The 53,067-nt window shown below is 71.2% G+C and carries 59 protein-coding genes (1 of these 59 only partly in view); 34 read left to right on the forward strand and 25 right to left on the reverse strand.

The features are described from left to right. Nucleotides 1-284: 284 nt before the first annotated feature. Nucleotides 285-761 (forward strand): macro domain-containing protein, encoded by a 477-nt coding sequence (locus tag ACZ6Y1_RS16665; protein ID WP_469629148.1) that lies wholly within the window; start codon nucleotides 285-287, stop codon nucleotides 759-761. A gap of 52 nt (nucleotides 762-813) precedes the next feature. On the opposite strand, the gene ACZ6Y1_RS16670 is transcribed toward ACZ6Y1_RS16665, so the two are convergent. Continuing rightward, complete coding sequence (locus ACZ6Y1_RS16670) at nucleotides 814-1,443, reverse strand: MBL fold metallo-hydrolase (RefSeq protein ID WP_469629153.1); 630 nt, start codon at nucleotides 1,441-1,443, stop codon at nucleotides 814-816. A gap of 90 nt (nucleotides 1,444-1,533) precedes the next feature. On the opposite strand from ACZ6Y1_RS16670, the gene ACZ6Y1_RS16675 reads away from it, so the two are divergent. Further along, the gene (locus tag ACZ6Y1_RS16675) at nucleotides 1,534-2,520 is read left to right on the forward strand and encodes a GlxA family transcriptional regulator (RefSeq protein ID WP_469629156.1); all 987 of its coding nucleotides are present in this window, start codon (nucleotides 1,534-1,536) and stop codon (nucleotides 2,518-2,520) included. On the opposite strand, the gene ACZ6Y1_RS16680 is transcribed toward ACZ6Y1_RS16675, so the two are convergent. Together ACZ6Y1_RS16680 and ACZ6Y1_RS16685 are read right to left on the reverse strand one after the other, a co-directional pair. Next, nucleotides 2,474-2,881 (reverse strand): DUF6083 domain-containing protein, encoded by a 408-nt coding sequence (locus ACZ6Y1_RS16680; RefSeq protein ID WP_469629164.1) that lies wholly within the window; start codon nucleotides 2,879-2,881, stop codon nucleotides 2,474-2,476. The two genes, ACZ6Y1_RS16675 and ACZ6Y1_RS16680, sit on opposite strands and share 47 nt — an antisense overlap. A gap of 108 nt (nucleotides 2,882-2,989) precedes the next feature. After that, nucleotides 2,990-3,433, reverse strand: a complete 444-nt coding sequence (locus tag ACZ6Y1_RS16685; protein WP_469629167.1) for a nitroreductase/quinone reductase family protein — start codon at nucleotides 3,431-3,433, stop codon at nucleotides 2,990-2,992. 175 nt (nucleotides 3,434-3,608) lie between these two features. Between ACZ6Y1_RS16685 and ACZ6Y1_RS16690 the strand changes: the two genes are divergently transcribed. Then, on the forward strand, nucleotides 3,609-3,794 hold the full coding sequence (locus tag ACZ6Y1_RS16690) for a hypothetical protein (protein ID WP_384587624.1): 186 nt from the start codon (nucleotides 3,609-3,611) through the stop codon (nucleotides 3,792-3,794). 102 nt (nucleotides 3,795-3,896) lie between these two features. On the opposite strand, the gene ACZ6Y1_RS16695 is transcribed toward ACZ6Y1_RS16690, so the two are convergent. Genes ACZ6Y1_RS16695 through ACZ6Y1_RS16705 form a run of 3 tightly spaced genes read right to left on the reverse strand, consistent with a single transcriptional unit; the run spans nucleotide 3,897 to nucleotide 7,829 of the window. Next, a complete protein-coding gene (locus ACZ6Y1_RS16695) occupies nucleotides 3,897-4,904 on the reverse strand; it encodes a YdcF family protein (protein ID WP_469629173.1) in 1,008 nt (335 codons plus the stop codon). A gap of 52 nt (nucleotides 4,905-4,956) precedes the next feature. Beyond that, nucleotides 4,957-6,540 carry an N-acyl-D-amino-acid deacylase family protein gene (locus tag ACZ6Y1_RS16700; RefSeq protein WP_469629176.1) on the reverse strand — a complete coding sequence of 528 codons (1,584 nt, stop codon included), beginning with the start codon at nucleotides 6,538-6,540 and terminating at the stop codon, nucleotides 4,957-4,959. An 8-nt stretch (nucleotides 6,541-6,548) separates the two neighbouring features. Continuing rightward, nucleotides 6,549-7,829, reverse strand: coding sequence for an amino acid deaminase (locus ACZ6Y1_RS16705; protein WP_469629179.1), 1,281 nt, complete (start codon nucleotides 7,827-7,829; stop codon nucleotides 6,549-6,551). Between the two features lie 485 nt (nucleotides 7,830-8,314). On the opposite strand from ACZ6Y1_RS16705, the gene ACZ6Y1_RS16710 reads away from it, so the two are divergent. Both ACZ6Y1_RS16710 and ACZ6Y1_RS16715 read left to right on the forward strand, forming a co-directional pair. Next, nucleotides 8,315-9,061 (forward strand): IclR family transcriptional regulator, encoded by a 747-nt coding sequence (locus ACZ6Y1_RS16710; RefSeq protein ID WP_469629182.1) that lies wholly within the window; start codon nucleotides 8,315-8,317, stop codon nucleotides 9,059-9,061. A gap of 23 nt (nucleotides 9,062-9,084) precedes the next feature. Then, nucleotides 9,085-9,513 carry a RidA family protein gene (locus tag ACZ6Y1_RS16715; RefSeq protein ID WP_469629969.1) on the forward strand — a complete coding sequence of 143 codons (429 nt, stop codon included), beginning with the start codon at nucleotides 9,085-9,087 and terminating at the stop codon, nucleotides 9,511-9,513. 80 nt (nucleotides 9,514-9,593) lie between these two features. Here ACZ6Y1_RS16715 and ACZ6Y1_RS16720 read toward each other — a convergent pair whose 3' ends face one another. Both ACZ6Y1_RS16720 and ACZ6Y1_RS16725 read right to left on the reverse strand, forming a co-directional pair. Further along, a complete protein-coding gene (locus ACZ6Y1_RS16720; RefSeq protein WP_469629187.1) occupies nucleotides 9,594-10,928 on the reverse strand; it encodes a M14 family metallopeptidase in 1,335 nt (444 codons plus the stop codon). Between the two features lie 142 nt (nucleotides 10,929-11,070). Then, a complete protein-coding gene (locus tag ACZ6Y1_RS16725; RefSeq protein ID WP_469629190.1) occupies nucleotides 11,071-12,735 on the reverse strand; it encodes a chitinase in 1,665 nt (554 codons plus the stop codon). A gap of 345 nt (nucleotides 12,736-13,080) precedes the next feature. Here ACZ6Y1_RS16725 and ACZ6Y1_RS16730 point away from each other — a divergent pair, with 345 nt between their 5' ends. From ACZ6Y1_RS16730 to ACZ6Y1_RS16800, 15 genes are all read left to right on the forward strand, one after another. Next, entirely contained in the window at nucleotides 13,081-14,010 is a 930-nt protein-coding gene (locus ACZ6Y1_RS16730; RefSeq protein WP_469629192.1) for a hypothetical protein, read from the forward strand. Nucleotides 14,011-14,056: 46 nt separating this feature from the next. Then, on the forward strand, nucleotides 14,057-14,758 hold the full coding sequence (gene cpaB, locus ACZ6Y1_RS16735; protein ID WP_469629196.1) for a Flp pilus assembly protein CpaB: 702 nt from the start codon (nucleotides 14,057-14,059) through the stop codon (nucleotides 14,756-14,758). A gap of 7 nt (nucleotides 14,759-14,765) precedes the next feature. Then, nucleotides 14,766-16,040 carry an AAA family ATPase gene (locus tag ACZ6Y1_RS16740; RefSeq protein WP_469629199.1) on the forward strand — a complete coding sequence of 425 codons (1,275 nt, stop codon included), beginning with the start codon at nucleotides 14,766-14,768 and terminating at the stop codon, nucleotides 16,038-16,040. Nucleotides 16,041-16,043: 3 nt separating this feature from the next. Then, nucleotides 16,044-16,412: a TadE/TadG family type IV pilus assembly protein gene (locus tag ACZ6Y1_RS16745; protein ID WP_469629201.1), complete on the forward strand. Its 369-nt coding sequence runs from the start codon at nucleotides 16,044-16,046 to the stop codon at nucleotides 16,410-16,412. A 34-nt stretch (nucleotides 16,413-16,446) separates the two neighbouring features. Continuing rightward, nucleotides 16,447-16,779 (forward strand): TadE/TadG family type IV pilus assembly protein, encoded by a 333-nt coding sequence (locus ACZ6Y1_RS16750; protein ID WP_469629206.1) that lies wholly within the window; start codon nucleotides 16,447-16,449, stop codon nucleotides 16,777-16,779. Between the two features lie 7 nt (nucleotides 16,780-16,786). Beyond that, on the forward strand, nucleotides 16,787-18,136 hold the full coding sequence (locus tag ACZ6Y1_RS16755) for a CpaF family protein (protein ID WP_469629209.1): 1,350 nt from the start codon (nucleotides 16,787-16,789) through the stop codon (nucleotides 18,134-18,136). Further along, complete coding sequence (locus ACZ6Y1_RS16760; protein ID WP_469629212.1) at nucleotides 18,133-19,071, forward strand: type II secretion system F family protein; 939 nt, start codon at nucleotides 18,133-18,135, stop codon at nucleotides 19,069-19,071. The genes ACZ6Y1_RS16755 and ACZ6Y1_RS16760 overlap by 4 nt, the downstream gene beginning before the upstream one ends. Nucleotides 19,072-19,084: 13 nt before the next feature. Further along, a complete protein-coding gene (locus tag ACZ6Y1_RS16765) occupies nucleotides 19,085-19,975 on the forward strand; it encodes a DUF5936 domain-containing protein (RefSeq protein ID WP_469629971.1) in 891 nt (296 codons plus the stop codon). Nucleotides 19,976-19,978: 3 nt separating this feature from the next. Next, nucleotides 19,979-20,665 (forward strand): response regulator, encoded by a 687-nt coding sequence (locus ACZ6Y1_RS16770; protein ID WP_469629218.1) that lies wholly within the window; start codon nucleotides 19,979-19,981, stop codon nucleotides 20,663-20,665. Between the two features lie 110 nt (nucleotides 20,666-20,775). Beyond that, the gene (locus ACZ6Y1_RS16775) at nucleotides 20,776-20,988 is read left to right on the forward strand and encodes a hypothetical protein (RefSeq protein WP_469629220.1); all 213 of its coding nucleotides are present in this window, start codon (nucleotides 20,776-20,778) and stop codon (nucleotides 20,986-20,988) included. Continuing rightward, on the forward strand, nucleotides 20,985-21,629 hold the full coding sequence (locus ACZ6Y1_RS16780) for a pilus assembly protein TadG-related protein (RefSeq protein ID WP_469629224.1): 645 nt from the start codon (nucleotides 20,985-20,987) through the stop codon (nucleotides 21,627-21,629). The genes ACZ6Y1_RS16775 and ACZ6Y1_RS16780 overlap by 4 nt, the downstream gene beginning before the upstream one ends. Nucleotides 21,630-21,659: 30 nt before the next feature. Continuing rightward, nucleotides 21,660-22,247, forward strand: a complete 588-nt coding sequence (locus tag ACZ6Y1_RS16785) for a hypothetical protein (RefSeq protein ID WP_469629227.1) — start codon at nucleotides 21,660-21,662, stop codon at nucleotides 22,245-22,247. Nucleotides 22,248-22,251: 4 nt separating this feature from the next. Next, nucleotides 22,252-22,890, forward strand: coding sequence for an OmpA family protein (locus ACZ6Y1_RS16790; RefSeq protein ID WP_469629230.1), 639 nt, complete (start codon nucleotides 22,252-22,254; stop codon nucleotides 22,888-22,890). A 9-nt stretch (nucleotides 22,891-22,899) separates the two neighbouring features. Then, nucleotides 22,900-23,436: a nucleoside/nucleotide kinase family protein gene (locus ACZ6Y1_RS16795; RefSeq protein WP_469629233.1), complete on the forward strand. Its 537-nt coding sequence runs from the start codon at nucleotides 22,900-22,902 to the stop codon at nucleotides 23,434-23,436. Between the two features lie 197 nt (nucleotides 23,437-23,633). Next, nucleotides 23,634-24,218: a S1 RNA-binding domain-containing protein gene (locus ACZ6Y1_RS16800; protein WP_469629236.1), complete on the forward strand. Its 585-nt coding sequence runs from the start codon at nucleotides 23,634-23,636 to the stop codon at nucleotides 24,216-24,218. Here the strand turns inward: ACZ6Y1_RS16800 and ACZ6Y1_RS16805 are convergent. Then, the gene (locus ACZ6Y1_RS16805) at nucleotides 24,215-24,412 is read right to left on the reverse strand and encodes a hypothetical protein (RefSeq protein WP_469629239.1); all 198 of its coding nucleotides are present in this window, start codon (nucleotides 24,410-24,412) and stop codon (nucleotides 24,215-24,217) included. The genes ACZ6Y1_RS16800 and ACZ6Y1_RS16805 overlap by 4 nt on opposite strands. A 6-nt stretch (nucleotides 24,413-24,418) precedes the next feature. Further along, complete coding sequence (locus tag ACZ6Y1_RS16810; protein WP_469629242.1) at nucleotides 24,419-25,270, reverse strand: helix-turn-helix domain-containing protein; 852 nt, start codon at nucleotides 25,268-25,270, stop codon at nucleotides 24,419-24,421. An 841-nt stretch (nucleotides 25,271-26,111) separates the two neighbouring features. Between ACZ6Y1_RS16810 and ACZ6Y1_RS16815 the strand changes: the two genes are divergently transcribed. After that, complete coding sequence (locus ACZ6Y1_RS16815) at nucleotides 26,112-26,423, forward strand: hypothetical protein (RefSeq protein WP_469629246.1); 312 nt, start codon at nucleotides 26,112-26,114, stop codon at nucleotides 26,421-26,423. 65 nt (nucleotides 26,424-26,488) lie between these two features. Continuing rightward, complete coding sequence (locus ACZ6Y1_RS16820) at nucleotides 26,489-27,169, forward strand: NIPSNAP family protein (protein ID WP_469629249.1); 681 nt, start codon at nucleotides 26,489-26,491, stop codon at nucleotides 27,167-27,169. Here the strand turns inward: ACZ6Y1_RS16820 and ACZ6Y1_RS16825 are convergent. From ACZ6Y1_RS16825 to ACZ6Y1_RS16840, 4 genes are all read right to left on the reverse strand, one after another. Next, the gene (locus ACZ6Y1_RS16825) at nucleotides 27,166-28,053 is read right to left on the reverse strand and encodes a S41 family peptidase (protein ID WP_469629252.1); all 888 of its coding nucleotides are present in this window, start codon (nucleotides 28,051-28,053) and stop codon (nucleotides 27,166-27,168) included. The two genes, ACZ6Y1_RS16820 and ACZ6Y1_RS16825, sit on opposite strands and share 4 nt — an antisense overlap. A gap of 69 nt (nucleotides 28,054-28,122) precedes the next feature. Then, on the reverse strand, nucleotides 28,123-28,761 hold the full coding sequence (locus ACZ6Y1_RS16830) for an HdeD family acid-resistance protein (protein ID WP_469629255.1): 639 nt from the start codon (nucleotides 28,759-28,761) through the stop codon (nucleotides 28,123-28,125). 145 nt (nucleotides 28,762-28,906) lie between these two features. Next, nucleotides 28,907-29,188 carry a hypothetical protein gene (locus tag ACZ6Y1_RS16835; RefSeq protein WP_469629258.1) on the reverse strand — a complete coding sequence of 94 codons (282 nt, stop codon included), beginning with the start codon at nucleotides 29,186-29,188 and terminating at the stop codon, nucleotides 28,907-28,909. Nucleotides 29,189-29,379: 191 nt separating this feature from the next. After that, nucleotides 29,380-29,919, reverse strand: a complete 540-nt coding sequence (locus ACZ6Y1_RS16840; RefSeq protein ID WP_469629263.1) for a TetR/AcrR family transcriptional regulator — start codon at nucleotides 29,917-29,919, stop codon at nucleotides 29,380-29,382. Between the two features lie 127 nt (nucleotides 29,920-30,046). Here ACZ6Y1_RS16840 and ACZ6Y1_RS16845 point away from each other — a divergent pair, with 127 nt between their 5' ends. Continuing rightward, entirely contained in the window at nucleotides 30,047-30,511 is a 465-nt protein-coding gene (locus ACZ6Y1_RS16845) for a nuclear transport factor 2 family protein (protein ID WP_469629266.1), read from the forward strand. 3 nt (nucleotides 30,512-30,514) lie between these two features. Here the strand turns inward: ACZ6Y1_RS16845 and ACZ6Y1_RS16850 are convergent, their stop codons facing one another. Beyond that, complete coding sequence (locus tag ACZ6Y1_RS16850; protein WP_469629269.1) at nucleotides 30,515-31,330, reverse strand: class I SAM-dependent methyltransferase; 816 nt, start codon at nucleotides 31,328-31,330, stop codon at nucleotides 30,515-30,517. Between the two features lie 58 nt (nucleotides 31,331-31,388). After that, on the reverse strand, nucleotides 31,389-32,021 hold the full coding sequence (locus ACZ6Y1_RS16855) for a TetR/AcrR family transcriptional regulator (protein WP_469629274.1): 633 nt from the start codon (nucleotides 32,019-32,021) through the stop codon (nucleotides 31,389-31,391). Between the two features lie 134 nt (nucleotides 32,022-32,155). Between ACZ6Y1_RS16855 and ACZ6Y1_RS16860 the strand changes: the two genes are divergently transcribed. The 3 genes from ACZ6Y1_RS16860 to ACZ6Y1_RS16870 all read left to right on the forward strand — a co-directional run bounded on the left by ACZ6Y1_RS16860 (nucleotide 32,156) and on the right by ACZ6Y1_RS16870 (nucleotide 35,218). After that, entirely contained in the window at nucleotides 32,156-33,745 is a 1,590-nt protein-coding gene (locus ACZ6Y1_RS16860) for an MDR family MFS transporter (RefSeq protein ID WP_469629277.1), read from the forward strand. Nucleotides 33,746-33,940: 195 nt separating this feature from the next. Next, entirely contained in the window at nucleotides 33,941-34,744 is an 804-nt protein-coding gene (locus ACZ6Y1_RS16865) for a polysaccharide deacetylase family protein (RefSeq protein ID WP_469629280.1), read from the forward strand. A gap of 144 nt (nucleotides 34,745-34,888) precedes the next feature. After that, nucleotides 34,889-35,218 carry a nuclear transport factor 2 family protein gene (locus ACZ6Y1_RS16870; protein ID WP_469629283.1) on the forward strand — a complete coding sequence of 110 codons (330 nt, stop codon included), beginning with the start codon at nucleotides 34,889-34,891 and terminating at the stop codon, nucleotides 35,216-35,218. 49 nt (nucleotides 35,219-35,267) lie between these two features. Here the strand turns inward: ACZ6Y1_RS16870 and ACZ6Y1_RS16875 are convergent, their stop codons facing one another. Next, nucleotides 35,268-36,395, reverse strand: a complete 1,128-nt coding sequence (locus ACZ6Y1_RS16875) for a serine hydrolase domain-containing protein (RefSeq protein ID WP_469629286.1) — start codon at nucleotides 36,393-36,395, stop codon at nucleotides 35,268-35,270. 145 nt (nucleotides 36,396-36,540) lie between these two features. Between ACZ6Y1_RS16875 and ACZ6Y1_RS16880 the strand changes: the two genes are divergently transcribed. Beyond that, nucleotides 36,541-37,170: a hypothetical protein gene (locus ACZ6Y1_RS16880; RefSeq protein ID WP_469629289.1), complete on the forward strand. Its 630-nt coding sequence runs from the start codon at nucleotides 36,541-36,543 to the stop codon at nucleotides 37,168-37,170. A 159-nt stretch (nucleotides 37,171-37,329) separates the two neighbouring features. Here ACZ6Y1_RS16880 and ACZ6Y1_RS16885 read toward each other — a convergent pair whose 3' ends face one another. The 3 genes from ACZ6Y1_RS16885 to ACZ6Y1_RS16895 form a co-directional block, all read right to left on the reverse strand. Beyond that, on the reverse strand, nucleotides 37,330-38,640 hold the full coding sequence (locus ACZ6Y1_RS16885; RefSeq protein ID WP_469629292.1) for an ABC transporter substrate-binding protein: 1,311 nt from the start codon (nucleotides 38,638-38,640) through the stop codon (nucleotides 37,330-37,332). A 313-nt stretch (nucleotides 38,641-38,953) separates the two neighbouring features. Continuing rightward, nucleotides 38,954-39,571 carry an SMI1/KNR4 family protein gene (locus ACZ6Y1_RS16890; protein ID WP_469629295.1) on the reverse strand — a complete coding sequence of 206 codons (618 nt, stop codon included), beginning with the start codon at nucleotides 39,569-39,571 and terminating at the stop codon, nucleotides 38,954-38,956. A 59-nt stretch (nucleotides 39,572-39,630) separates the two neighbouring features. Next, nucleotides 39,631-39,999 carry a DUF192 domain-containing protein gene (locus tag ACZ6Y1_RS16895; RefSeq protein WP_469629298.1) on the reverse strand — a complete coding sequence of 123 codons (369 nt, stop codon included), beginning with the start codon at nucleotides 39,997-39,999 and terminating at the stop codon, nucleotides 39,631-39,633. A 277-nt stretch (nucleotides 40,000-40,276) separates the two neighbouring features. Here ACZ6Y1_RS16895 and ACZ6Y1_RS16900 point away from each other — a divergent pair, with 277 nt between their 5' ends. Further along, nucleotides 40,277-41,110 carry a prepilin peptidase gene (locus tag ACZ6Y1_RS16900; protein WP_469629303.1) on the forward strand — a complete coding sequence of 278 codons (834 nt, stop codon included), beginning with the start codon at nucleotides 40,277-40,279 and terminating at the stop codon, nucleotides 41,108-41,110. Between the two features lie 131 nt (nucleotides 41,111-41,241). On the opposite strand, the gene mgrA is transcribed toward ACZ6Y1_RS16900, so the two are convergent. Continuing rightward, nucleotides 41,242-42,279 (reverse strand): L-glyceraldehyde 3-phosphate reductase, encoded by a 1,038-nt coding sequence (gene mgrA, locus ACZ6Y1_RS16905; protein WP_469629305.1) that lies wholly within the window; start codon nucleotides 42,277-42,279, stop codon nucleotides 41,242-41,244. A 133-nt stretch (nucleotides 42,280-42,412) separates the two neighbouring features. Here mgrA and ACZ6Y1_RS16910 point away from each other — a divergent pair, with 133 nt between their 5' ends. The 5 genes from ACZ6Y1_RS16910 (at nucleotide 42,413) to ACZ6Y1_RS16930 (ending at nucleotide 48,065) form a co-directional block, all read left to right on the forward strand. Next, the gene (locus ACZ6Y1_RS16910) at nucleotides 42,413-43,174 is read left to right on the forward strand and encodes an isoprenyl transferase (protein WP_376661642.1); all 762 of its coding nucleotides are present in this window, start codon (nucleotides 42,413-42,415) and stop codon (nucleotides 43,172-43,174) included. Between the two features lie 347 nt (nucleotides 43,175-43,521). After that, nucleotides 43,522-44,838, forward strand: a complete 1,317-nt coding sequence (locus ACZ6Y1_RS16915) for a PhoH family protein (protein ID WP_469629312.1) — start codon at nucleotides 43,522-43,524, stop codon at nucleotides 44,836-44,838. A 414-nt stretch (nucleotides 44,839-45,252) separates the two neighbouring features. After that, the gene (locus tag ACZ6Y1_RS16920; protein ID WP_469629315.1) at nucleotides 45,253-45,954 is read left to right on the forward strand and encodes an aggregation-promoting factor C-terminal-like domain-containing protein; all 702 of its coding nucleotides are present in this window, start codon (nucleotides 45,253-45,255) and stop codon (nucleotides 45,952-45,954) included. 123 nt (nucleotides 45,955-46,077) lie between these two features. Continuing rightward, a complete protein-coding gene (locus tag ACZ6Y1_RS16925; protein WP_469629318.1) occupies nucleotides 46,078-47,400 on the forward strand; it encodes an AI-2E family transporter in 1,323 nt (440 codons plus the stop codon). Further along, nucleotides 47,397-48,065, forward strand: coding sequence for a hypothetical protein (locus ACZ6Y1_RS16930; protein WP_469629323.1), 669 nt, complete (start codon nucleotides 47,397-47,399; stop codon nucleotides 48,063-48,065). Before ACZ6Y1_RS16925 ends, ACZ6Y1_RS16930 begins: the two co-directional genes overlap by 4 nt. Nucleotides 48,066-48,256: 191 nt before the next feature. Here the strand turns inward: ACZ6Y1_RS16930 and ACZ6Y1_RS16935 are convergent, their stop codons facing one another. Together ACZ6Y1_RS16935 and ACZ6Y1_RS16940 are read right to left on the reverse strand one after the other, a co-directional pair. Continuing rightward, the gene (locus ACZ6Y1_RS16935) at nucleotides 48,257-48,796 is read right to left on the reverse strand and encodes an alkyl hydroperoxide reductase (RefSeq protein WP_469629326.1); all 540 of its coding nucleotides are present in this window, start codon (nucleotides 48,794-48,796) and stop codon (nucleotides 48,257-48,259) included. A gap of 2 nt (nucleotides 48,797-48,798) precedes the next feature. Beyond that, nucleotides 48,799-49,353 (reverse strand): peroxiredoxin, encoded by a 555-nt coding sequence (locus ACZ6Y1_RS16940; protein ID WP_469629329.1) that lies wholly within the window; start codon nucleotides 49,351-49,353, stop codon nucleotides 48,799-48,801. Between the two features lie 135 nt (nucleotides 49,354-49,488). Here ACZ6Y1_RS16940 and ACZ6Y1_RS16945 point away from each other — a divergent pair, with 135 nt between their 5' ends. Next, the gene (locus tag ACZ6Y1_RS16945) at nucleotides 49,489-50,445 is read left to right on the forward strand and encodes a hydrogen peroxide-inducible genes activator (RefSeq protein WP_469629331.1); all 957 of its coding nucleotides are present in this window, start codon (nucleotides 49,489-49,491) and stop codon (nucleotides 50,443-50,445) included. Between the two features lie 210 nt (nucleotides 50,446-50,655). On the opposite strand, the gene ACZ6Y1_RS16950 is transcribed toward ACZ6Y1_RS16945, so the two are convergent. Continuing rightward, the gene (locus tag ACZ6Y1_RS16950; protein ID WP_469629334.1) at nucleotides 50,656-52,992 is read right to left on the reverse strand and encodes an ABC transporter permease; all 2,337 of its coding nucleotides are present in this window, start codon (nucleotides 52,990-52,992) and stop codon (nucleotides 50,656-50,658) included. Beyond that, nucleotides 52,989-53,067 carry the final stretch of an ABC transporter ATP-binding protein gene (locus tag ACZ6Y1_RS16955; RefSeq protein ID WP_469629337.1) on the reverse strand. 608 nt of this gene lie beyond the right edge of the window, so only the last 79 of its 687 coding nucleotides appear in the window; its start codon lies off the right edge, out of view — the gene reads right to left on this strand; it ends in the stop codon at nucleotides 52,989-52,991. The genes ACZ6Y1_RS16950 and ACZ6Y1_RS16955 overlap by 4 nt, the downstream gene beginning before the upstream one ends.

The following is a 53,067-nucleotide window of genomic DNA, read 5'->3' on the forward strand; positions in this document are numbered from 1 at the left end:
CAGTCCTTGTCTTTCCGTGGCGGGACGGCCTGTCAAGGGTCGCCGCAGGCGATCGCGCAGCGACGCGACGACGAAGGAGGAGCGCCCTTGACAGGCCGGCCCGACGCGGAAGGACGATGGGACTGACGGGAAATCCCCAACCCTTCCTCGCTCCCGACCGACCGAGGTCCCGCCCACCCACCCCCGATCCACAGGCCCACCCCCACCTCACCTCACCCCACCCCCGATCCCCGACCCCCTTGAACACCCCGCCCGTTGTCAGTGGGCACGTTTACCGTGAGGGGATGAAGCCGCTCAGGATCATCGCCGGGGATGCGACCAGTCCGCAGGCCAAAGGGCCCAAAGTCATTGCGCATGTGTGCAACGACCTCGGAGGTTGGGGCAAGGGGTTCGTGGTGGCCGTTTCGAAGCGGTGGCCCGAGCCCGAGAAGGCGTTCCGGGCGTGGCACCGGGGGCGCAGTGGGAACGACTTCGGGCTGGGAGCCGTGCAGGTGGTGCGGGTCCAGCCGGACGTCTGGGTCGCCAACATGGTCGGGCAGCGGGGCATACGGACCGGCAGCGGCGGGCCGCCGATACGTTACGACGCGGTGGAGCGGTGTCTTGCCGCCCTCGCGGGGCATGCCGTCGAGCTCGGGGCCAGCGTGCACATGCCGCGCATCGGATGTGGGCTGGCCGGCGGCACATGGGCGCGCATCGAGCCGCTGATCAGCGATCAGTTGTGCGCGCGGGACGTCGAGGTCACCGTCTACGACCACGCCTAGCACGACCACGCCCAGCACGACCAGGCCGCACGACCCCGCCGCGCGACCACGCCTAGCGCGGCGCCGTGTCGTCGGCCGGGAAGGCCGGGCCGTGGCCGGGGACGATCACGTCCGAGGCGGCGAGGACGCGGAGGCGGGAGCCGCGCAGGACGTCGTGGTCCGGGGCGACCGGGTCGTCGACCGGGCCGTTGGGGCGCCACCACAGGTCGCCCACGAACGCGATGGTGCCTTCCTCCGTCCCGGCGAGGAGAGTGATGTCCTCGGCGCTGTGGCCCGGGGTGCGGATGAGCCGGAGGGACGGGGTGAGTTCGTAGCCCTCCGCGTCGCGGTCGGTCCACTGGTCGGCCTCGTAGACGGCCTTGTGGTCGTGGACCCGCGCCCGGCCGAAGAGGCCGACGTTCATGGTGTTGTCCGGGTGGTGGTGGCTGAGGACGACGTCCGTGATGTCGTCGGGGCCCAGGCCGAGTTCGGCAAGCGGGCCGAGGATGCGGTCGCGGCTCGCCACCATGCCCGGGTCGACGATCACGTGCCGGTCGCCGTCGGAGACGTAGGAGACGGTGGCGGCGACCCCGGGGCCGGTGGAGAGGGTGTAGCCGGTGGTCAGGACCGTGTAGGTCGCGGTGCGGCCGAGCGGTGCGTCGGTGCGGCTGTCCGTTGATGTGCTGATCTGCGTGTTCGTCATGTCCTCCATCCTGGTCGTGGGGTCATGCGTGCACGAGTGGCACTTCTGCCAGTGATCGCGGGAATCGTGCCAGGCTGGCAGACTCCGCGCATGGCCCCCTTCACCACCATCGCCGCCTACGCCCCGTCCGGGGTCGGCATGCTCGCCGTCGGGATCGTTGCCGAGGTGTTCGGGGTGCGCGGGGCGGGACTGCCGCGGTTCGACTTCGGGTTGTGCACCGAGCGGCCCGGGGCGGTGGTGACCGATGTCGGGGTGCCCGTCGCCGTCGAGTACGGGCTGGAGAGGCTGGCCGGGGCCGATCTGGTGATCGCCCTGCCCTGGGCCGATTTCCGTACGCCGCCGTCTCCCGCCGTGCTCGACGCGCTGGCGGCCGCGCACGCGCGGGGCGCGCTGGTCGCCGCCCACTGCGTCGGGACGTTCGCGCTGGCCGCCGCCGGGCTGCTCGACGGGCGGCGGGCCACCACGCACTGGCGGTTCGCCGGGCTGCTGGCCGACCGCCACCCGGACGTCGCCGTCGAGGCCGGATCCCTCTACGTCGACGAGGGACGCATCGCCACGGGCGCGGGCGCGGCGGCCGGGTTCGACCTCTGCCTGCACCTGCTGCGGCGCGAGCACGGGGCCGCGACGGCCAACGCCATCGCGCGGGACCTCGTACTGCCCTCGCACCGTGACGGCGGGCAGGCCCAGTACCTGGCCGCGCCCGCCCCGGCGGACTGTCAGGACGAGCGGCTGTCCGCGGTGCTGGCCTGGACCCGCGAGCATCTCGACGAGCCGCTGCCCGTGGCGGAGTTGGCCCGGCGCGCCATGATGAGCAAGCGGTCCTTCGCCCGCCGCTTCGCCGCGGCCACCGGCACCACCCCGCACGCCTGGCTGCTGAACCTGCGTCTCAGCGGTGCCGAGGAGCTGCTGGAGACCACCGACCTGCCGGTGGAGGAGATCGCCCGCCGGGTCGGCTTCGGGAGTGCGGCCGTGCTGCGGGAGCAGTTCGTACGCCGCCGGGGCGTGCCGCCGCGGGCCTATCGCCGGTCCTTCACCCGTGTTCCGTCCGACGGGCCGGGCACACGTCGAAGTGGCTGACCCTGCAGGTGTCCGAGGGCAGGGCGGCGCCCAGGTTCACGGCCGTGCCGTCGCCCGCGATGCGCCAGCGCTGCCCCGCCGGTACGAGGTGGCAGGGGCGCTCGCCGGGCTGTACGAGGAGCCACTTGCCCCGGTCCGTCCTGTGCCAGTACGCGGCTGCGCCGCAGAGCCGGCAGACGGCGGGGCGGCCCTCCGGCTGCTGGCGCCCCTCCGGCTGCCGCTGCGCTTCCGGCTGCTGGTCCGCCTCCCGCTGCGGCTGCCGCACCACGGTCACGAGGGCGTCGGCCAGGACTTCGGCGAGAAGGAACGGGCCTTTCTCGGCGCGCCCCTGGTGCTCCTGCCTGCGGGCGTTCGTGTTCAACCATCCCCCCTTACCGCCCTGTTGTTAGCGGATGGGAGGACGCTCGCGCCAGCCACCTGCCGGGGGATGACCCGAACGAGTGGCGGCGCGGCCTCGGACCGGTGCCTATCAGCGCTCCAGGATCACCAGCGGGATCTCCCGGGCCGTACGCGCCTGGTCGTCGTCGTACAGGGGCCACAGGCCGGCCATCATCGGCCAGTACGTGTCGCGCTCCTCGGCCGCGGCCGTGCGCGCCGTGGCCGTGAAGAGCGCGGCGCCGACCTGGACGTGGACCTCCGGGTGGGCGGTGAGGTTCCGGTACCAGGCGGGATGCCGCGGGGCTCCGTATCCGGCGGCCACGACGATCAGCCGGTCCGCGTCCTCGCCGTAGATCAGCGGGGTCCGGGCGGTGCGGCCGGTGGCGCGGTCGAGGGTGGTGAGGAGGAGCGTGGGGACCCCGTGCCAGAGGTGTCCGTCGGCGCCCGCCGTGGCGACGTACGCGCGGACGTGGTCGAGCCGCGGGCCGGGCGGCGGGTCCGCGGGGTGGTCCCAGTCGACGTCGAGTGTGTGCATTCACCTGTCCTTAGCATTCCGGCCCCCGGGCGGCTAACGAGCAGTAACGATTCTGGATGCGGTCGGCCCGCACGGCACGCCCACACGCCCGCGCGCCGGGCCGACTCCGCCCGAAGTGCGTTCATGGGGACCTCGCCGGACTATGGGGCCAAGGGAAAACGTAGGAGGTAGCGCGATGGTCAGTGAACCCGACGAGCAGCCCACCCGGTCGGACCGGCTCTTCACGGGCGGGGAACGGCCGTACGACCCTGAAGACCTCGTGATGGCGACAGGCCACGACCCGACTCCGGAGCGGGTCGAGAAGGCGCGCCAGCTCATGGAGAAGGAGGGTCCGCAGGTCATCGAGCGGTACCTGCCGTAGCCCCGGCACCACCGGACCGGCCCCGGCACCAGCGGACCGCCGCGCAGCCCAGCCCCGTCCCGGAACCCCCGGCACGGGGCCGCGGGGCGTGAGGCGGCCGGATCAGGTCTTCAGCGTCGCCGCCGCGCCCAGTGCCGTCAGCAGCCCGCAGATCCCGAGGTTCACGGCCCTGTGCTCCCAGAACACGGCCAGGAACTCGCGGATGGTCGCGCTCGGCCAGTAGTACCGCGCCGTGGGCGAGCCCAGGACCTGTCCGTTCACCCCGGCCTTGCGGGCCAGCATCGCGGCCCGGAAGGCGTGGAAGTCGTTGGTGACCACGACGCACCGGTAGTCCGGGTCCCGGGCCGTCATGATCTCCCGGCTGAACCGCATGTTCTCCTCGGTCGTCGTGGACCGGTCCTCCAGCGTGATGTGCTCCGCCGGTACGCCCCGCTCGATCAGCCAGTCCGCCATCGCCCGGGCCTCGGCGACCTTCTCGTCCGTGCCCTTGCCGCCCGAGGGCAGCAGCACCGGCGGCCGGCCGCCGCGGGCCACCTGGGCCTCGTAGATCTCCTGGCCCTTGCGCAGCCGCGAGGCGAGCAGCGGCGGCACCTGGTCGCCGCAGATCAGGCCGGCGCCGAGCATGACCACGTGGTCGACGTCGCCGCGTACGGTGATCCGCCCGTAGAGGAAGGCGTACCCGAGGAAGCAGAGGAAGAGGAACGCGACGTAGGCGACGAGCACGGTGAGCGTGCCCGCGATGCCGTCGAGGACGTGCGAGCCGGCCCTGCGGACGAAGAGCAGCAGCGCGATCATCCCGAAGATCCCGAGCCCGGCGAGCAGGGAGAGCAGGTTGGCGGGGCGGGTGCCCTCCCTGCGGATCATGGTCACGCCGTTGGTCACGAGGAAGACGCCGAGTGCCAGCGTGCCGAGCGCGGGCACGGCGAGGACGGTCACGGCGATCGGGTAGGCCACCCAGCCCGGCAGCCTGTCCAGCTGGAGGAGCAGGGCGAGCGAGAGGGATATGGAGGTCAGCCCGAGCAGCACGGCGTTGCGGAAGCGGCGGCGGTCCTCCCGCGCGCTGACGGCGAAGGCCACGAAGAACACGGCGGCGAGGGCGAAGGCGACCATGCCGACCATCGTAAATGTCAGATATGCGTACGGGTCTCGGCCCTGCGGGGGCCTACGTCCGGACGCCCGTCCTGCGCACCGAACGCCCCGCCAGCACGTCCGTGCGACGCCCGTCGCGCATCACGAAGCGGCCGTCGATCAGCACGTGCGGGATGCCGGTCGGCAGCGCCCTCGGGTTGTCGTAGGTGGCGCCGGCCGCGACCGTGTCCGGGTCGAAGAGGACGAGGTCGGCGCGGAAACCCACCCGCACCAGCCCCCGGTCGGGCAGCCGCAGGCGCGCCGCCGGGCGGCCCGCCAGGTGGGCCACGCATTCCTCCAGCGACAGCAGCCCCAGCTCACGGACGTAGTGGCCGAGGTAGTGCGGGAAGGTGCCGTAGGCGCGCGGGTGCGGTTTCGCGCCCTGGAGGATGCCGTCCGAGCCGCCGGTGTGGGCGGGGTGGCGCATGACCGCGCGGACGTTCTCCTCGTGCCCCACGTGCTGCAGGATCGTCGGCGCGAGCCGGTCGCCCAGCAGCAGCCGCCGGGCGCTGTCCCAGCCGTCCAGGCGCCGGCCGACGTACTCCTCCGCCAGCGCGGGATCGGCCACGCCCGAGATCTCGATCGTCGGCCAGTCCACCGGCACCCCGTGGCAGCCGTCCGACCCCTCCACCTCCAGCGCGTGCCGGATCCGCCCGGCCTCGGCGTCGTCGCGCAGCCGGGCCAGGACCGCGTCCGGGCCGCCCTCGTTCGCCCAGCTCGGCAGCAGCGCCACCAGGGTGGTGCAGCCGGGGGTGTACGGATAGCTGTCGAGGGTGATGTCGGCGCCCTGGGCCAGGGCCGCGTCGAGCAGGGCCAGCAGCTCGGGGGCCCGGCCCTCGTTCTCACCGAAGTTCATGGTGGCGTGCGCGAGGTGCAGGGCGCAGCCCGCCTCCCGGGTCAGCTCGACCATCTCGGCGTAGGCGGCGAGCGCGCCGCGGCCGTACGAGCGGTGGTGCGGGCAGTAGTAGCCGCCGTACGACGCCACCACACGGCACAGCTCGGTCAGTTCGGCGCCGGAGGCGTACATGCCGGGGGTGTAGGTCAGGCCGGACGACATGCCGACGGCGCCCTGGGCGAGGCCCTCGGCGACGAGCGACCGCATCCGGCCCAGCGCGGCGGCGTCCGCCGGGCGGTCGTCCCAGCCGAGGACGTGGGCGCGGACGGTGCCCTGCGGCACGAGGTACGCGGCGTTCACGGCGCAGCCCTGGCCGCCGTGGGCCCGGTCCAGCCGGTCGAGGTACTCGCCGACCGTGCGCCAGTCGAAGTCGACGTCGTCACCCGGCCCGTTCCAGCCCGCGATGGCGGCCCGCACCTCGCCGAGGGTGCGGTCGTCGACGGGCGCGTACGACAGGCCGTCCTGGCCGAGGACTTCGAGGGTCACGCCCTGGGCGGCCTTCGCGACGTGGTCCGGGTCGCGCAGCAGCGCGAGGTCGCTGTGCGCGTGCATGTCGGTGAAGCCGGGGGCGAGGGCGAGCCCGTGCGCGTCGAGCGTGCGGCGCCCGCCCCCGGGAATCGACCCGATCTCGGCGATCCGCCCCTCGTGCACCCCGACGTCGGCCGTGTACGAGGGCCCGCCCGTGCCGTCGACGACGCGGGCCCCGCGGATGACCAGGTCCACCGGCGCGCCTAGAAGAAGGTGCGGACGAACTCGGTGACGGTGCCGTCGGCCTCCACCACCGGGATCAGCGGCCACTTCTCGAAGATGGTGCACGGGTGGGACATGCCGAGCGCCACCCAGTCGCCGACCTGCACGTCGTCGGCCGACGCGGTCTCCAGCCAGGCGTGCTGGTCGGACAGCTTCACCACCCGCACGCCGGTGGCGGGGCGCTGCTCGCCGGTGAGTTCGTCCCGGACCAGCTCGGCCTGCGGGAGCCCGAGGTCGTACGCGATGTCGCGCTTGCCGGCGTTGACGAAGGCCTGGGTGGGGGAGGGCCGGGAGACCACCTGCGTCCACAGCCGGAACGCGGGGCGCAGCCCGCCCTCCTCGGGGTGCCGGTTGAAGGGGGTCAGGCCCTCGTACCAGCCGTGGTCGTGGGAGACGTACGCCCCGGAGCGCAGCAGCTTCAGGACGGGCCGGGAGAGATCGGGGATCTCGGCGAACACGTCGGCGACGGCGTCGAACCAGGCGGAGCCGCCGGCGCTGACGACGATCTCCTCCAGGCCGGGTTCGAAGCGGCCCGCCTTGTCGAACTCGACGGCGAGGGCGGTCAGCCGGCGCAGGTAGGCGTGCACGCGCTCCGGGTCGGCGTCGGGCACCTCGGCCTCGTAGCCGCCCATGCCGACGAGGCGCAGGGTGCGGGTGGCGGCGACGGCGTCGGCGACGGCCCGGCAGTCGTTGTCGCTGCGGGCCCCGGTGCGGGCGCCCTCGCCGGCGCCGAGTTCGACGACGACGTCGATGCGGGCCGGTGCGTCGCGCAGGGCGCGGTCCATGAGGTGGACCCCGCGCACGGAGTCGACGTAGCAGACGAACCGGAAGTCGGGGTCGCTGGCGAGCTCGCCGGCGACCCAGCGCAGGGCGGCGGGGTCGACGACCTCGTTGGCGAGGAAGATCCGCTGGATGCCGAAGGCGCGGTAGACGCGGGCCTGGTGGGGAACGGCGGCGGTGATCCCCCACGCGCCGTGGTCGAGCTGACGGCGGAACAACTGCGGGGACATGCAGGTCTTGCCGTGCGGCGCGAAGGCGAGGTCGTGGCGGGCTGCGTACTCGCCGAGGGCGGTGAGGTTGTGCTCCAGCGCGTCGGCGTCGAGGGTGAGCACGGGGGTGGTGAACCCGCCGGTGTGGATCCCGCGCCGCTGCCGCGCGAGCTGCCCGACCGTGAGGCGGGCCGCCTGGGCGTCCGGGGGGAGGCCCTTGAACCGGTGGTCGACCGGTTCGTCGGCGAGCTGCTTGACGGGGTCGCTGTCCATGCGGGGGCCTCCCGGGGGGTGCTGGGGGTTGCACGTGCTGCAACGGTCGTTGCGTATACCGCTGCACGCTGTCTAACATCCCGGGTGACGACGGGTCAACGCACTGGCGCGCCGCCGCCGCTGGGACTCCGCCCCGGGCCCCGCTCCTCAAGCGCCGCAGGGGCTGGGTCATACCTCCGCCTCGACCGCGTGCGCGGCTGGTGTCGCCTCCGGCGGCGCCTCAAACGCCGGCGGGGCTGGACTTGGGGCCGCAGGTTTCGCACCCCGGGGCAAGACCTGTCGCACCGGCGGTCGGCGGGGTCAAAAGCAGCCGCACCTGGCGGACGGCAGCGGGGAAATCCAGCCCCGCCGGCGTTTGAGGCGCGGGTCCGGGCGGAGCCCGGGGTGCCGCGCAGCGGCATCTCGGCCGTGGCGGCGCCCTGCCGGGGCGACGGCCGCTCGGGTCCGGGGCGGAGCCCCCGGGCGCATGGGAGGAGAGGACGAGGATGAGCCAGTCCGTGGAGCGGGCGCTCGCGATGCTGCCGCTGCTCGCGAAGGGCCCGGCCGGCCTCACGCCGGTGGCGGACGCGCTCGGCGTCCACAAGAGCACCGCCCTCCGCCTCCTGCGCACCCTGCACGCGCACGGACTCGTCTACCGCCAGGCCGACGGCCGCTACCGGCTGGGGTCCAAGCTCTTCGAGCTCGCCGCCGAGTCCATCGAGAACCTCGACGTCAGGGACGTCGCGCACCCCCACCTCGTCGAGCTGAATCACGCCACCGGCCACACCGTCCACCTCGCCCTCCACCAGGACGACGAGGTCGTGTACATCGACAAGGTCGAAAGCCGCTACCCGGTCCGCATGTACTCCCGCATAGGCCGGCCCGTGCCCCTCACCGTCGCCGCCGTCGCCAAGCTGCTCCTCGCCGACCTCCCCGAAGCCGAGCGCCGCGCCCTCGCGGAGCGGATCGAGTACCCCCGCTACACCGCCCGCTCCACCCCCGACGCCGCCGCGTTCCTCCGCGAGCTGGACCTCGTACGGGAGCAGGGCTGGGCCACCGACCTCGGCGGGCACGAGGAGTCCCTCAACTGCCTCGGCGCACCCGTGCACGGGCCGGACGGGCGGGTGGTGGCCGCGCTGTCCCTGTCCGCGCCCAGCGTGGTGATCGGCGCCGAGGAACTGCTGGAACTGCTGCCGCTCGTGCTCCGTACCGCGGGAGCCATCAGCCGGGACTACTCAGGAGAGACCACGTGACGGAAAAGACGGAGAAGCCGGAGATGCCGGAGGAGACGGTGAAGACGCAGAAGGTCGGGATCACCCCCGACACGCACACCACCCCGCCCGCGAAGTTCTCGCACGGCGTCCGCAAGGGCAACATCCTCCAGGTCGCCGGGCAGGTCGGCTTCCTCCCGCACGTGGACGGGCAGCCGCCCACCCCCGCGGGGCCCACGCTGCGCGAGCAGACGCTCCAGACGCTGGAGAACGTCCGCTCCGTGCTGGAGGCCGGCGGCGCGGGCTGGGACGACGTGATGATGATCCGCGTCTACCTCACCGACACCGCGCACTTCGCCGAGATGAACGGCATCTACAACGCGTACTTCGAGGAGCAGGGCCTGGCGGAGGCCCCCGCCGCCCGCACCACCGTGTACGTCGGCCTGCCCGCCGGGCTGCTCATCGAGATCGACGCCCTCGCCGTCCTGGGCTGACGGGGGACGGGAGAGGGGCGCCCCCCTGGCGGTGGGGCGCCCCGTCGTGCAGCCGGTCAGCCGCTCAGGCTCCCAGCCGGTCAGCCGGTGCAGTACTGCGCCTCCTTGCCGATCGAGCGGTACATGCAGTCCGCGTTCTCCAGGAGCTGGAGCACCGCGTCCTTGTTGCGCGCGGTCTCGCGGTCGATGACCTCGTCCGGCGGGTAGAAGCCGCCGCCCCCGCTCTCCGGGTACATCTCGAAGGTGTAGGCGAAGATCTTCTGGTTGCCCCACAGCCAGTCGTCGATCGTCCCGTCGGTGATGTACAGGTCGCTCGACTGCTCCGGCGTGTAGCCGTTGCTCGCCGCCATGCTCGTGCCGATCTTCTTGTAGACGGCGAGGTCGTCGGCGGTCAGCCCGGGGGCGGTGTCGTTGTACGTCCAGCCGAAGGGCCACAGCACCAGTTCACTGTACGTGTGGAAGTCGATCGCGGCCTTGATCTGCTGCTTGCCGCCGACCACCCGGCTGCGTACGAAGTCCGCGACCACCTTCACCTCGGGCGCCGATTCCGCCGCCGCGCCGCGGTAGGTCTCCGAGCTCTTGCTGCCGCTGGAGCCGCCGCAGCAGCCCCACTTGTAGTCCCAGTTGCGGTTCTCGTCCGTGCCGACGTACGAGGAGCCCGAGTTGGGCTGGCGGTTCTTGCGCCAGGAGCGGTAGGAGCCGGTGGCGATGTCGTACTCGCCGCCGTCCGGGTTGAGGTCCGGGACGATCCAGATCTCGCGGCCGTTGACCGCGTTCGTGACGCGGGCGTCGGTCCCGTACTTCGAGCCGAACTCGTTCACGAGGTAGAGGGCCATCTCCACGGTGAGGTGCTCACGGGCGTGCTGGTGGGCGGTGAAGAGCACCTCGGGCTCGGCCTCGTCCGTCCCGACGTTGTCGCTGATCTTGATGGCGATGATGTCGCGGCCCTGGTACGACTTCCCGATCACCTGCTTGCTCATGATCGAGGGGAACTGCGCGATGCGCTGGTTGATCTCGGCCGTCGCCTCGGCGTAGTTGTGGTACTTCGAGTCGGCGGACGGGAAGTCCATCGGGCTCGCCGCGATCCCGGGCAGGGCGCGGTCCGGGGGTCCGGGCAGCGGCTCCAGCTCGTAGCCGAGCGCGCGCAGCTTCTTCGCCTGCAGGGTGTCGGCGCTGACGACGACCGAGCGGGCGTCGACCTCGTCGATGGAGACGCCGGTACGCAGCAGGGCCGTGCGTTCGGCCGGGGTGGCCGGGCCCTTGATCTCGTACTGGACGATCGCCTCGTCCTGCGTGGCGGTGGACGGGGTGGGCGGTGGGGACGCCGTGGCGCTCATGCCGTAAGCGGGTGCGCCCAGCGCGAGCGCCAGCAGGGCCGCCGTGACGGCGGCCCTCCGGCGGGTGTGGAGCCGCATGCGTTCTCCTGGGTGGGGAGGTGGGGGTAGCCGTGCGGATGCCGCACAGAGTGCTCTCGTGGCATGTCCGGGTCAAGGACGGCATGCCTCGAATCGGCCAACCGGCCGCGCGGCCGACGCGGCCGACCCCCACACCTACCGCCTAGGGGAGCGCGTGGACCTTCGGACCCACCGCGTTCGACCAAGCACCACCCGCCTTGGCGTCCCAGTTGGTCGACCAGGTCATCGCGCCGCGCAGCCCCGGGTAGGTCTTCGACGGCTTGAAGGAACCGCAGTTCGTGCCCCTGGTCAGGCAGTCCAGGGCGTTGTTCACGACGGTCGGCGAGACGTAGCCGCTGCCCGCGCCGCTGGGGGAGGCGGGGACGCCGATGCCCACCTGGGAGGGGTCGAGACCGCCCTCCAGCTGGATGCAGGCGAGCGCGGTCAGGAAGTCCACCGAGCCCTGCGAGTAGACCTTGCCGTCGCAGCCGTTCATCGAGCCGCTGTTGTAGTACTGCATGTTGACGACGGTGAGGATGTCCTTGATGTTCAGCGCGGTCCTGAAGTACCCGCCCTGCGTGGACTGCATGTCGATGGTCTGCGGGGCCATGGTGATGACCAGCGAGGAACCGGCCTTCGCGGACAGGGCGCGCAGCGCCTGCGTCATGTAGGTCGGGTTGAGGCCGTTCTCCAGGTCGATGTCGATGCCGCTGAAGCCGTACTCCTGCATCAGCGCGTACGCCGAGTTCGCGAGGTTGGTGGCCGAGGCGGAGTCGTTGACCGAAATGGTGCCCTTCTCGCCGCCGATGGAGAGGATGACGGACTTGCCGGCGGCCTTCTTCGCGGCGATGTCGGCCTTGAACTGGGCGACGGTGTAGCCGCCCAGGCCGGCCGAGTCGAGGTTGAAGGCGATCGCGCCGGGCGTGGCCGTGGCGTCGGCGAAGGAGACGGCGATGATGTCGTACTGCGCGGAGACGTCGGAGATCTTCTGGACGGTCGCCCCGTTGTTGAAGTTCTGCCAGTACCCGGTCAGCGCGTGCCGGGGCACGGACGGGTTGGGGTTCGGGTTCCCGCCGCCGGTCGTGGTGCCGGTCACCGGGGCGGACCTGGGGCCCTCGCCCGCCGCGTTGTACGCGCTCACCTGGAAGGAGTACGAGGTCGACGCGGCCAGCCCGGTGATCTGGGCGGAGGTGGCGCTCACCGTCCTGACCCGGACGCCGTCCTGGTACACGTAGTAGCCGGTGGCCCCGCTGACGGCGTCCCACGAAAGGGTGAGCCCGTCGGCGCTCTGGCCGGAAACGGCAGTGCCGCCCGGGGCGCCGGGTACGGACGGTCCGGGGTCGGTGCCGCCGCCCCCGTCCGGGCCGAAGACGCTGAACTCGTCCACGAAGTAGGCCGGCTGGCCGTACCAGCCGTGGGTGTAGACGGTGACCTGGGTGGTGCTGGGGCCGGTGGTGAAGGTGGTGGAGAGCTTCTGCCAGCCCGCGCCCGTGCCGGGCGTCCAGGTGGACACGTCCTGCGTACCGGTGCCGGTCGCGCCGAGGTACACGTAACTGCCCTGGACCTGCGTGCTGAGCGTGTACGTCGAGTTCGGCTTGACCGTGACGGTCTGGCTGCAGCGGGCGTTGTCCTGGCCCGCCGGAGTCGCCTTCAGGGCGCCGGCCCCCGCGTAGACGGGGGAGGTGACGGAGGCGCCGCTTCCGCCGGAACAGGACCAGTTGGCGAGGCCGGACTCGAAGCCTCCGTTACGGGCGACGTTGACGTCCGCCGCTTGTGCCGTACCGGTCGCGAGGGCCGTGAGCCCGCCGGCGGCCAGTATGGCTGTCATGGGCAGGGCGAGGGAGCGTATGCGGTTCACGTGGGCTCCGTGGGGGGAGTGAAGGGATGTCAGGGTGAGTGGGGCACCCCGCTCACAAGTTGGTCCAGACCAATCCTCGTGTCAATAGTCTTTGCGAAGTGGCCTGAAGTGATCGGTGCTCCGATCCCTGTTGTCCGGGTTTCCGGCCACCTGTGACATGTGCTGTCGGCACAGGAATCACCAAGGCCCTGCCCCACCGGGGGTGGCGCGGATATGGTGCTGGTTCCAGGGGGGTGCGCGTCGCATGTTTGCGGTCGCGCAGGGGTGAGTACCGGTCGAGCACCGGGCGAGTACGGGGTGAACGGGGGGATTCGCGTGCCGACCGCCATCGCTGTCACCAGCGCCGACCTGGTACTTCCGGCCCCCGACCGGCACACACCCGGAGCGGCCGTGCTCCACCCGCCCGGGCAGCTCGACCTCGACGGCGCACTCGCCGAGACAAGCGGGCTCCTGGAACGGCACGGCCACCTCGTGGCCGTCGTACCGCCCTGGCTGCCCGCCGCGACCATCCAGCGGCTGCACACCGTACGGGCCGTCCTGGAGAGCGACCGGATCGCCCTCCTGCCCATCGACCTGCCGCCGCTGGGCACGGCCCTGCTGGTCCGTCAGCTGCGCCAGCTCACCGTCTGCGACTTCAGCCCCGGCGTCATAGCCTCCGCCGCCCGGCTCCTGTCGCACTACATCTACGCGGGCGCGCTGCTCGGCTCCGTCGCCAAACTCGACCGGATCCCCGTCGGCCTCAAGGCGCACGCCCGCTCGTGGTCGCCCAGCGCGCAGTTCGCCGTACTCGCCCACCCCACACCGCACCTGGCGAAACTGGGGGCGCACCAGGGCGGCGCCAAGGGCGGAGCCGGCGGGCCCAGGGGCGCGTCGGCCGGCGGGTCCAGGGGCGCGGCGCCCGGAGGGGTGATCCCGCCCGGCCCCGAATTCGCCACGCACCTCACCTTCGCCCGCGGCCAGCTCGCCTCCGAATGGGTCGCGGCCGAGCTCGCCCCGGCCTGGCAGGTGCAGGGCGTACTGGAGAACCCGCTGCCGGCGCAGTCGCCCGGCTACTGGGGCACGGCCAAACTCGTCGAGTTCGCCGCGGGCATCCCCGACCTGGCCGTGCTCTACCAGCTGGTCGCCTCGGTCCGCCGGGAGCAGTGCCGCTGGTGCGGTCTCGAACTCATCGGAGACCGCTGCGGGTTCTGCTCGGCACCACTGGCGACACCTCCGCCGGCCACGGCCGCCCGATCCGGACCCTGACCCCCGCACGCCCGCTCGAACGAAGAACGGCGAGGTAGTAAGGCCCATGAACTCACGCCAGCGCCGCGGCGTCATCCTGCTGATCCTCTCGGTCCTGTGCGCCCTGGCCGCCTTCGCCGGAGTCCTGGTGGTGATCGGCGACGTCAACTCCAAGGTGGGAGCGGAGGTCGTCGCCTACCGCGCCAAGGGCGACATAGCCCCGTACAGCCCGCTGACCGCAGGGCAGTTCGAAGAGGTGAAGATCCCCAGACGCTGGCTGTCCGACACCGCCGTCACCGACCTCGGCGCCCTCAAGGACAAGATCGCGCTCACCGCCCTGAAGAAGGGCTCGCTGCTCCAGAGCGACATGTTCGTCGACAAACCGCAGCTCCAGCCCGGTGAGCAGGAGATCGCCATCATGATCGACGCGTCGACGGGCGTGGCCGGCAAGATCACCCCGGGCGCCAAGGTCAACATCCTCGGCACCTTCAAGGGCAAGAAGCCCACCGACCCCGACGTGTCCGTGGTCATGGTGGCCAACGCGCGCGTCATCAACGTCGGCCGGCTGACCCCCCTGGACAAGGACAGCGACAAGAAGGGCCCCGCCGAGGCCGTCCCGATCACCTTCGCCCTGAACACCAAGGACACCCAGCGCGTCGCCTACGCCGAGTCCTTCGCGGAGCACGTACGCCTGGCCCTGGTGGCCCCCGGCACCGACTCGGCGCCGGGCCCGAACGACCGTCTGTACACCCTCGAAGGGGACAGGTGAGGTGCCGATGACCACCCGGATCCTCCCCGCGGTCGGCGACCCGGACGCCGCGCGCGCCATCGTGACGCTGCTCAGCCAGCTCCCGTCCGCGGAGCCGGCCTCGCCGGTCCCCGACTCGACGACCCTGCTCGACACCCTGGCCCGCCTCGCGGCCGACTCCCTCGGCGAGCTCCCCGAGGTGGTCCTGGTCCACGAGCGGATCGGGCCGGTGCCCGCCCTGGAGCTCATCCGCGAGGTCGCGCTCCGCTTCCCGGCGGTGGGCGTCGTCCTCGTCTCCTCCGATGCGGGCCCCGGCCTCTTCTCGGCCGCGATGGACTCCGGGGCCCGCGGCCTGATCGGCCTGCCGCTCACGTACGAGGAACTCGCGGCCCGCGTACAGGCCGCCGCCCAGTGGTCCGTGGGCGTACGCCGCCACCTCGGCCGGGGGGCGGCCGCGGACGTACCCACCGGCCCGGGCGGCCGCGTGGTCACCGTCACCGGGGCCAAGGGCGGCGTGGGCACCACCTTCACGGCGGTCCAGTTCGCCCTCGCGGCGGCCGCGTCGGGCCGGCGTACGGCACTGGTCGACCTGGACCTCCAGGCGGGCGACGTCGGCTCGTACCTGGACGTGCAGTTCCGCCGCTCGGTCGCCGACCTCGCCGGCATCCAGGACATCTCCCCCAGGGTCCTGCAGGACGCGGTGTACGAGGACCGCACGGGCCTGGCCCTGCTGCTCGCCCCGGCGGAGGGCGAGCGCGGCGAGGAGGTCGACGAGAGGGCGGCCCGCCACGTCGTGGGCGCCCTGCGGGCCCGCTACGAACTGGTCGTCATCGACTGCGGGACCCAGGTGACGGGCGCGAACGCGGCCGCGGTGGAGACGGCGGACGTGGCGGTGCTGGTCACCACACCGGACGTGGTCGCGGTGCGGGCGGCGAAGCGGATGGTCCGGATGTGGGAACGGCTCCAGGTGCGGAAGGCGGAGGACACCGCGATGGTGGTCAACCGCTGGAGCAAGCACACGGAGATCCAGCCGGCCCTGATCGAGAAGATCACCAAGACCCGCGCGACGAGGACCCCGGTCCCCGCGGCCTTCAAGGAACTGCAGGCGGTGGTGGACGCGGGGCGCGTGCAGGACCTGGACAACCGCTCCACGGTGAAGCAGGCCCTGTGGACGCTGGCGGGAGAACTGGGGCTGCTTTCGCCGCCGGACGGTACGGGACAGCTCCCGGCCCCGGCCGGCGCGGCGGTGGCGGTCCGGGCGTCGGGGCCGGTGGCGCGGCTGCGGCGCGGGCGGGAGGGCTGAGCGATGCCGTCGCGGAGATCCCGCCGGGGGGACCGGGGCCAGGTCGCGGTGGAGTTCGTCGGCATGGTGCCGTTCATCCTGCTGATCGTGGCGGCGGTGTGGGAGTGCGTGCTGATCGGGTACGCGTTCTCCCTGGCGGGCAACGCGGCGGACGAGGCGGCGCGGGCGGGGGCGGTGAAGGGGCGCCCGGAGTGTGTTGCGGCCGCGCAGAAGCACATCGGGAGTGTCTGGGACATGGATGGGGCCAATTGCCGTAGGGAAGGGGCCCTCTACAAGGCGACCGTGAGGCTCAGGATCCCCGTCTTCTACCCCGGACTCAACTTCGGTTCGATCGAGGGCACGGGCGGAGCGGTCATGGAGAGGGAGGACTGAGATGAGGCGGCGTGTGTGCTCCGACCGGGGCCAAGTGGCTCTGGAGTACATCGGCTTCCTCCCCATCCTGCTGCTCGTCGCTCTCTGCGGCATTCAGTTGGGCTGGGGCGCGTACGTCGTGCAGCAGGCCGAAACGGCTGCCCGTACGGCTGCCCGTGCAGAGGCCCGCAAACCGGGCGCCGGGACGGGAGCGGCCAGGGCGGCCATCAACTCGAAGCTCGCTTCAAGCGCTGTCATCCACGTCGATCCGTCGCGTGATGCGGTCACGGCGCAGGTGACCCTCACGATCGAGTCGGTCGTGCCCGGAGTGGGTTCCCGGACCGTCACGCGCACAGCCGTGATGCCCAACGACGACCCGAACGGATGATCCGATCATGAGCCTGCGTTCCCGGGTCAACACCCCCGAAGACCGCCACAGCCCCCGCGAGGACGGCCGCCTGGTCTCCTCCTACCGGGCGAAGCTGCTGGAGGAGATCGACCTCGCCGAGATGTCCGCGCTCGCGCCGGCAGAGCGCCGGGCGCGCCTGGAACGCGTACTCGGCCACATCATCAGCCGCGAGGGCCCGGTCCTTTCCACGGCCGAGCGCGCCCAGCTGATCCGTCGGGTCGTCGACGAGGCCCTGGGCCTCGGCGTCCTCGAACCGCTCCTCGAGGACCCGTCGATCTCCGAAATCATGGTCAACGGCCCCGACCAGATCTTCGTCGAGCGCGCCGGCCGGGTCGAGCAGCTGCCCCTTCGCTTCGCTTCCCACGAGCAGCTGATGCAGACCATCGAGCGCATCGTCTCCACGGTCAACCGCCGCGTGGACGAGGCCAATCCGATGGTCGACGCCCGCCTGCCGAGCGGCGAACGCGTCAACGTCATCATCCCGCCGCTCTCCCTCACGGGCGCCACCCTCACCATCCGGCGCTTCCCGCGCGCCTTCACTCTGCACGAGATGATCGCCCTCGGCTCGCTAGACGAGCAGATGCTGCTCCTGCTCTCCGGCCTGGTCGCCTCGAAGATGAACGTAATCGTGTCCGGCGCCACGGGCACCGGCAAGACGACCCTCCTCAACGCCCTCTCCGGCCTGATCCCGGGGGGCGAGCGCATCATCACCATCGAGGACTCGGCCGAGCTCCAGCTCCAGCAGGCGCACGTCATCCGGCTCGAATCCCGCCCGCCGAACGTGGAGGGCAAGGGCCGGATCACCATCCGCGACCTCGTACGGAACTCGCTCCGTATGCGCCCCGACCGCATCATCGTCGGCGAGGTCCGGGGCGGCGAGACCCTGGACATGCTCCAGGCGATGTCCACCGGCCACGACGGCTCACTGGCGACGGTCCACGCGAACAGCAGCTCCGACGCCCTCACGCGCCTCCAGACCCTCGCCTCCATGTCGGAGGTGGAGATCCCCTTCGAGGCGCTCCAGGACCAGATCAACAGTGCCGTCAACGTGATCGTCCAACTGACCCGCTTCGGCGACGGCTCGCGCCGCATCACCGAGATCTCCATCCTCGAATCCCACGGCCGCGAGCCCTTCCGCATCACCACGGTCTGCCGCTTCGCGGCCCAGCCCATGGGGCCGGACGGCCGGGTCCACGGCTACTTCGAGTACTACCCGCTGCCGCGGCGCATCGCGGAACGGCTCTACATGAACAACCAGCCCATCCCGCAGGCCTTCGGGGTCGCGCTGCCGGACGACCCGCTCACCACCCCGCACATCACACGGACCGCCCTGTGAACCCACTCATCCTCATCACCCTCGGCGCCACACTGCTGGCCTGCGTGTTCGTCATCCTGGGTCTGCAGGCGTACGCGGCGGGCCGCGCCCAGCGCGCAGCCCTGATCGAACGCCTCTCCGCGAGCGGGATGCCCGAGCCGCTGGGACGACGGCGCCGGTTCCAGGCGGTGGATCGTCGACTGCGGAAGACGAAGCTGGGCCGCCGGATCGAACTCAAGCTGGCGGTCACGGGCCTTGACCTCACGACCGGGGAGTTCTTCGTCTACATGCTGGGAGCCGTCGCCGGGATTTGGGTTGTCTCGGCCTCGGTCCTTGCACCATTCTTCGGTCCGCTGGCCGGCGCGCTCGGCCTTTGGGCAGCGAACGCCTTTCTCAACTGGCAGCGAGCACGACGCACGGAGCGCTTCATCAACCAGCTCCCTGACGTGGCCCGCATCCTGGCCAACGCGACCCAGGCCGGTCTTGCCCTGCGCACGGCCCTCGGGATAGCCGCCGAAGAACTGGATGCGCCCGCTGGGGAGGAATTGGCACGCGTTACCAACCGACTTGCCATCGGCCATTCCATCGAGGACGCCCTGGGCGAGATAGCCGAGCGCCTGCCCTCGCGAGAACTGGTCGTACTCGTATCCACGCTGGTCCTGTCGGCCCGTGCCGGCGGCGCGATCGTGGACAGCCTGCGCAACCTGACCGTCACTCTCGAGCAGCGCAAAGAGACGCGACGTGAGATCCGTACGCAGCTGTCCCAAGTCACGGCGACCGCGTACTTGGTGCCCATTCTGGGCATCGGCTCGCTACTCCTGGTGGACGCGATGATGCCGGGCGCGCTGGACCGTATGACGGGGTCGTTCATCGGACAAACCGCCGTACTGATCGCGCTGGGTCTCTTCGCCGTCGGCTTCGTCCTCATCCGCCGCCTGTCCAAGATCGACGTATGAGGAGGCAGGCGTGATCGCGTTGATCCTTGCACTGGCCGTCGCCGTATCGGTCTTCGGAGCCTTCCAGGGCATCCGGCTCTACCGGGCCGACGTCAAACTCCCCACCGACCTCGCCCTGGCCCTTGAGGTAGGAGCCACCCGTACGACTGTCGTCGGCTCGATCGTCGACCGCGCGGGCATCCGTTACGCGCCGCTGATACTGCGCCTGATGGGTCCTGCCCGGGTCGCGCGCAAGCGCCGCCAGATCGATACCGCCGGAAACCCGTCCGGTCTCACCATCGACCGCTACGCCGCGCGTCGAGCGGTGTACGCCTTCCTCGGCGCTGTCGGCGCCGTCGCGATGCTCATGAACGGCCAACTACTCCTGGCGCTGCTTATGGTCGCCTTCGGCTTCTTCTGGATCGAGGTAGGCCTCTGGTCGGCGATCCGCATCCGTCGCGATCACATCGAGAGAACCTTGCCGGACTTCCTCGATGTCCTCGCTGTGGTGGTGAGCGCAGGGCTCGCTTTCCGCCCTGCTCTGGAGAGGGTGGCGGACAAGTATGAGGGCCCCTGGTCCGACGAGATCCGGATCACCCTCCAGCAGATGGCTATGGGCGTCAGTCGCCGTCAAGCCTTCGACGAACTGCGTCGACGCAACGACAGCGAGCAAGTCGCGCAGTTCGTCACTGCTCTGCAGCAGGGTGAGGAACTTGGTTCCCCGATCGTCGAGACGCTGATCGCGATTGCTGAGGACATGCGGCGTACGGACGCCCAGAACGCGCGGCGCCGGGCTGCGAGAGCCGTGCCGAGGGCGACGCTCGCCGTCACGACGTTCATGCTGCCAGGAACAATGATCTTGTTGATCGGCGGCTTCGTATACGGGGCTGATGTCGACTTTGGCGCGTTGCTCGGGGGCGGGTGAGCCATGGCACGACTGAGCGTGCTCATCGCCGATGACGACCCAGTGATCAGGGCGGGCCTGCAGGCCATTCTGTGCGGATCAGAGGACATCGAGGTGATAGCCCAGGCCGCGGACGGCCGAGAGGCGCTGAGCCTCACGCGCAGGCATGCTCCGGATCTGGTCCTGCTGGATGTCCGGATGCCGGGTGTGGACGGGATCTCCGCACTGCCGCACCTGGTGCAGTTGGCTCCGGTGCTGATGCTGACTTACAGCCAGGAGGCCGAAATCGTACGGGAGGCCCTGCTGCTGGGGGCCGACGGCTACCTCGTTCACGGCGAGTTCACCGAGGACGAGCTGCTGCGCGCGGTCCGAGACGTGCCCGCCGGTCGCCCGCACTTCACCCCGACGGCGGCGAGCGCGTTGCTCGCGGAGCTTCGAGCCTCTTCGCATCCGCAACGAGATGTGGCACAGTCTTCTGAGCGGCTGAGCAACTCTGTTGTCTTCGGGCTGAGTTCGCGGGAGGAGGAGATCATGGACCTGATCGCATCCGGGATGAGCAACCAGCAGATCGCCTCCACCTGCTTCATCAGCGAGAAGACGGTCAAGAACCACATCAACCGCATCTTCGCGAAGCTCCAGAGCGCGACACGGAGCGAGGCGATAGCCCGGTGGCTGGGAACTGCCCGTCCGGGGGTGTCCGGTCATGGGTAGACAGAGTGCGCAGTGGGTCCGTAATTGGGTCCCGGGACCCTTGGTTACGAGTGGTAACTCGCCGTACCGTCCGCGAATCGACTACGGCGCCGGCCCTGGAGGGGACCACCATGCAGAAGCCCAAGCTGCTCAAGGCGATTGTCGAAGGCCAGATGCGCCTGCAGGGACGGAGGGGCGGGGACGAAGGGCAGACCGTCTTCGAGTACCTCGGGATCATCGTGATCATCGTTTTGATCATTGCGGCCATCGTGGGCACGGGCCTTGCGGCGAACATTGCCAACGCGATCTCGAAGGCACTGACGAGTATCACGTCGAGCAAGTGACTGCGGAGGGCGGGCGGGACAGAGGGCAGGCCCTGCCCATCTACGTTTTGGTGATCACGGGCCTGCTCTTTGCCGCGCTCGCCTTCGTCGTCGTTGGCATGGCTGGGGCCACCCGCAGCGAGGCTCAGGGTGCCGCAGACGCAGCCGCGCTCGCCGCCGCACGGGAAGCCCGGGACAACGCCTTCAGGGGCGTGGATCTGTTGCATCTAGAACCAGAGGACTGGGAGCAGGTCCTCAAGGGGTTGCGCCTGAACGCACAGGGGGCCTGCGGAAAGGCGCGTGATTTCGCCGCCAGTAATGGCGCCACTGCCGTCTGCCAAGCGGAGATCCCCGAGTTCGAAGTCTCGGTGACAACAAAGCGGACTGTGGGCGACTCGGTGATCCCAGGCAGTGAGGCCGTGCATGGCGAGGCCAAAGCCAAAGCGGTGATCGAATCGCGTTGCTCGCTCGTTGGAGCGCCCACCCCAGCGCCTAGCCCAAGCCCATCTCCCACACCGTCACCTGGAGGTGGCGGCTCAACGGAGCCCGCCGCTCTGAAGTTCCGGTGCAAAGGCGGAGGGGAAGTCACACTCGATCCGAAGGATCCGGGCCCCCTGACACAGCTGACGAGGAAGCTCTTCAGCGTACGACTGGTCAACTGACAGCGAGAAAGAAATGAGGAAGCGGAGTTGATGGGCATTCGGCAGAAGGCGAGGGTCAGCGGAGGAACGGCCGTTGTGGTAGCGGCGGTGTTGGGCCTCGCGTTGACCGGGTGCGGTGGCAATGCCGAGAAGCCCAAGGAACCTCAAAAGGCCACCACGTCGTCAGACGGAGATGCCGGAGCTCAGAAGCCGGCCCCCACGGGCGGTAAGAGTGAGGCCCCGCTGCAAGTGCTGGCCACGGCGCAAGGACCCTCGGGTGTCGTCATGGAGATCAATTCTGCTGTTCGTGACCAGGACGGGTACCTCACCGTCAGCGGAAAGATCAAGAACACTGGGTCGCAGACGTTCTCCGAGATGGCCGCATGGCGTGGCAAGGAGTTGAACGCAAGCCCGGCGTCCATTGCCGGTGTCACTCTCGTCGACAGTGCGGGTAAGAAGCGCTACTACGTACTTCGAGACACAGAGGGCAGGTGTGCATGCACCGCTGATCTGGCACCCATCGATGCCGGTACTTCCGTTCCGTTCTTCGCGCAGTTTCCGGCTCCGCCGACCACGACAACGGAGGTGGTGTTCGGCATGCCGACGTTTGCCGCGGCCACCATCAAAATCTCTGGGTGACCCCATGACCACACGCCACCGCACCACCGCTGCCACGGCCTTCGTCGGTCTCGTCATAGCCAGCGCCCACTTCGTAGGTGTGACAAGCGCCCAGGCTGACGAAGTCACACCGTCTGCACCGCCCGGCACGGAACCGTCTGCTGCCCTACCCACGCCTGTGAAGTCGAACTCTCCGCGTCTCAAGCTCCCGCAGGGCGGTACCCTCGCCGCCCCCAAGGTGCTCGACATGGTCGAAGTCGTAGAAGACCTCGGAGGCGAGCAGCGCCGCCAGGAGACCAACCAGACCGTCATGATGGCGCTGCAGTCCGAGGTCCTCTTCCCCGAGAACAGCGCCGTCTTCAACGCCCAGGCCGCCGCCCGCATCCAGGCCATCGCGCAGGAGATCAACACCCAGAAAGCCACCCGCATCAGGGTCTTCGGCTTCACCGACGACCAGGGCAGCTACGAACACGGCAAGGAGCTCTCCAAGCAGCGCGCCGACGCCGTCCAGGCCGAGCTCGCCAAGACCGTCACCAATCCCAACGTCGTCTTCGACGTCCGCGGCTACAGCGAGGACTACCCCATCGCCGACAACAGCACCGAAGAAGGCCGCAAGAAGAACCGCCGCGTCGAGATCACCTTCCCGCGCGGAACGGCCGGCTAGCAGGCGGCCATGACGCCGGCCTACGAGGTGCTGCTCATCGGCGGTGGTTCCGGCGTGGGGAAGTCCACCGTCGGCTGGGAGGTCTCCGATCTGCTCCGCCGGCGGGGGACCGCGCACTGCTACATGGAGGGCGACCTCCTCGACCAGATCCACCCCGCGCCCGACGGCGACCCCGACCGCGCCGGGATCACCGAGCGGAACCTCGCCTCCGTCTGGGCGAACTACGCCGCCCTCGGGCAACACCGGCTCGTCTACACCAACACCGTGAGCATCCTCGACCTCCCGCTGATCCACCGGGCCGTGCGTGGTGCCGCCAGCGTCGCCATCCGTACGACCTGCGTGCTGCTCACCGCGCGCGAGGCGACGGTACGGGAGCGACTGGCCCGGCGGGAGATCGGCTCGCAGCTCGCGGTCCACATCGAGCGCAGCTTGCGGGCCGCGGCCGTACTGGAGCGGGATGCCCCACCCGGAACGGTCCGCGTCGCCACCGACGGGCGGACGGTGCCGTGGCTCGCGCAGCGGGTGGTGGCGGCCGCGGGCTGGTGACATGGCGGGCGCACCAAGCAGCCCCACGCCCCACCCCCGCACGCCTGTCTGCGCCGGTGCAACGCCAACGCCCGCCGTCGCGGCGCCCCGGCCGCCGAACGCAAGGAGCCCGCAGCCCGCCCGCTTCCTTTGCGCGCCTGCACCCGCCGTTCCGTCCTCCCCGCCGAGTGCGCAGGTCCTTGTGAAAGGCTGCGTGCATGATGGGTGGACAGTCCGAGAACCCGGAACTGTGGGCGTTTCTGGAATCGCTGCACCACGGAGAGATGCTTTCCGGCACCGTCGCAGCGATCGAACGGTTCGGGGTGTTCGTCGCGCTGGACGACGGCCCGGACCACCCGGTCTTCCCCGGCGTCGGGTTCATCACGATCCCCGAACTGTCCTGGCGATGGGACAGAACACCCTTCGGCGTCGTGCGGGTCGGACAGCGCGTCTCAGCCGAGTTCCTTCAGTTCGACACGTGGAACCTGGAAGCCAGACTGTCCTTGCGGACCACACAGCCGGACCCCTTCCAGGCATTCGCCGACCGCACCGAGGTGGGGCAGGAACTGCGCGGACGGGTCACCAAGCTGCTCCCCTTCGGCGTCTTCGTTCAGGTCGCCGACGGGATCGAGGGACTGGTCCACCTCCGGGAGCTCGCGTCGACGCCCGTGGAGAGTCCGACAGATGTCGTCCAGACCGGCGACGAGGTCAGGGTCGTCGTCACCGAGGTCGACCGGGAGCGGCGCAGAGTGGTTCTCTCTCGACGGCACAGCTCGTCCGGGCCTGTGCGGTCGGAACGCTAGTCGGCCAGCAGGTGGTCCGCCTGGCCTGACTTGATGGCGCGGATCAGTTCGCGGAGGGCGTCTGTGGTGTCGGTGAGGTACGCGTCCTCCCGGCCGGCGACGGCGATGTAGCTGTTGCCGGCCCCGTCGACCCCGATCCGGTAGCAGTTGTTGCCCTCGCCGCAATACGGCGCTTCCCAGCTGATGTCGGCCATGACCCCTCACAGTTCCTTGCAGACTCGGTGGATGAAGTCCCGGGACGCCGCGGCGTCGAGCGCGTTCGCCTCCATCCACCTCAGGTGGCTGCGGTACTTGGACAGCTGCCCTTCGGCGTGCATGAACTCCGGCCCGTGCGCCGAGTCGAGCTGTGCCGTGTCGAGCTGCGGCACCACTCCTTCGGCGTACAGCAGGGCGTGTCCGGCGCCGGGGAAGATACCCCGCGCGACGGGCAGGACCCTGATAGTGACGTTCTCGGCAGTGCTCTGCTCGCTCAGGAAGTCGAGCTGGGCGCGGGCCGTCCGCCGTCCGCCGAAGTGCATGCGCAGGGCCGCTTCGTGCACGTAGCCCGTGTAGGGCAGTGGGTGCGGGCGGTCGAGTACGCGGCGCCGCTCCTGGCGGAGAGTGACCCGGAGCTCGACCTCCAGCCGGGGCAGCTCCGGCAGGACAGCGCTGAAAATGGCGCGTGCGTACTCCTCGGTCTGGAGCAGGCCGGGAATGTGCACCGTCTGCACCGTGTGCAGCTGTGTTGCGTGCCATTCCAGTTCGGCGATATCGAGCATGCCGGCCGACACCTTGCCCCGGTACTCGTCCCACCAGCCGCGCGTCCTCGGCTGTGCCATCGCGAGCAGTGCCGCGATGTAAGCCTCATCCGTGTAGCCGTAGTTGGCGGCCAGGGTTCGCAGGCGGTCCGGGCTCAGCGTCCGGACCCCCGACTCGATGTTCGGGATCTTCCCCCGGTCGATGCCGATCAGGCCAGCCGCGAACTCGGCTGTCACACCCGCGTGCAGGCGCATTTTGCGCAGCTCGGCCCCGAGCCTTGCTTGACGGTACGTCGGAGACGTCCTGGGTGGCATGAGGGCAGTGTGCACGGAAGCGGCCCGCCCGGTCCATCGGTGGTGCAGGTATCACGGGAAACGGTGGTGCAGACATCACGCTCTGCCTTACAGTGGGTAATGCACCGCTTACGTACGGCGAGTTGAAGTGCATCCCCTGGGCATGCCCTGCCCTGTCCGGGGGACGAGCCACATACCCGCCACCCATGCCGCATGCGAACGGTCCGTGCGTGAGCCCTCGTGCGCGTCGAGCTTCCGAAGCCAATCCGTCCATGAACGATGACGACTTGGGAGCCGAAGATGCTCACCCCGTACCCCAACACCTCCCCCTCCGCCTGCCCCGTCGCCCCGGACTCCGGGGCACGGCCCGGGCACGGCCCCGACGAGGCGGAGCTCTCCTGCAGCATGACCCTGCCCGCCTCCCCCCGCTCCGCCGGCATCGCCCGGCAGGCCGTGCGGGCCGCGCTGCGGGCGTACGCGCTCGACCCACTCGAACCGACCGCCGTACAGGCCGCGTCCGAACTGCTCGGCTCCGCCTGGCGGATGGACCCGTACGGGGAGCTGTACCTGTCCGTCCGCTACCGCGACGACGCGCTGCGCGTCATCGTCTACGACGGGCACCCCACCCACGCCCACCCCCGACTCGCCGCGCTCTGCGAGGCCCGCCGCCGCTCGACCCTGCGGGTGTTCTCGGCACTCGTACGCGACCAGGCGGCGACTGGGGGCTCGGGCCCTCGCGGGAGCCCGGTGGTGGGACCCGCGCCTGGGCCACGTTGCCGCATCGGCCCCCGCGCCCGCCGAACGGGTGAGGGAAGATCGTTTCTCCGGTCAACACGGCGTGGCGGTACGACACCCTGGTGCGATGCGCCTCCGTCACTGCCTCGCCGCAGTCCTCACCACCGCCGCACTCGTCGTCACCCTGCCCGCGTCCGCAGGCGCAGCCACCGGTACGTTCGGCTACTTCTCGCCCGAGTCCGGGGGGCTCGACATCATCTCCCCGGCCAACGGCGAATGCCGGCTCCTGCTCCAGGGCGCGACCGGCGCGCTCAACGGCACCAACGCGGCGGCCACCCTCTACTCCGACCGCGGCTGCGAGGACGTACTGGTCACGATGGCTCCCGGTGAGGCGCGCGAATTCGGACGGGCCCTCCCGCGCAGCGTGATGTTCGGCTAGGACTCGCCGTATCGGCGCGGGATCCCTGACAGGAGGTGTCAGGTTCGCCGCCTAGCCTCCCGGCCATGGACCTCATCGTCGAACTCCGGCAGTACACCCTCCACCCCGGCGCCCGGGACACCCTGGTCGGCCTCTTCGAGCGGGAATTCGTCACCGGGCAGGAGGCGGTCGGCATCACCGTGGGCGGCCGGTTCCGGGATCTGGACGACCCCGACCGGTTCGTCTGGCTGCGCGCCTTCCCGGACATGGAGGCGCGGAAGCGGGCGCTGCACGCCTTCTACGACGGTCCCGTCTGGCAGGCCCACCGCACGCGAGCCAACGCGACCATGGTGGATTCCGACGACGTCCTCCTGCTGCGCGGGCCGGGCTTCGCGGCCCCGGAGGCCCCGGGCGCCGCGGCTGACGACGCCGCGGCCCCCGACACCGCGGCCCCCGACACCGCGGCCGCCGATGCCGCGGCCCCCGTGGCCGTGACCATCTGCCACCCCCGGGACACCGCGGCCTTCGTCCGCCTCTTCGAGCGCCGCCTGCGCCCCGCACTGACCGCCGCCGGGACCCCGCCGCTCGCGGTTCACCGCTCCGAGCACGCGCCGAACACCTTCCCCGCGCTGCCGGTCCGGACCGGTGAGGACGTCCTGCTCTGGTTCACCGCGGGGCGGGCGCCGGTCCTGCCGGACCTTTCGGCCCACCTGGAGTCGGCGCCGCGGCAGCTCCGGCTGGAGCCCGTAGGAGGGCGGCGGTCCTAGTTCTCCCGGGCCGCCTTGAGAGCCGTCTCCAGCGCCTGGTCCGCCGGGACCCGGACGTCCGGGACGACCCCCACGCCCTCCCAGTTGGTGCCCGTCACCGCGCTGATGGTGCGCGCCGTCGGCACCGTCACCAGGACGTGCTCGGCGACCGCGTGGCGGGCCGTCGGGTGGGCGCCGCCGCGGGTGGTCGCGCCGATGACCGTGGCGCGGCCGTGGGTCTGCAGGGTGTACGCCACGTCCTCGCCGCCGGAGAACGTGATCTCGCTCGTCAGCACGTACACCGGGCGGCCGTCCGCGTAGCGCGGTCCGGGCAGATGGGCGGAGGTCCAGAACTGCCGGGTGGAGTCGCTGCCCCGGTCGTAGATGTCGTGCAGGTGCACCTGGTCGTCGGGGAAGAAGTGGCTGTTCCACAGGGCCGCGCCCTCCGGCGACCCGCCCAGGCACGCCCGCAGGTCCAGGACGAGCGCCGAGCTGTGTGCGACGAGCTGCATGGCCGCGCCGATCGCGCCGGCGCCCTCGATGGCGGTCGCGATGCGCCCGAGCTCGATGAGTCCGATGTTCCCGTCGAGGTGCTCGACGCGGCGGATGCCCTGGTTCTGCGAGCGCAGGAGGGCCAGGAAGGCGGCCTCGCCGCCGTCGTCGTCGACCGGCTCCAGCGACTGGGGCTCCTCGCTCCACAGCAGCCGCAGGTGCTTGTCGGGGCAGACCTCCTGGAAGTGCGCCGTGACCGTTTCGCACAGCTCCCGGTCGTCCAGGCCTTCGTACGCGCCGGAGGCGATCCGCGCCCGGATCGCCTCGTCGATGGCGGCGGTTTTGTCGGGGAAGACGTAGCCCGCGGTGATCCGGGCCAGGGCCTGCTCGACTATGTGTCCGTTGGTTGGCATGGCCGGTCATGTTAGGCGGACGCCGACTCGACGGACCAGCGAGTTTTCCTTTCAGCCCGGCGGCATGGATCAGTCCGGCGGCATGGACGGGCGCGGCGGGGCGGGAGGGGCCACGAGGTGGCGGGTCGCCGAGCGCAGTACGAAGGCCATGACGACCTCGAACACGCCCAGCAGCACCAGCCACAGGCCCAGCAGCCGCGTCAGTGCCACGGCGGAGTCCACCGGGAAGCAGAGCACGACGATGCCGGCGACGATGCCGAGGATGCCCAGACCGATGGTCAGCCCGCGGTGCACGAGCCAGCGGTCGGCGATCGCGACGTACGTCGTGAGCACCCCGGCCAGCAGCCAGAAGATGCCGACGATCAGGGACAGCGCGCCGATCGTCTGCATGGGGTGCCGCAGCACCAGCACGCCGGCGAGGATCGCCAGCATGGCGATCAGGACGGCCGCCAGTCTGCTGCCGCCCCCGTCGCGGCTGTGGGTGAAGGCCGCGACGAAGCGGAAGCCGCCCACGACCAGGAGCTGCAGGCCGATGATCACGGCCAGGATGTGCAGGGTCTCGTCGGGCCAGACGAGTACCAGGATGCCCGGGATCAGGGTCGCGAGGGCCAGGCCGAGCGCCCAGTGCCACGAGCCGCCGATCTGCTTGAGGGTGTCCTCGGGGTCGCTGTGGTTGTACTGCGGTCCCGTGTCGGGGGATACGGCCATCACCGCCTCCTGGGCCAGCCGAACGGCCCGCGGTGGCACCCGAAGGCGCCGGACGGGCCCTGTTTACCCTTCACGGCCAGTTTAGGGCGGTTCGTTGCGGCTTGCCGGAAACGGGTGGCTGTCCGGGGCGCGCTCGACGCTCCGGTTACGGGATCAGGTGGTAGAAGATCTCGCTGATGTGCGTGTCGAACGGCGGCGCCCCGAGGGCCTGGGCGGCCGGGAGGATGGTGTCCTCGAAGAAGCGCTGGTAGTCGGCCTCCGACTCCCATACGTCGACGACCATCCAGCCGCCCCGTTCGTCCGCCGACGCCGTGTGCACCAGGAGCCCGGCGGGCGGGTTCCCGGGGTCCGGGAGCACCCGCTCGTTCACGGCCTCGTAGAGCTCCTGGGTCCAGTCCGCGCTCCGGTTGTAGACCAGAACTGCCATCTCGGATTCCTCGATTCCTGGGCGGAGGGGGAGGGGCGGTGGTCCGCGGTGCGAACCTAGGGCCGGCCCCGGCCTCTGACGGCCCGTGACACCCCTCGGTACGCCGTATGCCGGAACGGCCGGCCGCCCGGCCGGTCCCCCCGCCGCCGGCGAAGCCGGTATCCCCGGCCCCCCCGGCCCCGCCCCCCGGCTCAGCCGGTCGTGGTGAGCAGTCGCTCGGCGGCCTCCCGCGCCCGGCGGGCCGGCTCCGGGCCGGGGTCGAGGGCCGCCACCACCGTGGCGCCCTCGACCAGGATCAGCAGCTGGTCCGCCAGCCCCGGGCGGTCCGGACCGGTCAACTCGCCCAGCAGAGAGCGCAGTTCCGCCTTGTGGCGGCGTACGACGTCCAGCACCGCGGCCGGGCCGGTGCCCAGCTCCCCGTACGCGTTCAGGAACGCGCAGCCGCGGAAGTCCGGCTCGCAGAACCACCCCGCCAGCCAGTCGAAGACGGCCGCCACCGGTTCCGGGGACCCGGTCACGGCCTCGCGCAGGCTGCTGGTCCAGCGCCGGTCGCGCCGCTCCAGATAGGCCGTGACGAGGGCCTCCTTCGAGGGGAAGAGCCGGTAGAGCCGCTTGAGGGGGACGCCCGAGCCGGCGCGGATGCGGTCCATGCCGACGGCCTGGACACCCTCCGCGTAGAACAGCTCCTCCGCCGCGTCGAGCAGTCGGGTGCGGGCCTCTTCGTCGTCCATACGGGCAGGGTAGTGCAGATTTCCTTGCGGGGAGAACGCTCGTTCTCTAGAGTGTGAGAACGAGCGTTCTCCCGTTGTTTCCGCCGTTCCGCCGTTCCGCCGTTCCCGCCGAAAGGGATGGATCACCGTGACCGACACACAGGCCGCCACCGGTACCGCCACCGCCGTGCGCCCGCCCCTGCCGCCCTTCACCGAGGAGTCCGCGCGCGCCAAGGTCCAGGCCGCCGAGGACGCCTGGAACAGTCGCGACCCCGAGCGCGTCTCCCTCGCGTACACCGAGGACTCGGTCTGGCGCAACCGCGACCGCTTCCTCACCGGCCGCGCCGAGATCCGCGCGTTCCTCGCCGACAAGTGGGAGCGCGAGCTGGACTACCGCCTCCGCAAGGAGCTCTGGTCCTGGACCGGCAACCGCATCTCCGTGCGCTTCGAGTACGAGTGGCACGACGCCGACGGCCAGTGGTACCGCAGCCACGGCAACGAGCAGTGGGAGTTCGCCCCCGACGGCCTGATGAGCCGGCGGGAGGCGAGCATCAACGACGTCCCGATCGAGGAGGCGGACCGCCGCCTCGGCCGGCCCGGGTCCACCCTCTAGGACTCACCGGCGGCGCGCGACGACCTCCATGCACACGCGGTAGCGCTCGCTGACCGCGTAGTGCAGGGGCTCGAAGCCGTGCTCCTCCAGCAGGGCGTACAGGCGGGCCCGGCTGAAGTTGTGGAAGTGCTCCAGCTCCCCCCAGTACGGGTTGGCACTGCGCGCGTCGAGCAGGCGCCAGGCCGCGCAGCCGTAGTTGGGCATCGACGCGAAGAGCACGCCGTCCTCCCGCAGCAGCCGGTGCGCGGCGACCAGGCCCTGGCCGGGGTACGGCATGTGCTCCAGTACGTCGGCCAGGCTGATCACGGAGTACCGGCCGGGCTCGTCGAGGGTGGTGAGGTCGGCGCAGTGGGCGTCGATGCCGAGCGCGCGCAGCCCCTGGGCCGTCGCGGGGCGCAGGTCGAGGCCCTCGGGCCGGAAGCCCCACTCCTCCGCGGTGAACAGCAGTGAGCCGTTGCCGAATCCGACGTCGAGCCAGGTGCCGTCGCTGACGTACCGGGCGACGCGCTCCACGATGCGCGCCGAGACGTAGCGGTTCTGCTCGAAGTCCGCGCCCGGCTGCTGGTTCGGGTGGGCCGAGGAGAAGACCTCCGCGCAGACCTCGTCCGTGAAGTAGCCCTCGGTGAAGACGTGTTCGCACGCGCCGCACCGCATCCACACCATGAGCGGTGAGACGACGGGCTTGTAGAGCGCGTGGTGGGAGCAGTCGCCCGTGCGCAGCTCGGAGATGTCGGCCGCCGAGCAGAGCGGGCAGGCGTCGTAGAGGTGACGCGACTTGCGGGTCGCGGGGGTGGTCGTGGTGACCGTGCTGGCGGACATGCCCGGAACGTACAGGCCGCCCCGCACGCCCCCATGGTGCCGCGCTGGGCCTGTCTGCCTATCGGGTGGCGCCGTGCGCCCCCGGCCCCGTCCGGCCGCCGCCCGCCGTGGGCTGCGGCGCCTGGTGGGCCTGGGTGATGAGGTCCGTGGCGACCTCCAGGGCGGCCTTGCGGGTCTCCTCCGGGTCGGCCTCCACGTGCTGCAGGAACATCATCCCGGCGTGCAGCGTGAACAGGGCGCTGACGCAGCGGACCTGGTCCGTGACGGGGCCGTCCTCCGTGCGCAGCAGCTCGATCAGGCGGAAGAGGCGCGCCTTGACCGTCTCGCCGATGCTCAGCTCGCGGGTCGTGGCCTGGTTCTCGTGCATGAAGCGGTAGAGCGAGGCGCCGGCCGCCATCGCCTCGCTGTAGCGGCGCAGCACCTCGCGCTTGGTCTCCAGGGTGGGCGGCTGCTGTTCGGCCCACGCGATCAGCTCGTCGATGGGACGGGTCACGTCCTCGAAGAGGCTGATGATGATGTCTTCCTTGGTCTTGAAGTGGTAGTACAGCGCCGCCTTCGTGACCTCCAGCCGCTCCGCGATCTCGCGCAGCGACGTCTTCTCGTAGCCCTGCTCGGCGAAGAGCTCCAGTGCGACGTCCTGGATGCGCTGACGCGTGTCGCCACGGCGCCGCTGCGGACTGCTGCTGGACATGACTCTCCTCAGACTTACTTACTTGACGCCCGGCAAGTTACGGGTCTACCGTCCCCAGTGTAATGAACTAGCCGGGCGGCAAGTAAGTGCCGGTGAACGAATAAGTACCAGAAGAAGCACACGGGGAGTGGAACATGGTGGACGTGGCGAAATCGGCCGGAACCTCCCGGGAGGTGAAGCCGCGCAGCGTTCGGGTCGTCCTCATGGCCCTCATGATCGCAATGCTGCTGGCCATGCTCGACAACATGATCATCGGTACCGCGATGCCCACGATCGTCGGCGAGCTCGGTGGTCTGGAGCACCTCTCCTGGGTGGTCACCGCCTACACCCTGGCCACCGCGGCCTCCACGCCGATCTGGGGCAAGATCGGCGACATGTACGGGCGGAAGGGCTCCTTCCTCACCTCGATCGTCATCTTCCTGATCGGCTCCGCGCTCAGCGGCATGGCCCAGGACATGGGCCAGCTGATCGGGTTCCGCGCGATCCAGGGCCTCGGCGCCGGCGGTCTGATGGTCGGCGTCATGGCGATCATCGGCGACCTGATCCCGCCCCGTGAGCGCGGCAAGTACCAGGGCATGATGGCCGGCGTGATGGCCCTCGCCATGATCGGCGGCCCGCTGGTCGGCGGCACCATCACCGACCACATGGGCTGGCGCTGGTCCTTCTACATCAACCTGCCCCTCGGCGCCGTCGCGCTCGCGATGGTGACGGCCGTGCTGCACCTGCCCAAGCGGACGGACCAGGCCCGCCCGAAGATCGACTACCTCGGCGCGGCGCTGCTGACGGTCGCGATCACCTCCACCGTGCTCGTCACCACCTGGGGCGGCACCGAGTACGCGTGGGGCTCCGGTGAGATCATCGGCCTGATCGTCCTCGGAGTCCTGTCGATCGCCGCCTTCGTCTACGCCGAGACCAAGGCCTCCGAGCCGGTCATGCCGCTGCACATCTTCCGCAGCCGCAACTTCACCCTGATGTCCGTGATCGGCTTCCTGGTCGGCTTCGCGATGTTCGGCGGCGTGCTCTACCTCCCGCTGTTCCAGCAGTCCGTGCAGGGCGCCTCCGCCACCAACTCGGGCCTGCTCCTGCTGCCCATGCTGCTCTCGATGATGGTCGTCTCGCTGATCGCGGGCCGCATCACCACCAACAGCGGCAAGTACAAGGTGTTCCCGATCGTCGGCGGCGCGCTCATGGTCGTCGGCCTGTTCCTGCTGGCGACGATGGACACCGGCACCACCCGCCTGGTCTCCGGCCTCTACATGGCCGTGCTCGGCGCCGGACTCGGCTTCCTGATGCAGATCACCATGCTCGTCGCGCAGAACAGCGTCGACATGAAGGACATGGGCGTCGCCTCCTCCTCCGCGACCCTCTTCCGCACGCTCGGCGGCTCCTTCGGCGTGGCCCTGATGGGTTCCCTGTTCACCAGCCGGGTCACGGACACCATGTCCGAGCGCCTCGGCCCGCAGGCCGCGAACGCCGCCGGCTCGGCCCAGCTCGACGCCGCGAGCCTGGCCAAGCTGCCGGAGGCCGTGCGCGACGCCTACCAGCACGCGGTGGCTGCCGGTACGCACTCCGCGTTCCTGCTCGGCGCGGCCATCGCCGTACTGGGCTTCTTGGCGGCCTGGTTCGTCAAGGAGGTCCCGCTGCGGGGGGCCGGCCCGGCCCCGGCCGGCGGCGCGGAGGGCGGCGCGTCCGCCCCGGCGCAGCAGGAGTCGCTCGCCCACTGACGGGTGACGACGGCAGAGTAACGGCCCGGCCCCGGCGGACCTCTGGTCCACCGGGGCCGGGCCTTTCTGCCTGGTCACACCAGTCCCGTCTGTCCCATTAGCTGGATTTTACGGCCCAATTGGCTGGAACCTCCCCGCTGTCCCGATCGTCCTGATCCACAGGGACGCTGACAAGGCGGATGGGGAGTGGACAGCATGGACAAGCAGGGCATCCGGGCCCGTGCGGCCGTCGTGGCCTCGGCCGTCGCCGTGGGGGCGACGGTCTGGGGAGTGGCGGCCTTCGTCGACTCGGGACACAAGGACCCGCAGCGGAACGTGTCGCGGCAGACCGGCACCGGCGCCGACGCGAAGAATGACCAGCAGTCAGGACGGCAGCCGCAGCAGGGGATACCCCAGTCCATAGCCCACGCCTCGGAGGGCGGCGCGGACGCGGTCAACATCACCATCGACGACGGCCCGGACCCCCGGTGGACCCCGAAGGTGCTCGACGTGCTCAAGAAGTACGACGCGAAGGCGACCTTCTGCATGATCGGACCGCAGGCCAGGGCCCACCCCGACGTGGTCAAGCAGGTCGTCGCCGCCGGACACCGGCTCTGCGACCACACCATGGCCCACGACACGTCCATGGACAAGAAGCCCCCCGCCTACCAGGAGCAGCAGATCCTGGAGGCGAAGAAGCTGATCGAGGAAGCCGCGGGCGGCGGTGCGAAGGTGGAGTACTACCGGGCTCCCGGCGGCGCGTTCACCCCCGACAGCCGGCGCATCGCCGCCGCGAACGGCATGCGCCCGCTCGGCTGGAACGTCGACACCAAGGACTTCGAGAAGCCCGGCACGGCCGCCGTCGTCGACGCCGTGAAGCGCGAGATCGGCAACGGCCCGACCGTGCTCTTCCACGACGGCGGCGGCAACCGCACGCAGACCGTGGAGGCGCTCGACCAGGTGCTGGCCTGGCTCAGGGACCAGGGCCGGCCGACCGGCTTCCCGGTCCGTACGTCCTGAGCCGCCGCCCGCCTGACACGCCGTCGGGCGGCGAACGGGTGAGGGTCGGCCATGCGGCCGTGTTCGGGGTGTTCCCTGGTCGGGCGCGTAAGTACGTACGTGCACCCGTTCGCACCCCGTCCGCCACAGCCACCTGGATGCCCCATGGCCATCGCCCCCGGCAAACTCTCCGACCCCGTGGTCGGCGCCCTCGTCAGCGCCATCAACGCGCACGACAGGGAAGCCTTCCTCGCCCTCCTGACCGGCGACGCGACGATGTCCGACGACGGATCCGACCGCGACCTCCAGCAGTGGATCGACAAGGAGATCTTCGACGTCGGCGGCCACATGGAGGTCCTCACCGAGTCCGACGGCGGCCGCAGCCTCGTCGCGGAATTCCGCAACGACACCTGGGGGGAGATGCGCACCCTCTGGCGGTTCTTCATCGCCCCCGGCGGCGGAAAGATCAGCCGCATCGAAACCGGCCAGGCCTGAGCGGGCCGCCCGGCGTGCGGGCGCCCCGCGCAGGCCGGCCCCGCCCGGGCTACAGCCCCCGCACCACCTTCAGCACCGCCGCCGTCATGCGACCGTTCTCCGGCGCCGCCCCGCCCGGGAAGGCGAAACGGCGGCGCGTGTAGCCGTACGCGACACCCGTGACCGGATCCGCCCAGCCGAGACCGCCCGCCGCGCCGCTGTGCCCGAAGGCCTGCGGGCCCACGTTCGGGAGCCGCTTGAAGCCCAGCCCGAAGTGGTCCGGCTCCGAGGTCACGAGGTCCCGGCCCGGCGTGTGCAGCTTCGCGATCTCGGCCGCCGTCTCCGCCCGCAGCAGCGGGGCCCGGCCGTCGACCTCCCCGATGACCGCCGCGTACAGGGCCGCGACACCGCGCGCCGTGCCGATCCCGCCGGCCGAGGCCGGGCCGAGCCGGCGCGTCCTCGGGTGGTTGGCGTGCACGACCAGGTCCATCGGGGGCTCCCGGTGCGCGTTGAAGGCGACCAGCAGCAGCTCCGGCTTCGGCTCCGCCAGCGCCGCGGCCTGCTCGGGCGTCGGCAGCATGGGCAGCACCGGCTTCCAGCGGCCCTCCAGCGACTCGGGCAGACCCAGGTACAGGTCCAGCCCGTACGGGGCGCGCACGCGCTCCTCGTAGATCTCCTGGATCGACCGGCCCGTCGCGCGCCGCACCACCTCGCCGGTCAGCGCGCCGATCACGAACGCGTGGTAGCCGTACGCGGTCCCGGGCTCCCAGAAGGGCTTCTGCGCCGCCAGCCGCGCGGCGACCAGCGGGTCGTCCGCCAGCTCGTGGTAGTCGAAGCCCTCGTCGGCGTTGACCAGCCCCGCCCGGTGGCTGATCAGCCCGCGCAGGGTCAGCCGCTCCTTGCCGTCCCCGGTGAACTCCGGCCAGTACGCCGACACCCGACGGTCCCATTCCAGTACGCCGTCCTGCACGAGCAGCGCCACCACCAGGTGCGCCGCACCCTTCGTGACCGAGTACACCCCGCTCAGGGTGGACCCGTCGGTGTCCTCGCCCGCCCACAGGTCGACTACCCGCCGGCCCCCGTGGTGCACCGCGAACTGTGCCTCGGGGGAGTGCCTTTCGGCTGCGGCGAAGGCCTCGAACTCCTCCCGCACCGGTTCCCAGCCCGCGGCCACCGTTCCGTTCACGCGCACGCCCATCGGATCCCCCGTAGATCATTTGCAGTCGTCAGGGATCCGCCAACCGGCGCCGGTCACCGGATATTCCGTGCTCCACGGGCTCCCGTACGGGTGAATGCGCGCCCGGTGTCGTTCCGGCCCGCCGCGGGGCCCCGTTGGACCGGGCATGAAGCGCACCCGCATCGCAGCTCTCGCCCTGGCCACCGCCGCCGCGGCCCTCGCTCCCGCCCTCGGCCAGGCGGCCACCGCCGCCGAGGGGACCTCGTACCTCCAGGACCCGTCCGACGGCGAGAAGGCCATGAAGTCGATGTGGACCAAGGACGAGATGCACAAGGTGGAGGCCCAGTTCCGCTTCCACCCGGGGATCCAGTACAAGACGGTCACCCGCCCCGGCCCGGCGGCCGCGCCGGACTACGAGCGGCAGGTCCCCGACCCCAAGACCCTGGCCTGGCAGCCGGGTTACGAGTTCGCGTGGGCGGTGTCGGACTCGGCCGTGGTCAAGAAGGCGCTGACGACCAAGGACGGCAAGCACCCCATCGTCGTGCACGCCGTCCTGCGGCGCGCGGGGGACCGCGCGAAGGCGGCGGAAGTGCACCAGGAGCTGACGGGCAAGCCGGCGACGGGGCGGGCGAAGGTCGCGGGCGACAAGCGGATCGCGTGTGACACCGGTGAGTACACGGTGGAATGGTCCGTCACGCGGTCGGGCTACGGGACGCTCAACGGCACGCTGCGCTGGGACTCCAGCTGCGAGCAGTACCGCACGGCGTTCGCCCAGGACCAGGGTCGGCAGCGCTGACGGAGGGGGTCGCGCAGGGGAGGTGGCCTGTCGCCCCGCGCACCTTGTGGGTGCTGGGCGGGCGACCGGGCCGCGGCCTCGGATCGAGTGCCGTCATGCCCATCCTGCCGCAGGGGGTGCGCCGTGGCAGGGGGCGAAGGTCCCGGATCAGGGGGTCCTTCAGTGCTTCTTGGAGGCTTCGTTCGCCTTGGCGGCGATCTCCTCCAGAACGGCCTTCGGGTTGCCGTTGGGCTCGACCGCGCGGCCGATGTTGCGCTTGATGGTGTCGCTGACGGTCACCCAGGTCGGGTCGTTGACCGGGTAGAGCTGGGCGCCGCGCAGCGCGGTCAGGAACTGGGTGTCGTTCTTGTCGATGCCGCCGTCGCCGCCGTCGGCGCCGTTGCCGCCCGCGGCGCGCGAGGCGGACGTGGTGGACGGCAGCAGGTGGTACCGGCTGGCGAACTCCGACAGGTTCTTGTCCTGGTACACGAAGTCCAGGAACTGGCCGATCGCCTTGCGGTTGCCGTTCTGCTTGAACGCCATCATCCAGTCGGCCACGCCGACCGTCGGAGGGGTCTCCCCGGCGCCCAGGTTGTCCGAGACCGGCATCTCGACGGTCCGGACCTTGATGCCCTTGGCGCGCGCCTCGTGGAGGAGCGAGGGATAGCCGTTGAGCATGCCGACGTCACCGGCCAGGAAGGCGTCGAAGGCGTCGGCCCGGTTGAGCTGCGACGGCGGCACGGGCCCGGTGAGACCGTTTCCGACCAGTTCCTGCTTCACCCAGCTCCAGGTCCGGATGTTCTGCTCGGAGGCCAGGCTGTAGTTGCCGCTGCTGTCCGCGTAGCCGCCGCCGTTGCTGAGCTCCCAGATGAGCGCCTCGGCGTGCGCCTCCTCCGGGCCCAGGGGCATCGCGTACGGGAACTTCACCCCCTTGTTCTTGAGCGCCTGCGCGTCGGCCTTGAGGTCGGCCCAGGTCTTGGGGGGGTTCTTGATGCCGGCCTTGTCGAAGAGCGCCTCGTTGTAGAACAGCAGACGGCTGCTCGCCACGAAGGGCAGGCCGTAGAGGGTCGTCCCGACGGAACCGGCCTCGGCGAGGGGCTGCAGGAAGTTCGCCTCGGCGGTGACCGAGAGGAGCTCGTCCGCGGAATACAGCTTTCCCTCCGCAGCGAAGTCCGAGTACGAGCCCATGAGGGCCATGTCCGGCGCCTTGCCGGCCTTGACCATGCGGGAGACCTCGCGGTCGATGTCGGCCCACGGCAGGAGCTTCACGTCGACCTTGATGCCGGGGTGGGCGGTGGTGAAATCGGACGTCACCTTGTCCCAGAAAGCCTTGGAACTCGTGGCCGGGTTGTCGCCGTATTCGGCGGCCACCAGATGCAGGGTGCCCTCGCCGTCGGCGGCGTCCCCGGAGTCCTCACCACATCCGGTCAGAGTTACCGACAGACCGAGCACGACCGCTGTGGCGGGCGCTCCGAAAATCCTTCGTCGCACGGGTGTATTCCCCTGAATTTCTTTTGGCTGGCGATGCTACTTATGAGTCACTCCGGGCTGGGGTGTCCCTCCGTGGCCCGTTGGCCGGAATTCTCTCCCGAAGGGGGGTGGGTTGGTTCCATTGGGGCCTCACTTGTGTTCAATGCTCCAAGTGGGGCTTTTTCTTATTGTGTTTTCCGATATGCGATCCACAATTCGGACGCGCGTAGACATGCCGAAAAGCCCGTTTCCTGTTTCGGAACGGGCTGGAACCGGCCCGAGGGGCCGGGAGGTGCCTGCAGGTGTCCGGGGCCGGACCGGGCTGGGGCGGCGGTCAGTCGGTGAAGTCGCCGGCGTACGGGTCCGGCTCGCCGGTCTCCGGGTTGCGGCCCTCCTGCCAACGGCGCTGGGCCTTGCGCCAGTGCACGAAGCTCAGGTGGCCGCCGTCCCAGAAGGTGATGCTGACCGGGCTCACGTCGAACTCGTCGGAGCAGAGCCGGTACAGGAATTCGGCCATGCCGTACGGATGGACGGCGAAGGCGTCCGCCGTGTGCCGCCCGCAGACGAGGACCGGCCAGCGGTCGGGGTCCGGGTCGGAGGTGAGCCAGCACAGGATGTCCGAGCCGCCGGTGACGCCCCAGGCGAGGATCGACTCCGGGTCCACGTCGAAGGCGGCCCGGCCGCCCTCGTCCTCCCAGATCTGGCGGGCGTTGGCGGTCTCCTCGGCCATCTCCGCCGGGGCCCACTGGAGGCCGGGCTTGGGAAGCGGAAGCAGGATGCTGGCCTCGCCGTTGATGGAGCCCGCGCCGAAGCGGCCCATGAACGCGACGAAATCGGCCGGGAAGCGGGTCCCCCAGGCGGACTCGGCCGCCCGCCAGTCGATGTCCTCGTCTGCGCCGTGCGTCGCCGGCATGATCTGCTCCAGCGCCTTGACCCGCGCGTTCTCCGTCATGCCGCTCCCCTGAGACCCCAGCTCAACCGCCCCAACCTACCGCCGGTGCGGAGCCTCGCCTAGCCGTGCGTGAGACGCCCGGGCACATCCGCCTCCACGGTCGCCCCGACCCGCAGGCCCCACGCGGCCATCGCCCCGGCCTCGGCCTCCAGGACGTGCCGGGAACGCGGCCGGGGGAGGCCGAGGCGGCCGGGGGCCATGGTGGTGACGGCGAGCACGCGCAGGTTCCGGTCGAGGTACGCGACGTCGATGGCGAACCGCATGCGGAAGGTGTGCACGGAGGCGGCGGGGGTCAGGAGGAGCGCGCCGGTGATTCCGGTGCGGCCGAGGAGGCCGCGGGTGCGGGCGCGGTAGCTCGCGGCGACCTCCAGGGGGACCCGGGTCCCCTCCACCGTGAGCGTGCCGTGCGCGTCCCGCCAGTTCGCCATGCGGTCAGGTTAGGGGCCGGGGCCGCTGCGCGGGGCCGGTCCCCTACCCGCCCTTCCACCGTTCCCCGGGGCTCCGCCCCCGGACCCCGGTCCTCAAACGCCGGACGGGCTGGAGATGCCTGCGGCGGATCTCCGGCCCCGCCGGGGGCACACCCAGCCCCTCCGGCGTCTGAGGAGCGGGGTCCGGGGCGGAGCCCCGGTTCGGGAAGGGGCGGGGTGGGGGAAAGGCCCCGCGCAGCGGCACCCACGGCCACCCGTCCGGCGCTACCGTCGCCGGATGGGTGTCGTGCTGATCGTTCTCGCCGCGGGCTACGGCGCCGCCGCCGGTTGGCTGCTGCCGCGGGCGGTGTACCGGCTTTCCGTCGAGCCCGGGAGCCCTTGGCGGGACAGCTGCCCGCAGGGCCACCGGCTGGCCGGCTGGCTCGGCCCGGCCCGCTGCCGCACGGACGCCGACGCCCGGCAGGCGGCGCTACGGGCGCCCCGGCCGGGCGGGGAGCCACCGGCGCCACCGCCCGCCGACGCCGTGGCGCATGTCGGCGCCGTACCGCCCGCCGGCGCCGCGCACGCCTACGGGCGGCGGGGTGCCCCCCTGGCCGCGCTCGTCGGGGCGGTCTGCGCCGGGATCGCGGGCGCCGTCGGGGTGCGGCCCGAGGCGGGGGTGTACGTGGGGCTCGCGCCGCTGTTCGTGCTGCTCGCCCTCGTCGACCGGGCCGTGCACCGGCTGCCCGACGTACTGACCCTCCCGCTCGCCGCCACCGCCGCCGCCGGCCTCGCCGCGGCCGCCCTGCTGCCCCGCGCCGCCGGCGACTGGCGGGGCGCGCTCCTCGGCGGCGGCGCGCTCGGGGCCGCGTACCTCCTGCTGTTCCTGATCAACCCCGCGGGCATGGGCTTCGGCGACGTCAAGCTGGCGCTCTCGGTGGGTGTCGCTCTTGGGTGGTACGGGTGGGGGGTATGGGCCGCCGGGGCCTTCCTGGGGTTCCTCTACGGGGCCCTCTACGGGCTCCCACAGGCCCTGAAGGGCCCGGAAGCCCGGAAGCGCGCCTTCGCGTTCGGCCCCTTCATGGCCGCCGGAGCACTCACCGGAGTGCTGCTGGGCGGTTTCGGAGCGTAATCGTGTCGCCGCAATGCACGCATCACGCTTTACGAAGGGTTATGGTGGAACCCCCCCCTCGGGCCGGTCCGTATCCCCCCCACGGACCGGCCCGTTTTTCGTTCTCCCGGCCCTTCGGGCAAACTCGCAGGTCAGCCGCGCTGGGCCCAGATGTTCGTGCCGGGCGTGGACACCGCCAAGGAGTCGATCTCCTCCAGTTCGGCCTCCGAGAGCCGGTCTCCGGCCAGTGCCGCCACGTTTTCTTCGAGCTGTTCCACGCTCGACGCGCCGATCAGGGCCGACGTCATCCGCTCGTCGCGCAGCACCCACGTCAGCGCCAGCTGCGCCAGGGACTGGCCGCGCCGCGCGGCGATCTCGTTGAGCCCGCCCAGGCGCCGTACGACGTCCTCCGAGAGCAGCGCCGGGTTCAGGGACTTGCCCTGGGTGGCCCGCGAGCCCGCCGGGATGTCCTTGAGGTACTTGCCCGTCAGCAGCCCCTGCGCGAGCGGCGCGAAGGAGATGCAGCCCATGCCGGCCTCCTCCAGGGTGTCGAGCAGGCCGTCCTCCTCCGTCCAGCGGTTGATCATGGAGTACGAGGGCTGGTGGATCAGCGGGCGCACGCCCATGTCGCGCAGGATCCTCGCCGCCTCGGCCGTCTGCTCCGCCGTGTAGGAGGAGACGCCGACGTACAGCGCCTTGCCCTGCTGGACCGCGGACGCGAGGGCGCCCATGGTCTCCTCCAGCGGGGTGTCCGGGTCGAAGCGGTGCGAGTAGAAGACGTCGACGTAGTCCACGCCCATCCGCTTCAGCGAGGCGTCGAGCGAGGCGAGCAGGTACTTGCGGCTGCCCCACTCCCCGTACGGCCCCGGGTGCATGTGGTAGCCGGCCTTGGTGGAGAGGATCAGCTCGTCGCGGAAGGGCGCGAAGTCCTGCGCGAAGATCTTGCCGAAGTTCAGCTCGGCCGAGCCGGGGGGCGGGCCGTAGTTGTTCGCCAGGTCGAAGTGGGTGACGCCGAGGTCGAAGGCCCGGCGGAGGATCGCCCGCTGGGAGGCCAGGGACCGGTCGTCGCCGAAGTTGTGCCACAGGCCCAGGGAGATGGCCGGGAGCTTGAGGCCGCTGTGGCCGGTGCGCCGGTACTCCATGGAGTCGTAGCGCGAGGGTTCTGCCCGATAGGGATTGGTATCAGTCACGTTGTCCTCCCTATCACGGAGTTGTGACAGACCGAGTTGGGTACCCCCTCCCGGCGCGCAGTAATGTGGCCGCCTCGGGGGTGGGACCGCACCGCAATCGCACGGGGGCATTGCACGGAGGGGCTGGAAGATCGTGAAGCTGCGCGACCTGGTGTACAGGCTCTACGCACGCCGGGTGGAAGGCCGCCTCGACCATGACGCGGCGCCCAAGCACATCGGCGTCATCCTGGACGGGAACCGGCGCTGGGCGAAGGCGTCCGGGGGCACGACGGAGCAGGGCCACCAGGCCGGGGCCGACAAGATCTCCGAGATGCTGGGCTGGTGCACCGAGACCGACGTCGAGGTCGTCACCCTGTGGATGCTCTCCACGGACAACCTGGACCGGCCCGAGGTCGAGCTCCGTCCGCTGCTCAACATCATCGAAAACACCGTGCGGGGCCTCGCCGCGGACGGCCGCTGGCGCGTCCACCACGTCGGCAACCTGGACATCCTGCCCTCGCAGACGCAGACCGTCCTGAAGGAGGCCGAGCAGGCCACTCAGGACATCGACGGGATACTCGTCAACGTCGCCGTGGGCTACGGCGGCCGCCAGGAGATCGCGGACGCGGTCCGCTCGCTGCTCCTGGAGCACGCGCAGAAGGGCACCTCCTTCGAGGAGCTCGCCGAGATCCTGGACATCGACCACATCGCCGAGCACCTCTACACGCGCGGCCAGCCCGACCCGGACCTCGTGATCCGCACCAGCGGCGAGCAGCGGCTGTCCGGATTCATGCTCTGGCAGAGCGCGCACTCCGAGTACTACTTCTGCGAGGTCTTCTGGCCGGCCTTCCGCAAGGTCGACTTCCTCCGCGCGCTGCGCGACTACGCGGCCCGCCACCGGCGCTACGGCACCTGAGGCCCCTGCCCCCTCCAGCCCCTCCGCCCCCCAGGGCGCCTGACGGCGCCTCGGGCCCCGGCACGGCACCTCCCGCAACCCTTCACCAGGGATTCACCGAGCGTCCGTCATATGCCAAGGCATGGCCTGGCCTGATCGGGGAATATCCCTTTCAGGTCGATGCCCGATCCACGGGTGTCGAGTCTCAGCGGACGGCATGGGGCCGTCCGCCCGGGAGGCCCTTTGCACCAGGACGCACGTGCGGTTCGCACGGACGGAGTGGGAGGGCCGGAAATCGGCCCGGCATGGGTGCCGATGACCGGTCCGGTCTTCATGGCCCGACCTCTTCCGAGGGGGTACGTCCTTCCGTGGTGACCAGCACAAAGCGCCGCCTGCCCGACAGGCGGACCTACGTCCTCGACACCAGCGTCCTGCTGGCAGACCCCAACGCGATCTCCCGCTTCGACGAGCACGAGGTCGTGCTCCCGATCGTGGTGATCACCGAGCTGGAGGCCAAGAGGCACCATCCCGAACTCGGCTACTTCGCGCGCCAGGCCCTGCGCCTGCTCGACGACATCCGGGTCCGCAACGGTCGCCTCGACGCCCCCATCCCGCTGGGTGATCTGGGCGGCACCCTGCGCGTCGAGCTCAACCACTCCGACCCGGGTGTCCTGCCCGCCGGCTTCAGGCTGGGGGACAACGACTCGCGCATCCTGGCGGTCGCCCGCAACCTCCAGGCCGAGGGCTACGACGTCACGGTCGTCTCGAAGGATCTCCCGCTGCGCATCAAGGCCTCTTCGGTGGGCCTGCTCGCGGAGGAGTACCGCGCCGAGCTCGCGATCACGGACGCGGGCTGGACGGGTATGAGCGAGCTCTCCCTCTCCGGGGAGCAGATCGACCTCCTCTACTCCGAGGACCGGCTCTACGTGCCGGAGGCCGCCGAACTGCCCGTGCACACCGGACTGGTCCTGATGTCCGAGCGCGGCAAGGCACTCGGCCGGGTCACGGCCGACGGCAACGTCAAGCTCGTACGGGGCGACCGCGAGGCCTTCGGGCTGCACGGCCGCAGCGCCGAGCAGCGCATCGCGCTCGACCTCCTCCTCGATCCCGAGATCGGGATCATCTCGATGGGCGGCCGGGCCGGCACCGGCAAGTCGGCGCTGGCCCTGTGCGCGGGGCTGGAGGCGGTGCTGGAGCGCCGGCAGCACCAGAAGGTGATGGTCTTCCGGCCGCTGTACGCGGTGGGCGGCCAGGACCTCGGCTATCTGCCGGGTGACGCCTCCGAGAAGATGAGCCCCTGGGCGCAGGCGGTCTTCGACACCCTCTCGGCGGTGGCCGGGAAGGAGGTCATCGAGGAGGTGCTGAACCGCGGGATGCTGGAGGTCCTGCCGCTCACGCACATCCGCGGCCGTTCGCTCCACGACGCGTTCGTCATCGTGGACGAGGCCCAGTCGCTGGAACGGAACGTCCTGCTGACCGTTCTGTCCCGGATCGGGGCGAATTCGCGGGTCGTTCTCACCCATGACGTGGCCCAGCGCGACAACCTCAGGGTCGGCCGGTACGACGGAGTCGTCGCCGTGGTCGAGAAACTGAAGGGGCATCCGCTCTTCGCGCACGTCACGCTGGCCCGCTCCGAGAGGTCCCCGATCGCGGCGCTCGTCACGGAGATGCTCGAATCGCTGTAAGGGGCGCAGAGGGGTAAAACGCCCATAGCGGGAAAGAGAGTTGGCGCCGCCCGGCAAAGGCCCGAGAGCCTAGCCGGGCGGCGCCGTGCTGCACAGCCCTTTCGCCGAATCGGCGGCAACGGCGCAGGTGTGACCTTTCCCACGCAACGGAGAATTGCCTTGCGGCGTGGCGGTCCGGCAGAGTCTGGTTTCCGTCAGGCCCCGCATACGGCACACCTGTACCTCCCGTGAGGTACGCGCAGCACCACAACTCCACAGCCGACTGCCGTATGCCGCCCGGAGATTCACGCGGCAGCCCCGCAAGGGAGCTGCCCACGGGCCAGCGCCTCCAGTGACCCAAGAACCACGGAGGCCAGAGTCGAGGGCAATTTTGCGCCCGCGCGGTCACTGCGGACGCTGCTGGAAGGACACCGTGTGAGCCGGATCTCGGTCCGGGGGTTCGCAGTGGCTTCGGCCACCGCGGTCACCACCGTCGGAGCAGTCGTGGGCGTTGCCGCCGGCGACCCCTCGAACGACCTCGAAACGACAGCGTCCGGCGCGACTCTCCTCACTGACATCCCGGTCGGCGACCAGGCATCGGTCCAGAGCGGGTCCCTGACCCAGCAGGCCGACTCCATCGCCCACGCCGCCGACGCCGACGCCAAGCGCTCGGCGGAGGAGGCCGCCCGCCTGCAGGCCGCCGAGGACGCCAAGTCCAAGAAGGCCGCCGCGGAGAAGGAGAAGGCGGACGCCGAGGCCAAGGCCAAGGCGGACCGCGAGGCGAAGGACGTGGCCAGCCGCTCCGCCGCCCGCGACGCCGGCGACTTCGCGCTGCAGAGCTCCTACACGGTCGCCCAGGTCAAGGACATCGCCCGGCAGATGGTCCCGGCCGGCCAGTTCCAGTGCTTCTCCAACATCATCAACCAGGAATCCACCTGGAACTACAAGGCCGTCAACTCGTCCTCGGGCGCGTACGGTCTGGTCCAGGCGCTCCCGGGCTCGAAGATGGCCTCCGCCGGAGCCGACTGGCGCACCAACCCCGCGACGCAGATCAAGTGGGGCCTGAACTACATGAACGACCGGTACGGCAGCCCCTGCGCCGCCTGGACCTTCCACCAGTCCAACGGCTGGTACTAGGCGCCCCAGAGCCGCCGCACCCCCTGCTCAACCCCGAGGAGCCCCACACCGTCATACGGTGCGGGGCTCCTCGCGTGTACGGTCTTTCGAGGTGTGACCACGGGGCGGGGGGAAGGGAAAGAGATGTCGAAGAGGGCAGGCTGGCTCGGCCGGCTGGGGCGCAGGCTGAACCGGATGGAGGCGGCGCTCGACGAGCGGCGCGCCGAGATCGAGGCCGAGGCGAGGGGCGACCTGGCCGTCCGCGCCGTGCCCGGCAGCGCGCCGGCGCCGGAGCACGACGGGCAGCCGGCCGCCGTCGTCCTCCCCGAGCGGCCCGATCCGGCGAGCGTGGTCCCGTGGGGCATGCGCGTGGCCGCCGAGGTCAGCTGGCGGCTGCTGCTCCTCGCCGGGATGCTCTGGGTGCTGATGAAGGTGATCAGCGAAGTGCGCCTGGTCGTCCTCGCCTTCGCCGCCGCCATGCTCGTCACCGCGCTGCTCCAGCCCTTCGTGGTCCGGCTGCGCCGCCTCGGCATGCCGCGCGGGCCGGCCACCGCCGTCACCGCGATCCTCGGCTTCGTGATCATCGGGCTCGTCGGCTGGTTCGTGGTCTGGCAGGTCATGGAGAACCTCGACGACCTGTCCAACCGGGTCCGCGAGGGCATCAACGAACTGAAGACCTGGGCACTGGACAGTCCGTTCCACGTGACCGAGAAGCAGATCAACGACATCGCGAAGAACCTCAGCGAGACCATCGGCACCAACACCGAGCAGATCACCTCCGCCGGCCTGCAGGGCGTGACGGTGCTCGTCGAGGTGCTGACGGGCATGCTGCTCGCGATGTTCTCCACGCTCTTCCTGCTCTACGACGGCAAGAAGATCTGGACCTGGGTGCTCGGCCTCGTCCCGGCCACCGCCCGGCCCGGCATGGCGGGCGCCGGCCCGCGCGCCTGGCGCACGCTGACCGCGTACGTGCGCGGCACCGTGCTCGTCGCGCTCATCGACGCCGTCTTCATCGGCCTCGGGCTCTACTTCCTCGACGTGACGATGGCCGTGCCGCTCGCCGTCTTCATCTTCCTGTTCGCCTTCATCCCGCTCGTCGGCGCCGTCATCTCGGGCGCCCTCGCGGTGGTCGTGGCGCTGGTGACGCAGGGTCCGGTCATCGCGCTGGCGGTGCTGGGCGTGGTGCTCGCGGTGCAGCAGATCGAGGGGCACGTGCTCCAGCCCTTCATCCTGGGCCGGGCGGTACGGGTCCACCCGCTCGCGGTGGTGCTGGTCGTGGCGGCCGGCGGGATGATCGCGGGCATCGGCGGGGCCGTGGTGGCCGTGCCGCTGGTGGCCGTCACCAACACGGTCGTGGTCTACCTGCGGGCGTACTCGCGCGAGCAGCTGCACCCCGCCGTCTCGCCGGTCGGCCCGGCGCCGCACGGCGCCACCGCCGTCAGCGGCACGGACGGCCCGCACGCGTGATCGGCGAGCCCGAGCTCGACGGCGAGTGGCACGGCGGCCCTCCGGCCGAGGAGGACCACCCCGAGGCTCCCCGGGGGCGCGCGGGGCGCCGGCCGTGGCTGTGGGCGCTCGGCGGGGCCCTGATGGCCTCGGCGGTGTGGGCCGGGGCCCTGGCGGCGCAGGATCGATTCTCCGCCGCGCCGCGGATCTCGTACCGGCACTCCGGGGACCTGTGCAAGGACGCACCGCTGAGCGGGCTCGGCACCCTGGCCGGCGGGTTCGAGAAGGGCCGGGAGCGCCACGGCGGATCTCCCGCGCTGGACTGGTCCTTGTGCGGCTACAGCTCGCTGCGGGTCCCGGGGCGGGCCTCGTACTACGGCCAGGCGCGGGTCGACCTGCACAGGAAGACAGACCCCGGGCCGGAGTTCGGCACCCTGCTCCGGATCGATCCCTACGCGGACCCCGCGCCCGGCGCGCCGCAGCAGGTCCCGGGGCTCGGGGAACGGGCGCTGATCGGCGGCTCGGTGAGGGAGCCGCTGCTTCAGGTGCTGGACGGCGGAGCGGTTTTCACGATCACGGTCCAGTGGTGGGCGGAGGACGAGACCTCCGGGACCGACGGGGACGCGCTCAGGGCGGCGATGATCGAGGACATGCGCGTGATGATGGCGGCACTGAAGAAGCGGTGAACGCGGCGGCCCCGTCCTCGCGGTGGCCGGCGCGGCGCGATGGCCGGGCGATGCGGTGGCACGCGCGGCGCGATGGCCGGGGCGGTGCGGTGGGCGGGGCGGTGCGGTGGCACGGGCGGCGCGCCGCCGGGAACGAGCAGGGCCCCCGCGGCCGGTGACGGCTGCGAGGGGCCCTGGACCCGTAGCGGTGACTACTCGGCGGCGATGGCCGCTTCCGCGTCGAGGGTGACGGCGACGGCCTGGATCACCGAGGCGATCTTGAAGGCCTCCTGGACCGTCTCGCGGTCCAGGCCGTGCTTGCGCAGGACCTGCTCGTGCGAGTCCAGGCACTGGCCGCAGCCGTTGACCGCGGAGACCGCGAGCGACCACAGCTCGAAGTCGACCTTCTCCACGCCCGGGTTGCCGATGACGTTCATCCGCAGGCCCGCCCGCAGGTTGCCGTACTCCGGGTCGGAGAGCAGGTGGCGGGTGCGGTAGAAGACGTTGTTCATCGCCATGACCGCGGCGGCGGACTTGGCGGCGGTGTACGCCTCCGGAGACAGGGCGGCCCTGGCCTCCGGCTCCAGCTCACGCAGGACGAGCGGGGAGCGGGCGGCGATCGCGCAGGACAGGACCGTGCCCCACAGCTGCTGCTGGGTGAGGGTGTCCTGGTTCCCGATGACCGAACCGAGGTTCAGCTTCAGGTCCTTGGCGAAGTCCGGTATGGCGGACTTGAGGGAGTCGAGGGACATCGTCACTCACCGGCCAGCAGGGCGCCGGCGTCGAGGGTGCTGTCGCCCTTGTTCCAGTTGCAGGGGCACAGCTCGTCGGTCTGCAGGGCGTCGAGGACCCGCAGGACCTCCTTGGGGTTACGGCCCACGGAACCGGCGGTCACCATCGAGAACTGGATCTCGTTGTTCGGGTCCACGATGAAGACGGCGCGCATCGGCAGACCGTCCTGGCCCAGGATGCCGAGGTCGGTCGACAGCTCGCGCTTGATGTCGGACATCATCGGGAAGGGCAGGTCACGCAGGTCGGCGTGGTCCTTGCGCCAGGCGTGGTGCACGTACTCGGAGTCGAGCGAGAAGCCGAGGATCTGCGCGTCGCGGTCGGCGAACTCCTCGTTCAGCTTGCCGAAGGCGGCGATCTCGGTCGGGCAGACGAAGGTGAAGTCGAGGGGCCAGGCGAAGACGACCTTCCACTTGCCCTCGTACGTCTTGTGGTCGATCTGCGCGAACTCGCTGCCTGCTTCGAGCGAGACGCACGCGGTCAGGTCGAAGGTGGGGAACTGGTCGCCGACAGTGAGCACGCGCTCTCCTTACGGAATGGAAAGAGCCCTTTTTGGGGGTTTTCCGAGGGGGTTGGACGGATCTCACATGCTGGCACACCGGCATTGATTACAGAAATAGCTACTCTTGCGGCAGGTGATCGGAGGTGCCTATCAGTGGCTACGGGTAACAGGGGAGCGAAGCCCGCGAAGCAGCCGACGCTCGCGCAGCTGCGTGCCTTCGCGGCGGTCGCCGAGCACTTGCACTTCCGGGACGCGGCGGCGGCGATCGGCATGAGCCAGCCCGCGCTCTCGGGGGCCGTCTCCGCGCTGGAGGAGGCCCTCGGCGTACGGCTCCTGGAGCGGACCACGCGCAAGGTGCTGCTGTCGCCGGCGGGGGAGCGGATCGCGGCGCGTGCGCGGACGGTGCTGGACGCCGTGGGCGGGCTCATGGAGGAAGCCGAGGCCGTGCGGGCGCCGTTCACCGGGGTGCTGCGGCTCGGGGTGATCCCCACGGTGGCGCCGTACCTGCTGCCGACGGTGCTGCGGCTCTTCCGCGGGCGTTACCCGGGGATGGACCTCCAGGTCCACGAGGAGCAGACGGCCTCGCTGCTGGAGGGCCTGGCCGGCGGGCGGCTGGACCTGCTGCTGCTCGCGGTGCCGCTGGGTGTGCCGGGGGTCACCGAACTGCCGCTCTTCGACGAGGAATTCGTCCTGCTGGCGCCCCGGGAGCACGAGCTGGCGGGGCGGCGGGACATCCCGCTGGAGGAACTGCGGGGACTGCAGCTGCTGTTGCTGGACGAGGGGCACTGCCTGCGCGACCAGGCCCTGGACATCTGCCGCGAGGCGGGCCGGGCCTCGGGCGCGGACGTCACCACGACCGCCGCCGGGCTGTCCACCCTCGTACAACTGGTCGCAGGGGGACTCGGGGTGACGCTGCTGCCGCGGACCGCGCTGCGGCTGGAGACGGCGCGGAACGAGCGGCTGGCCACCGGGTACTTCGCGGAGCCCGCGCCGGCGCGGCGGGTCGCCTTGGCGATGCGGACGGGGACGGCGCGGGAGGAGGAGTTCCGCGCGGTCGCGGCCGCCCTCCGGGAGGCGGTCCGTCTCCTGCCGGTCTGCCTGGCGGACTGACCGCCCGACCAAACGCGGCCCGGACCCCGCCGGGTGCTGCCGCGGCGGGTTGGCGCCGGCGCGGCGCCGTTGCCGGGGCTCCGCCCCAGACTCCGCGCCTCAAACGCCGGCGGGGCTGGATTTCGGCTGCGGCCCGGCCGGGGGAAAACAGCCCCGCCGGCGTTTGAGGCGCGGGGTGCGGGCGGAGCCCCGGCGGCGGCGCTGCGGCGGTCACTCCGTCCGCAGGCCGTCCGGGCGCATGACGCGGAGGAGGGCCGGCAGGCTGAGGAGGGTCACCGCGGCGACCAGCGCCGCCCCCGTGCCCGTCATCGCGGCCACCGACGCCCAGTCGACCCGCACCGTCCGCCCGGTCATCCGCATCAGGACCGCCCCCAGCCCCACCCCCACCGCCGCGGCCAGCGCCAGGCCCAGCCCGATCGGCAGCGCCGTCTGCCACAGCACCGACAGGCTCAGCGTCGAGCGCTTCGTACCGAAGGCGACCAGCGCCGACAGCAGCCTCCTGCGCTCGCGCAACTGCTCCAGCTGCGAGACCAGCAGGCTCGCGCCGATCAGGATCAGCACCGCCGTCGCGCCGAAGAACAGGCCCGTGCGGATCGCCGAGTAACCGGCCTTCTCCCTGGTGTACTTCAGCGTCAGCGTGCGGCTGAGCGGATCGGCCCTGAGGGCGGCCGTGCGGACCTTCTCCAGGGCGTCCGGCACGGACTCGTCGACCTGTACGAAGACCTGCGCGTTCTCCGCCGCGCCCACCCCCCGCGGGGACAGCGAGGGAGTCACCAGGACCCCGCCGCGAATCCTGCCGGTCGGGTCCGCGCGGCCGGTGACCGGGAGCGCGCCCGCCGGGACGGCCCATTCGACGGCGGCCTTGGAGCGCCCGGAGTCCGGGTCGAAGTCCAGGAGCGGGTCGATGGCCAGCTTCTCGCCCGGCCGCAGCGGCGTGCCGGAGTAGGGATCCGCCAGTACGAAGGAGTCGCCGTCCGCGCACGAGTCCAGTTCGGCGACCTCGCGCAGCGCCTCGCAGGTGCCGACGGTGATCTCGGTGCGCGTCCCGTCGTCGGGGCCCGGCCGCTGCCCGTAGAGCGCGGTCAGCGGGACCGCCGCGACGACGCCCTCGGCGGCCGCGACCTTCGCGGCGAGGTCGCCCGTGGACTCCTGGCCCGGGGGAAGGCTGATCGCGAGCGCCGCTCGGGCCGGGTCCTGCCCGGTGGACGCGACGTAGTCGCTCTCCACGGCGGCGAAGAGCATCTGCAGGGCGATCGCCCCGGCGACGGCGACGGCCACGCCGTTGGCCGGCCGGGCGGCGCCGCCACCGGTCAGCTGGAGGCGCCGGATGGCCAACTGCCAGGAGACCGGGCCGCCGGAGAGCCCGGCCACGAGCCGCTCCAGCAGCCACGGCAGCAACGCGGTGATGCCGACCAGGAGCAGCGCGACGCCGGCGCTGACCTGCCACTGGTTGAAGTCCCCGGCCTCGTTGCCGCGGCCCGTCAGCGGGACCAGCAGGCCCAGTCCGCCCAGCGGCAGCAGCAGCCGCCACCACATGCGGCGGCCGCGCGGGGCCGCCGTGCGGACGACGCCCAGCGGTTCGATGACCACGCCGCGCAGCGCGATCAGGGTCACCGCGACCGCCGCCGCCGGCACCACGACCGCGACCAGGGCGGCCAGTCCCGGCGAGGGGTCCAGGTCGGCGGGGAAGACGCTGCGCTGGCGGAGCGTGAAGCTGCCCGCCAGCTCGCGGCCCACCGCGAAGAACCCGGCGCCCAGCAGCAGCCCGACGAGGGAGCCGGCCAGGGCCTCCCCGGCGGCGATCCGGCGCACCGTCCGGGCGTCCGCGCCGACCAGCCGCAGCGCCGCGAGGCGCAGGTCGCGGCGCTCACCGCCGAAGCGCACGGCGGAGGCGATGAACACGGCCACCGGCAGCAGCAGCGCGACGAAGGTCATCACCACCAGCAGCGTGAGCACCGGGTCGAGCCCCTCGCGGTCCTCGACGGGGGCGAAGCCGCTGATCCGGACGACCTGGTACTGCTCGGGGCCGGTCTTCTGCAGGCGGTCGCTGCCGGCGTAGAAGAGGAGCTCGCCGGGGCCCATCAGGCCCGGGTCGCCGATGATCCCGGAGATCCGCCAGTCGAGGCGCTCGCGCAGCTCCGCGCCGTCCGGGGAGTCCAGCAGCTGCTTCAGGGCGGGGGAGACGGCCATCTCGCCCGGGCCGGGGATCCTCTCCAGACCCGGCGGGACGGGCGCGTCCGGCCCCTCGGCCCGCAGCAGGGAGCCCTCGATCGACGTGTCGTGGTACGTCTGCTCGGCGCCCATGACCAACAGGGTGTCGCGGCCCGGCCGTTCGGCCCTCGGCGCGTCCATCGTGGAGCGGGCGTCGCTGCGTTCGTAGCGGGCGGTGAGTGCGCTCGGCAGGGCGGTGGAGATCAGCAGCAGGGCCACGCCGAGGCCGACGCCCACGCCGGTGAACAGGGTGCGGGTCCAGCCCTCGCGGCCGCCGCCGAAGGCGAAGCGGACGCCCATGCCGAGGTCCCGGGCCCATGCGCGCAGGGTGCTCATATGACGCGCTCCATGTCGAGCGACCTGCCGTCGCGCACCACGATCTCGCGGTCGGAGTACGCGGCCACGCGGGTC

It is taken from the genome of Streptomyces sp. NPDC053432, assembly GCF_055585365.1.

Bases quoted from the DNA above. Each gene is read 5' to 3' on its own strand.
- cpaB (WP_469629196.1), top strand. From the start codon at position 14,057: ATGAACTCACGCCAGCGCCGCGGCGTCATCCTGCTGATCCTCTCGGTC.
- ACZ6Y1_RS16690 (WP_384587624.1), top strand. From the start codon at position 3,609: ATGGTCAGTGAACCCGACGAGCAGCCCACCCGGTCGGACCGGCTCTTC.
- ACZ6Y1_RS16770 (WP_469629218.1), top strand. From the start codon at position 19,979: ATGGCACGACTGAGCGTGCTCATCGCCGATGACGACCCAGTGATCAGG.
- ACZ6Y1_RS16675 (WP_469629156.1), top strand. From the start codon at position 1,534: ATGGCCCCCTTCACCACCATCGCCGCCTACGCCCCGTCCGGGGTCGGC.
- ACZ6Y1_RS16705 (WP_469629179.1), bottom strand. From the start codon at position 7,829: ATGGACAGCGACCCCGTCAAGCAGCTCGCCGACGAACCGGTCGACCAC.
- ACZ6Y1_RS16855 (WP_469629274.1), bottom strand. From the start codon at position 32,021: ATGTCCAGCAGCAGTCCGCAGCGGCGCCGTGGCGACACGCGTCAGCGC.
- ACZ6Y1_RS16890 (WP_469629295.1), bottom strand. From the start codon at position 39,571: ATGACGGAGAACGCGCGGGTCAAGGCGCTGGAGCAGATCATGCCGGCG.
- ACZ6Y1_RS16740 (WP_469629199.1), top strand. From the start codon at position 14,766: ATGACCACCCGGATCCTCCCCGCGGTCGGCGACCCGGACGCCGCGCGC.
- ACZ6Y1_RS16715 (WP_469629969.1), top strand. From the start codon at position 9,085: ATGCCGGAGGAGACGGTGAAGACGCAGAAGGTCGGGATCACCCCCGAC.
- ACZ6Y1_RS16835 (WP_469629258.1), bottom strand. From the start codon at position 29,188: ATGGCAGTTCTGGTCTACAACCGGAGCGCGGACTGGACCCAGGAGCTC.
- ACZ6Y1_RS16935 (WP_469629326.1), bottom strand. From the start codon at position 48,796: ATGTCCCTCGACTCCCTCAAGTCCGCCATACCGGACTTCGCCAAGGAC.
- ACZ6Y1_RS16670 (WP_469629153.1), bottom strand. From the start codon at position 1,443: ATGACGAACACGCAGATCAGCACATCAACGGACAGCCGCACCGACGCA.
- ACZ6Y1_RS16825 (WP_469629252.1), bottom strand. From the start codon at position 28,053: ATGCCAACCAACGGACACATAGTCGAGCAGGCCCTGGCCCGGATCACC.
- ACZ6Y1_RS16755 (WP_469629209.1), top strand. From the start codon at position 16,787: ATGAGCCTGCGTTCCCGGGTCAACACCCCCGAAGACCGCCACAGCCCC.
- ACZ6Y1_RS16800 (WP_469629236.1), top strand. From the start codon at position 23,634: ATGATGGGTGGACAGTCCGAGAACCCGGAACTGTGGGCGTTTCTGGAA.
- ACZ6Y1_RS16695 (WP_469629173.1), bottom strand. From the start codon at position 4,904: ATGGTCGCCTTCGCCCTCGCCGCCGTGTTCTTCGTGGCCTTCGCCGTC.
- ACZ6Y1_RS16710 (WP_469629182.1), top strand. From the start codon at position 8,315: ATGAGCCAGTCCGTGGAGCGGGCGCTCGCGATGCTGCCGCTGCTCGCG.
- ACZ6Y1_RS16720 (WP_469629187.1), bottom strand. From the start codon at position 10,928: ATGCGGCTCCACACCCGCCGGAGGGCCGCCGTCACGGCGGCCCTGCTG.
- ACZ6Y1_RS16865 (WP_469629280.1), top strand. From the start codon at position 33,941: ATGGACAAGCAGGGCATCCGGGCCCGTGCGGCCGTCGTGGCCTCGGCC.
- ACZ6Y1_RS16685 (WP_469629167.1), bottom strand. From the start codon at position 3,433: ATGCACACACTCGACGTCGACTGGGACCACCCCGCGGACCCGCCGCCC.
- ACZ6Y1_RS16725 (WP_469629190.1), bottom strand. From the start codon at position 12,735: ATGACAGCCATACTGGCCGCCGGCGGGCTCACGGCCCTCGCGACCGGT.
- ACZ6Y1_RS16840 (WP_469629263.1), bottom strand. From the start codon at position 29,919: ATGGACGACGAAGAGGCCCGCACCCGACTGCTCGACGCGGCGGAGGAG.
- ACZ6Y1_RS16830 (WP_469629255.1), bottom strand. From the start codon at position 28,761: ATGGCCGTATCCCCCGACACGGGACCGCAGTACAACCACAGCGACCCC.
- ACZ6Y1_RS16805 (WP_469629239.1), bottom strand. From the start codon at position 24,412: ATGGCCGACATCAGCTGGGAAGCGCCGTATTGCGGCGAGGGCAACAAC.
- ACZ6Y1_RS16850 (WP_469629269.1), bottom strand. From the start codon at position 31,330: ATGTCCGCCAGCACGGTCACCACGACCACCCCCGCGACCCGCAAGTCG.
- ACZ6Y1_RS16950 (WP_469629334.1), bottom strand. From the start codon at position 52,992: ATGAGCACCCTGCGCGCATGGGCCCGGGACCTCGGCATGGGCGTCCGC.
- ACZ6Y1_RS16895 (WP_469629298.1), bottom strand. From the start codon at position 39,999: ATGGCGAACTGGCGGGACGCGCACGGCACGCTCACGGTGGAGGGGACC.
- ACZ6Y1_RS16810 (WP_469629242.1), bottom strand. From the start codon at position 25,270: ATGCCACCCAGGACGTCTCCGACGTACCGTCAAGCAAGGCTCGGGGCC.
- ACZ6Y1_RS16815 (WP_469629246.1), top strand. From the start codon at position 26,112: ATGCGCCTCCGTCACTGCCTCGCCGCAGTCCTCACCACCGCCGCACTC.
- ACZ6Y1_RS16820 (WP_469629249.1), top strand. From the start codon at position 26,489: ATGGACCTCATCGTCGAACTCCGGCAGTACACCCTCCACCCCGGCGCC.
- ACZ6Y1_RS16795 (WP_469629233.1), top strand. From the start codon at position 22,900: ATGACGCCGGCCTACGAGGTGCTGCTCATCGGCGGTGGTTCCGGCGTG.
- ACZ6Y1_RS16665 (WP_469629148.1), top strand. From the start codon at position 285: ATGAAGCCGCTCAGGATCATCGCCGGGGATGCGACCAGTCCGCAGGCC.
- ACZ6Y1_RS16875 (WP_469629286.1), bottom strand. From the start codon at position 36,395: ATGGGCGTGCGCGTGAACGGAACGGTGGCCGCGGGCTGGGAACCGGTG.
- ACZ6Y1_RS16880 (WP_469629289.1), top strand. From the start codon at position 36,541: ATGAAGCGCACCCGCATCGCAGCTCTCGCCCTGGCCACCGCCGCCGCG.
- ACZ6Y1_RS16785 (WP_469629227.1), top strand. From the start codon at position 21,660: ATGGGCATTCGGCAGAAGGCGAGGGTCAGCGGAGGAACGGCCGTTGTG.
- ACZ6Y1_RS16775 (WP_469629220.1), top strand. From the start codon at position 20,776: ATGCAGAAGCCCAAGCTGCTCAAGGCGATTGTCGAAGGCCAGATGCGC.
- ACZ6Y1_RS16900 (WP_469629303.1), top strand. From the start codon at position 40,277: ATGGGTGTCGTGCTGATCGTTCTCGCCGCGGGCTACGGCGCCGCCGCC.
- ACZ6Y1_RS16745 (WP_469629201.1), top strand. From the start codon at position 16,044: ATGCCGTCGCGGAGATCCCGCCGGGGGGACCGGGGCCAGGTCGCGGTG.
- ACZ6Y1_RS16860 (WP_469629277.1), top strand. From the start codon at position 32,156: ATGGTGGACGTGGCGAAATCGGCCGGAACCTCCCGGGAGGTGAAGCCG.
- ACZ6Y1_RS16870 (WP_469629283.1), top strand. From the start codon at position 34,889: ATGGCCATCGCCCCCGGCAAACTCTCCGACCCCGTGGTCGGCGCCCTC.
- ACZ6Y1_RS16790 (WP_469629230.1), top strand. From the start codon at position 22,252: ATGACCACACGCCACCGCACCACCGCTGCCACGGCCTTCGTCGGTCTC.
- ACZ6Y1_RS16925 (WP_469629318.1), top strand. From the start codon at position 46,078: ATGTCGAAGAGGGCAGGCTGGCTCGGCCGGCTGGGGCGCAGGCTGAAC.